The following is a 55,827-nucleotide window of genomic DNA, read 5'->3' on the forward strand; positions in this document are numbered from 1 at the left end:
GGGACTGGCCCGCTCGCATGTGGGCACGGTGGTGGCCGTGTGCACGCTGTCGGACTGGCTGCTGATCGCGGCTGGCGTCTTCGGGCTTGGATCGGTGATCCAGTCGTCGCCCCGGGTGCTGGATGTTTTCCGCTTCGGCGGCGCGGCGTTCCTCATCGTCTACGGCGCCCTGGCCGCTCGGCGCGCGATGACGCCCGGCACCACGTCGCTCCAGGCCGCCGGTCCCGCCGCCAGCCTGGGCGCCACGGTCGGCGCCACGCTGGCCCTCACCTACCTCAATCCCCACGTCTACCTGGACACCGTCGTGCTGCTGGGCAGCGTCGGTGCGCAGCAGCCGGACCCGTCAGCGCGCGGTGCCTTCGCCGTCGGCGCGGGCCTTGCATCGCTGATGTGGTTCACCGCACTGGGCTTCGGCGCTTCCGCCAGCGCGCGGTGGCTGCGGCGCCCGGGCGTGTGGCGCGGCCTCGATGCCAGCGTGGCGCTGGTGATGTTCATCGTCGCCGCGCAACTGCTGCTCAAACCTCTTTGAATCGAAGAAGAAAGTCCTCGTCATGAAAGTGATCGTCCTGGGCGCCGGCATCATCGGCGTGAGCACCGCCTGGCATCTGCTGGAGCAAGGCCACGAGGTGACGGTCGTCGACCGCCAGCCCGCCGCCGCACTGGAAACCAGCTTCGCCAACGGCGCGCAGATCTCAGTGAGCTTCTGCGAGCCCTGGGCCAACGCCGGCGCGCCCTTCAAGGTCGCGAAGTGGCTGCTGCGCGACGACTCGCCGCTGCTGTTCCGTCCACGGCTGGACCCGCACCAGTGGCGCTGGGGCCTGAGCTTCCTCACGCAGTGCAACGACCACGCCTTCGAGCGCAACGTGGCGCAGCTGGTGGCGCTGGGCCGCTACAGCCACGAGACGCTCAAGGAGATGGTGTCGCGCACCGGCATCGTCTACGACCGCCTGGAGCGAGGCATCCTGCATTTCTTCTCCAGCCAGAAGGACTTCGACGCCGGCGCCGAAGCCGCGCAGGTGATGCGACATCACGGCGTGGACCGGCGCGTGCTTTCACGCGAAGAGGTGCTGAAGATCGAGCCTTCGCTCCGGCATTTCGGCGACCGCATCTTCGGCGGCACCTTCACGCCCAGCGATGAATCGGGCGATGCACGCGTGTTCACGCAGGAGCTTGCCAAGCGTTGCGCGCAACGTGGCGTCGCATTCCTCTACGACCATGACATCGCCAGCTTCGACACGGCCGGGCGCATGGTGTCTTCGGTGCAGGTGACCGACCGCCTCACCGGCCGCAGCACCGACCTGAAGGCAGACGCCTACGTCGCCGCCATGGGCAGCTTCACGGCCCCGGCACTGCGCCCGCTGGGCATTTACCTCAACATCTATCCGGCCAAGGGCTACTCGGCCACGCTGAAGCTGAAGAAGCCGCAGGAGGCGAGCGTGGTGAGCATGATCGACGACGCCCGCAAGATCGCCATCAGCCGCCTGGGCGACACCATCCGCATCGCCGGCACGGCGGAGATGGCGGGCTACGACTCCAGCCTCGACAGCCGCACTTCGCGTGCGCGCTGCGAGGCGCTGATCCAGCGCTACGAGGAACTCTTCCCCGGCGTGGCCCACACCAGCGAGCCGAACTTCTGGGCCGGGCTGCGGCCGAGCACGCCGGACAACATCCCGATCATCGGACGCAGCAAGGTTCACAACCTGTGGATCAACGCTGGGCACGGCACGCTGGGCTGGACGCACGGCGCGGGCTCGGGCCGCGCGCTGGCCGAGTTGATGAGCGGGCAGCGGCCGGCACTGAACTTCAACTTCCTGGGCGACGCCCGCCCGTTGCGGACGCCGCAGGTCGCGACCGCCTGATCAATCAGTTGGCGGCGACGTACTTGTTGCCGTTGGCCTTGTAGGCCGCGATGGCCTTCTTCAGGTCGGTGTACTCGCTGCAGCCCAGGCGGCAGGCCTTGTCCAGCACGGCCAGGCGGGATTCGGCCTTGGGCAGGTCGCCCTTCATCAGGTACAGCTCGCCGGAGTATTCCAGTGCGCCGCGGTGCTGCGGGTCGATGCGCAGGGCTTCGTCGTAGTAGCGCTCGGCGGCGTCGTAGTCGGGCACCTTGGCCTTGCGGTGGCTGTAGCCCATGAGGTTGTTCCAGTCGGCGCTGGTGGGGTCGTTGACCTTCTTCAGCTCCTCGATGGCGCCGCGCCAGGATTGGGCCGCGATCTGCGCGCGCGCTGCGGCCAGCTTGTCCACCGTGGCAGCAGCAGGTTCGGTGTCAGCGGCAAAGGCGGTGTGGGCGCAGGCGGCCAGCAAGGCGACGGACAGGAGGCGGGAAAGCGTGGTCTTCATGGCGAGGTCCTCTCTAGGTTGGAGACACCGCTCATCGATGTCTTGCCTGGACTTACGAGGCCTGCCGGTCGTTGGACGCGTGCAATTCCGAAAGGAATTGCAACCGCGTCACCACAGCTTGACGCAATGCCCCGACAACGCGAACTCCGCAGGCGGTTCTTCGCCCGGCCGCGCAGGTCCATCGCTCACGCTGATGGCCAGCCGACCCACGTTGGAGAAGAGCTTCTCCGAGGTATCGGGCAGGGCCACGGTCACCGACGACTTCACCTCCGGCAGCGGCGGAAGCACCGCCACCGGAAACGGTTTGCCCCCAGCCGGGAAGGCCCACAGTTGTGCCACCTTTCCCGGCGGCACGGCTACCGGCTGCAGCACCTTCACCGTGAGTTGCGTCCCCTGGCGGCGGGAGTTGGCGAGGATGGCGGGCTTGCCGGCGTTGTCCAGCAGCAGGCCGACGTAGCTCGCCGGCAGCTTGTCGGACTGCGGCTCCATGCCGATCAGCCCGGGTTGGGATCGCAGCACCACCACACACAAGAGCACGCCGGCCAGTGCACCGCCCAGGCTGCGCACCGACAGCAGGTTCCACAGCCACTGCAGCGGTCCCTTGGCGGGCTCGGCAGATTTGGCGGGGGCGAACAACCGCTTCTCCAGGCCGTCCCAGACCTGGTCTCGCGGCTGCAGCGGCGGCACGCCCGCAGCGAGCACCGTGAAGCGCTCCTGCCAGGCGGTCACGGCACGCGCGGCCTGCGGTGCCTCGCGCAGCAGCTTTTCGAAGCGGCGGCGCGGACGGCCGGTCATCGTGCCCAGCGCGTACTCGCGCGCCAGGCGGTCCAGTCGTTGCGGGAGGAGGTAGTTCATGCCGCCCTCACGCCGTCACGCCGGCTGCCTCAAGGCAGGACTTGAGCTTGTCCAGCCCGCGCCGCACCCAGGCCTTGGCGGTGCCCAGCGGCGCGTTCAGGGCTTCGGCAATGTCGGTGTGGACCATGCCCTTGTAGTAAGCGAGCGCCAACGCCTGCCGCTGCGACGGATTCAGCTCGCTCATGCAGCGGTCGATGTTCACCTTCACCAGGCTGTCGTCGAGCAGTTGCTGCGGCTGCAAGGCATCGTCGGCCGCCACGTCCATGCCTTCGTCGTCGAGTGCGACGGTGGAATTCCGTTCGGTCTTGCCCGAGCGCACGGCGTCGATCGCCTTGTTGCGGACGATGTTGATGAGCCAGGTCATCGGTGTGGCGACGCCGGGGTTGTAGCCCGCGGCACTGTTCCAGACATTCATGAAAGCTTCCTGCAGCACCTCTTCGGCGCGGTCCCGGTTGTTCAATATACGGAACGCGACGCCTAAAAGATGCGCCGAGGTCGCCCGATACAGCTGCTCGAAGGCGGACCGGTCGCGCAAGGCGATGCGGGACAGCAGTTGCGGAAGGTCGGCAGCAGCGGACATGGGGCTCGTGGGGGATGGACCCGGCGGCAGTTGGCGGCGCAGAGTATGCCGCCAGTTGCTGCCATCGCAACACATCCGCTCATAGGAACCTACAATCGCGCCCCCTCGCGTTCACCTATCCGGGTTTGCCATGTACTGTGCGATCGACTTCGGCACCTCGAACTCCGCGATCGCCGTCCCTTCCGGGGACGGCGGCATGCGCCTCGTCGAACTCGAGCGCGGCTACCGGACGATGCCGACCGCCGTCTTCTACTTTGTCGAAGGGCCGGAAACCAACGGGCCGCCCCGGGCCTTCGGGCGCGCGGCGGTGGCCGCCTACGTGGACGGCATTGACGGCCGCCTCATGCGCTCGATGAAGAGCATCCTCGGCTCGACGCTGGTGGACCAGACCACCGACGTGGGCGGCGGGCGCGGCGCGAAGTACATCGACATCATCGCGGGCTATCTGCGCCACCTGAAAGCCAAGGCGGAAGATGAGGCTGGCGGCACCATCCGCCAGGCGGTGCTCGGCCGCCCGGTGTTCTTCGTGGACGACGAACCGGCACGTGATGCGCAGGCCCAGTCGGCGCTGGAAGGCGCGGCGCTCAGCGTGGGCTTCGAAGAGGTGAGCTTCCAGTACGAGCCGATCGCCGCGGCCTTCGACCACGAGCGGCAGATCTCGCACGAGGAAGTCGTGCTGGTGGCCGACATCGGCGGTGGCACCTCGGACTTCTCCGTCGTGCGTGTCGGCCCCGAGCGCATGAAGCGGCTGGAGCGCAAGGACGACATCCTCGCCAACCACGGCGTGCACATCGCCGGCACCGACTTCGACCGGCGCGTGGAACTGGCCACCGTGCTGCCGGAATTCGGCTACGGCGCCTACGGCCCGAGCATCGCCGGTGCGCCGCCGCGCGAAGTGCCCAGCGGCATCTACTTCGACCTGGCCACCTGGCACCTCATCAACACCGTGTACAGCCCGCAGCGCGTGGCCGAGGCGCGAGCGCTGCGTGTGAACTTCGCAGACCTGAAGCAGCACCAGCGGCTGATGACGGTCATCACCGAGCGGCTGGGCCACGAACTGGCCGCTCGGGCCGAGCAGGCCAAGATCGACGTGGCCGGCGGCGGCGAGGCTGTGGTGGACCTGAGCCACGTGGAGTCGCGACTGGCGGTGCGGCTGAGCGAGGCGCAGGCGGTGGATGCGATCTCGGCGGACATCGAACGCATCGTCACGGCAGCCCGTGAGACCGCCGCCCAGGCCGGACTGAAACCGGACCAGATCGACGCGCTCTATTTCACCGGCGGCTCCACCGGTTTCCGCCTGCTCTCGCAGAAGATCGCCGACGCCTTCCCCGCGGCACGCGCGGTGCGCGGCGACCGCTTCGCCAGCGTGGCCACCGGCCTGGGCCTGCACGCCGAGCGGCTGTTCGGACGCGGTTGAATCAGCGCCGCGGCGGTGGCCGTCGCGCCGGGCCAGGACGCTGTGGCTTGGACGGCGCGGATGCCGGACGGCTCACATCGGCCAGCAGCAAGGTGGCGCGCACGAGCGCTTCCACCGCCTCCGTCAGGTCTTCGGGCGGCTCCAGCGACTCGATCTCGGCCAGCAGCTCCTCGGCGTCCTCCAGGTCGTCCGGGTCGAGGTGGCGGTACAGCATCGCGAGGGGTTCGGTGATATCCGCCGCATTGAACTGCATCAGCGCGGGGAAGAACTCCTGCGCGGTCGCGAAGCCGGCCACCCACGGGTAGACGGCATCGACCTCCGGCGGCGCCTCGTCGAAGGCCTCGTCCTGCGCGTCGTCTTCGCCCTCCAGCTCGAAGACCCAGGGATCGAACCACTGGCGGCGGGCGATGGCGTCTTCAAGCTCGGCATGGCGGCGGCGCACCAGGGCGTGCAGCCGCAAGGCGTCGAACTGCGCGGGCAGCGCACGGCCATCCGCATCGGTCACGTGCGGCAGCCAGCGGAATTCGGGAATGCGCTGCGGCTGCAGCAGCACCCCGCACAGGAAGCCGTCCAGCATGCTGACGTCCAGCGGCTCCAGGGGTGCCGGCACGCGGTCCAGCAGGGCTTGCAGCTCGTCGATCTCGCGCTCGTCCAGCGGCTTCACGGCCGTGTGGCGTGGGGCCGGGTGCGGTGTGTGGCGTTGCGGTGTCCGCGCAGGCGGACCGGGACGTGGGCGAGGTGATCCGGGCATGGCCGCCATTGTGGCGCGAGCGCACCGGTCAGCGGGCAGTCAGTCCGAAACCTTCTGCCACAAATCCACCGGGGTTTCTCCCTCGTATTGGGGATATCCGGCACGTGAGCAGGCACCTACAGTGCATCCATCGCTGTCACACGGGGCCTCATTCAGGCCTACGCGTCAAGGTCCGCAACACCTGCCCGACGAAGAAGAACCAGAAAACCCCACAGGGTGAGAGACCGAAGCAACCGTCCCAACGACGTCCTTTCTTTGAAGGACCTTACTGCCCACCCCCTTCCAAGCGGGTGGGCATTTTTTTATGGCCCCCCAGTCGCTGGCGCTCCTGCCCCCATGGGGCGCCACCCTGCGGACTGGCGGAGCCAGATCCGCGGGCGTTGCTTGATCTGGCGCTCGCTGCGCTTGCTCTTTGTCTACGACAAGATCATCTGCGTGCAGCGGAACAGGGCCATCTTCTTGCCCTGCGGGCTGAAGACCGTGGCTGACCAGACCTGTGTCGTGCGGCCCAGGTGTTCGCCCACGGCTTCGCAGCGGATCAGGCCTTCCTTGGCCGTCCCGAGGAAGTTGCTCTTGAGTTCCACCGTGGTGAAGTTCTTCGCGCCTTCGGGCAGGTGGGCGATGGTGGCGTAACCGGCGCTGGTGTCGGCCAGCAAGATCACACTGGCTGCGTGCAGGAAGCCGTTGGGTGCGTGCATCCAGGGTTGCACTTCCATCTCCGCTTCGAGGCGGCCTTCCTCGATCTTCGTGATGCGCACGCCGTAGCGCTCGGGCAGGCAGCCGGTCTGGCGCTGGTGGAACATGTCGGGCGTGATGCCGGGCCTGAGCATAGGCGGGTCCTCCTGGAGATCGAATCGGTCGAGCATATCGGGGCCAGGGGGATTGCGCTTGTCCCCTGCGGCACGCCCAGACCACAATCCCCCACAGACTGACAAAGACCTGCCGTGAAGCGATTGATGAGGGGCTGCACCCTGTTGGCGGTGCTGGCTGGCGCCATGGCCTGCGCACGGGCCGAGATCACTGACATCCGTGCCTGCGGCGGGGCCAATGAATGGCCGCCGTCGTCGTACTACGTGCGCCGCGAGGGCCAGGCCACCACCGAGGTGGCCGGCTACTCGCCGGAGGTGCTCGCCGCGGCATTGGGCGGCAGCCGCTTCCGGCCCCACGTGACGCTGCTGCCCTTCGCGCGCTGCCTCGCCGATGCCCGCGCCGGGCAGGACATCCAGGTGGTGATGGCCGCCTTCCAGACGCCGCAGCGGGCCGAAACCTTCCTCTTCAGCCAGCCCTACCTGCTGCTGACGCCGCGCCTTTACTTCCTGGGCGAGCATTTCCCCAAGGGCATCACCATCCAGGGCCCGGGCGACCTGAACGCCTTGAAGCTGTGCGGACTGAACGGCATCAGCTACGGCTACCTCGGGCCGGCCAGCGAGAAGGTCTACACCGGCGCCGCCGACTACGCCGCGCTCGTGCGGATGCTGCAGGCCCGGCGCTGCGACGCGTTTGCCGAAAGCCAGGAGGTGATCGCCGGCTTCCGCATGCTGGGCGTGCCCGAGTTGTCGGGCAATGCGCTGGTGAGCGCGGCCTTGCCGGACGTGCAGCCGCTGAAGGTGCACTTCGCGGTGTCGCGGCAGTTCAAGCATGCGGCCGACCTGGTGGCCGACATCGACAAGGGGCTGGAACGCCTGCAGCGCGAGCAGCGGCTCGCGGGCATGCTGAAGCGGCACCAGACGGCCCGGTAGGTCATTGGGCAACCTCCGTGCTGCGCACTGCGGTGGGCGCCCCAGGGTCCACGACAGTGGGCCCCTTCGTGGCCCATAGAACGGCCGGGCGGGGGCTCAGGCGCCGAACCCACCGGCCAGTTGTTCGCGCCAGTGGTCGACGAGCACCTGCACGGCCTTGGGTGTGCTTCGGCTCCAGGGGCGGATCGCGAAGATGGCATCGCCGAAGAAGCCCACCGGCCGCCAGCCCGGCAGCACCTCGCGCAGGCGGCCGGCCCGCAGCGCCGCTGCCACGCTGAAGTCGGGAATCTGCGCAATGCCCAGGCCCGAGAGCACCGCATCGCGCAGCAGCTCGGAATTGTTGGCGCTCAAGGGCCCCTGCACGCCCACGCTGACACGCTCGGGATCGTGGCCCGCACGCGGCCGGTCGGCCTGCTCGAACAGCCATTGCGTCGGGCCGCTGCGCAAATAGGCCAGGCAGTCGTGCTCCGCCAGCTCGGATGGATGCTGCGGCACGCCCTTGCGCCGCAGGTAGCCGGCACTGGCCACCAGCAGCGTGCGTGACTCGCAGAGCTTCCAGGCGATGTGGTTGTCCGGCGGCGAGCTGGTGTGGCGCACGGCCAGGTCGAAGCCCTCGTGCGCCAGCTTGGCCAGGCGGTCCGACAGCTCCAGCTCCACCCGCACCTGAGGGTGGCTGCGGAAGAAGCGCTCCAGCGTGGGTGCGATGTGCTGCCGGCCCAGCGCCACCGGAGCCGTCACCCGCACCAGGCCACGCGGTTCGCCGGCGAGATCACGCACGTCCGCCACGCTGCGGGCGATCTGCGCGAAGGACTCCGCCGTGTCGTCCACCAGCCGCTGGCCGGCATCGGTGAGCCGCACGGAGCGCGTCGTGCGCCGCACCAGCGTGAGGTTCACCGAGCGCTCCAGTTCGGCCACGCGCTGGCTCACCGCCGCCTTGGACAGGCCCAGCCGCTGCGCTGCGCCGGTGAAGCTGCCGGCCTGGGCGATGACCGTCAGCAGGTGCACATGCGACCAGAGGGACTCGCTGCGATCCGGCGTCATTGGGTGGCCTCCATGGCTATTGATTGTTCACATTGGCGAACAATCAAATCAGTGTAGCCACATTGGCATGGACGAAGCACCGTCCTAGACTGGCCATATCCAGACGCAGGAGACAGCCATGGGCGCACCGGAATCCTTCACCGCCTCGGCCGAGGTCGGCCACTACATCGCCGGCCGCCCGGTCGCCAGCACCAGCGGGCGCCGGCAGGCGGTCTACAACCCTGCCACGGGGCGGGTCGCGAGGCAGGTGGCACTGGGGTCGGTTGATGAAGTCCATGCCGCCGTCGAGGCTGCGAAAGCCGCCTTCCCGGCCTGGGCCGACACCCCGCCCATCCGCCGCGCCCGCGTGCTCAACAACTTCCTCGCGCTGCTCAACGAGCACAAGGACACGCTGGCCGCGATGATCACCGCCGAGCACGGCAAGGTGTTCACCGATGCGCAGGGCGAGGTCTCGCGCGGCATCGACATCGTGGAGTTCGCCTGCGGCGTGCCGCAGCTGCTCAAGGGCGACTTCACCGACCAGGTCTCCACCGGCATCGACAACTGGACGCTGCGCCAGCCGCTGGGCGTGGTGGCGGGCATCACGCCCTTCAACTTCCCATGCATGGTGCCGTGCTGGATGTTCCCGGTTGCCCTCGCCTGCGGCAACAGCTTCATCCTCAAGCCCAGCGAGCGCGATCCGTCGCCCTCGCTCTTCATGGCCGAGCTGCTGCGGCAGGCCGGCCTGCCCGATGGCGTGTTCAACGTCGTGCAGGGTGACAAGGTGGTGGTCGACGCCCTGCTCACCCACCCCGACGTCAAGGCCCTGAGCTTCGTCGGCTCCACGCCCATCGCGCAATACATCTACGAAACCGGCGCCCACCACGGCAAGCGCGTGCAGGCCCTGGGCGGCGCAAAGAACCACATGGTAGTGATGCCCGACGCCGACCTCGACCAGGCGGTGGACGCGCTCATCGGCGCGGCCTACGGCTCGGCGGGCGAGCGCTGCATGGCCATCAGCGTGGCAGTGCTGGTGGGCGACGTGGCCGACAAGATCGTGCCCAAGCTGGCTGAGCGCGCGAAGGCGCTGAAGGTGAAGAACGGCATGGAGCTGGATGCGGAGATGGGCCCCATCGTGACGCGCCAGGCGCTGGAGCGCATCGAGGGCTACATCGCCCTGGGCGTGAAGGAAGGCGCCACGCTCGTGGTGGACGGCCGCGGCCACCAGGTGCCCGGCCACGAAGACGGCTTCTTCACCGGCGGCACGCTGTTCGACCACGTGACGCCGTCCATGCGCATCTACAAGGAAGAGATCTTCGGCCCGGTGCTGGCGTGCGTGCGGGCACACGACTTCGCCGAGGCGGTGCAGCTCGTCAACGAGCACGAGTTCGGCAACGGGGTGGCCTGCTACACCCGCGACGGCAACATCGCGCGTGAGTTTGCAAGACGTATCCAGGTCGGGATGGTGGGCATCAACGTGCCCATTCCGGTGCCCATGGCCTGGCACGGTTTTGGCGGCTGGAAGAAGAGCCTGTTCGGCGACACGCATGCCTACGGCGAGGAAGGTGTGCGCTTCTATACCAAGCAGAAGTCCATCATGCAGCGCTGGCCCGAAAGCACCGCCAAGGGTGCCGAGTTCGTGATGCCCACCGCAAAATAGGGCTCCTCCCGTTTGGCCGGCGGTCCGTCCGGCCTCATCATGGCGGCATGCAGTCCTCGACAGTCCCTGCGAAAGAGTCCGTCGCCGAGCTCCTGGCCCGCGCCCGCGCGGCTCGGGATGCATCCGCGCTGGCCGAGGGACGCGACCTCGCGCAGCGCGCGTGGGCGCTGTCCGCACAGGGCGGCACCACCGAAGACGAGCGCTGCGAGGCCGGCCACCTGCTGTGCCTCTTCCACTACCGCATGGGCTCGCTGGAGGCGCTGCTCGACCTGGGCCAGCAGGTGGTACCTGTGCTCAAGGCGCCAGACCGCCGCTCCGCCAAGGCCGACCTGCTGCGCTGGATGGCCCTGGCGGGCTGCGAGACCGGCCGCTTCGAGACGGCGCTGCATTGCGCCAACGATGCCTGCGCCGTCTCGCAGGACCTGGGCGACCAGCGCCAGCTGGCGCTCTCGCTGACCGCGCTGGGCGCCTGCTTCGAGCGCATGGGCGACCCCTGGCAGGCCGAGCGCCTGATGGAAGACGCGCTGCTGGTGGCCAAGGAGATCGGCGACCCCTTCGCCCAGCTCGTGACCCTGAACAACCTGTGCGCCGTCTGCATCGGCGCCTACTACGTGCTGCGTGGCGGCGACGTGCCCGCCGAGGCCACCGCCGCATTGCGCAGGGCACTGGGCCATGCCCGCGCCGCGCACTCACTGCTGTCCAACTTCGGCGACCCGTTCTTCTCGGTGTTCGTGGAAGGCAACCTCGGCGAGGTGCTGCTGCACCTGGGCAAGCTGGACGACGCCCGCCACTACCTCGACGCCGCCTTGCAGCGTGGCCTGGAGCATGGCTACGGCGCGCAGGTGTGGCGCATCCGCTGCTCCATCTGCGAGCTGATGCTGGCGCAAGGCCAGGCCCGCGAGTCGCATGCCGCGCTCACCGCCTTGCTGCACGACATGCAAGGCGGCGACCCACGCTCCACGCTGATCCGCGTGCAGTACGCGCTGTACCGGACCTGCAAGGACCTGGGCTGGGACGCCGACGCGCTGGAACACTTCGAGGCGCACGACCGGCTGGACCGGCGCCGCCAGACCAACCAGCTCAAGGCGCAGTCGCAGCTGTTCGTGACGCGTGTGGAGGCCGAGCAGTCACGCCTGCAGGCCGAGCGTGCGCGGCTGGAAGCGCAGATCGAGCGCTCGCGGGCCGCATCCTTCCAGGCCGATGCGCAGCGCGACCAGCTCACCGGCCTGGGCAACCGCCGCCACCTGGACCACCGCCTGCCCATGCTGCTGGAGGTGGCGCGCGAGCAGAAGCTGCCGCTCACGGTGGCGCTGGTCGACCTCGACCACTTCAAGCAGATCAACGACCGCTTCGGCCATGCCGTGGGCGACAAGGTGCTGGTGGAGATGGCGCACAAGCTGCGCGAGAACACCCGCACCAGCGACGTGCTGGCGCGCATCGGCGGTGAAGAATTCCTCGTGGTCTTCGCCGACATGTCGCCCGAGCAGGCCTTCGAGGTCTGCGAGCGGCTGCGGCTGCGGGTGGAGGAACACCACTGGCACACGCTGGCCGTGGGCCTGTCGGTGACGCTCAGCGTGGGCCTGTCGCATGCGCCGCCCTACGAGCTGGCGACGCTGTTCGAGGAAGCGGACAAGGCGATGTACCGCGCCAAGCAGGGCGGACGCAACCGCGTCGCCCTGGCCTCCCCGAAGTGACGGTCAGTACTCCCAGAACATCCGCTGGATCTCCGCTGCGCTGTTCGTCTTCGTGAGCGCCAGCGCCGCGAGGATCTTCGCCTTCTGCGGATTCAGGTCGTGCGCGACCACCCAGTCGTACTGGTCGTCGGGCTGCTCGGAATTGCGCAGCACGAAGCCGTCTGCGATGCGCGACGAGCGGATGACATGCACACCGCCGGCGCGGACCTTCTTGAGCGTGTCCACCGCGTAGTTCGCCACCGAGCCGTTGCCCGTGCCGGCGTGGATGATGGCCTTGGCACCGGCCTTCACGGCGGCGTCGTACATCGACGGCGCCATGTTCCCCGAGCCGTAGACGATCTGCACTTCAGGCAGGCTCTCCAGCGTGTCGATGTCGAACTCCGACTGCATGGTGTGGCGCTTGACCGGCGCGCGGAACCAATAGGCCTTGTTCTCCACCACCATGCCCAGCGGGCCCCAGGGGCTGGCGAAGGCGTTGGTCTTGATGTTGGTGCGCTTGGCCGCGTCGCGGCCGGTGAGGATGTCGTCGTTCATCGCCACCAGCACGCCCTTGCCGCGTGCGCTCGGCGTGCCGGCCAGCACCACCGCGTTGTAGAGGTTGAGCATGCCATCGGCCGACATGGCCGTGCCCGGGCGCATGGAGCCGACCACCACGATGGGCTTGTCGGTGTGCACGACGAGGTTGAGGAAGAAGGAGGTCTCTTCCAGGGTGTCGGTGCCGTGGGTGATGACCACGCCGTCCACGCCCGGGTCCTTCACCAGCGCCGAGACACGCTTGCCCAGCTGAATCAGCTTCTCGTTGGTGAAGCTTTCGGAGGCGATCTGGAAAGCCTGCTCGCCGCGCACGTTGGCCACAGCATTCAGTTCCGGAATACCCGCGATGAGCTTGTCCACCGGCACCTTGGCCGCCTGGTAGGTGGCGCTGTTGGCGCTGGTCGCGCCTGCGCCGGCAATGGTGCCGCCGGTGGCGACAATGACCACATTGGGCTTGGCCGCGGGCGTCGCCACCTGGGCAAATGCGGACTGGACAGCCAGCAGCGCGATGGCGCCGGCACGGATCATGTGATGCACGAGTGTTCTCAACGCAGGTCTCCTTCCGATGAAACGGAGATGCATCCTATGCAAGGGAATGTCCCTACGGGGCTGATTCTTTGCATCACAGCCATGCGTTTAGCTCATGCATGCCCGGGCTACACTGAGGGCCATCATGCGCTTGCGACACATCGAGGTCTTCCAGGCGGTGATGGAGACCGGCAGCATGAGCGCCGCCGCACGGCTCATCCACCTCACGCAATCGGCCGTGAGCCGCTCCATCGCCAACGCCGAACTGCAGCTGGGCTACCCGCTGTTCCACCGAGCGGGCGGACGCCTCGTGCCCACCACCGAGGGGCTGGCGCTGTTCGAGGAAAGCTCGGCCATCTTCGAGCGGCTGGAATCGCTCAAGCGCACGGCGCACAACCTCAAGAGCGGCGAACAGGGGCTGCTGCGCATCGCGGCCATACCGGCCGTGTGCCACAAGCTGCTGCCCGATGCGCTGGCGCGCTTCCACCGGACGCATCCCAACGTCATCGTGCAGGTGCACACCGTGCACAAGCGGCAGATCGCCACCGAGCTGCTCACCCGGGCGGTGGACGTGGGCTTCGACCACTACACCATCAGCCACCCGGGCTTGCAGTCGCGCCCGGTGGGCACGGGGCCGCTGCTGGCCATGCTGCCCGCGCGCCATGCCCGCACCGTCAGCGACGGCATCTCCGCCAAGGCGCTGATCGCGCTCCTGTCCTCGCTTCCGGTCATCGCGCTCACCGACGACGACCCGCTGTACATGGCCTTCCTGCGCTACTGCGAACACCAGGGCTTCCGGCCCAACGGGCAGATCCTCGTGCAGACCTCGCAGCTGGCCGAGGAGCTCGTGGCCCGCGAACTGGGCTGGACGGTGGTGGACTTCCGCACGGCGGCCATGCGGCGCAAAGACGTGGTGGTCACGCCGCTGCAGCCTTACGTCGAGTGCCCGATGAATGCGTTCTTCGCGAAGAACCATTCGCCGACCCTGCTGGCGAGACGGATGGTGGACACGGTGAAGGCGGTCCTCAAGGAAGGCACGTCGGCCTGATCACAGCTTTTCCGTCTCGCCCGCCTGCGGCTGCCACTTGAGGAACACGCGCTCGACCATGCCCACCAGCGTGTCCAGCACCAGCGCGAAGGCCGTGAGCACGAGGATGCCCGCCATCACGGTGTTGATGTCGAACGCGCCCTCCGCCTGCAGGATGAGATAGCCCACCCCTTGCGCCGACCCCAGGTACTCGCCCACCACGGCGCCGACGAACGCCAGTCCCACCGAGGTGTGCAGCGAACTGAACACCCAGCTCGTCGCGCTCGGCAGGTACACGTGGCGCAGCAGCTGTCGCTGGCTCGCGCCCAGCATGCGCGCATTGGCCAGCACCACCGGGCTCACCTCCTTCACGCCCTGGTAGACGTTGAAGAAGACGATGAAGAACACCAGCGTCACGCCCAGCGCCACCTTGCTCGCCACGCCCAGGCCGAACCACACCGCGAAGATGGGCGCGAGGATCACGCGCGGCATGGCGTTGAGCGCCTTGATGTACGGGTCGAAGATGGCCGCGGCCATGGGGCTCAGTGCGAGCCACAGCCCGCAGGCCAGGCCCAGCACCGTGCCGATGCCGAAGGCCAGCACCGTCTCCAGCAGCGTGACCCACAGGTGCTTGTAGATGTCGGCGTTGGCGACGAACCAGTCCCAGATGCGGCCGAAGATCTTCAGCGGTTCGCCGAAGAAGAAGGCGGCCTGCTTGTCGTCGGCGAACACGAAGGGCGGGATGAGCCCCGGCGCGGTGAGCAGGTGCCACACGGCGAACACCAGCACCAGCACACCCAGTTGCCAGGCCAGCAGGTTGCCGCGTCGAGGCTTGATGAGCTTCCACATGGTCAAGCCGCCAACTGCTGCTGATAGCCCTTGAGCACTTCCTCGCGCAGCACCGCCCAGATGGCGTTGTGCAGATCGACGAAGCGCGGCGTGGTGCGCACCTCGGCCACGTCGCGCGGGCGGTCCAGGTCGATGCGGAATTCGCCGATGGGACGGGACGCCGGCCCGGCAGACAGCACGACCACACGATCGCTCATCGCGATCGCCTCATCCAGGTCATGCGTGATGAACAGCACCGCCTTCTTCTTCGCATTCCACAAGTCCAGCACCTCGTTCTCCATGAGTTGCCGCGTCTGGATGTCCAGCGCCGAGAAGGGCTCGTCCATGAGGATGATGTCCGGGTCCAGCACCAGCGTCTGCGCCAGGCTCACGCGCTTGCGCATGCCGCCGGAGAGCTGGTGCGGGTAGCGGTCGCCGAAACCGCCCAGTCCCACGCGCTTGAGCCAGTCTTCCGCCTGCGCCCGCGCATTGGCCACGCCGCGGAACTCCAGCCCCGCCATCACGTTGCCCAGCGCCGTGCGCCAGGGCATGAGGCTTTCGGCCTGGAACATGTAGCCGGCCCGCGCGTTGATGCCCGACAAGGGCTCGCCGAAGACCAGCACCCGCCCGCTGCTGGGCGTGAGCAGCCCGGCGCCCATGTTGAGCAGGGTGCTCTTGCCGCAGCCCGTGGGCCCCACCACCGACACGAACTCGCCGGCGCCCACGGTCAGCGAGACATCGCGCACCGCGGTGTACCGCTGCGAGGCATCCTCGCGCGACACGAAGGTGCAGGTGACGTTCTCCAGCGCGAGTGCAGCTGAGCTCATCCTTTGGGGTACTTCTGGTTGGCGCGTTTGACGAAGTCGTTGGTCCACGCCGCGGCGAGGTCGAACTTCTGGCCCTTGAGCGAGTCGTCGATGCTCTGCAGGGCCCGCAGCGCGGTGGCGGCGCCCGCATCGGGAATCGACCCGTCCGCCGACAGCGCACCCTTGCTCGCCATGAAGGCGTCGATGTAGACCGCCCGGTCGCCCAGCAGGTAGCTCTCGGGCACGGCCTTGATGATGTCTGCCGGACCCGCGGCCTGGATCCACTTGTCCGCCCGCACCATCGCATTGGCCAGCGCCTGCGTGGTGTTGGGGTTCTTGTCGATGAAGGCCTGCGGCGCGTAGAGGCAGCCCGCCGGCATCGGCCCGCCGAACACGCGGTCGGCCTCGGCCACGATGCGCGTGTCGGAGATGATCTTCAGGTCCCCCGCGCGCTGCAGCAGCGTGATGACCGGGTCGAGGTTGCTGATGGCGTCAATCTGGCCTGCCTTCATCGCCGCCACCGCACCACTGGACGCGCCCACGCCGATGATGGACACGTCGCTGGGCTTGAGCCCGGCCTTGGCCAGCACGAAGTTGGCCATGACGTTGGTGGACGAGCCCGGCGCGGTCACGCCGATCTTCTTGCCCTTGAGGTCGGCCACCGACTTGTAGTTGGGCATGGTCTTGGGGTTCACGCCCAGCACCACCTGCGGCGCGCGGCCCTGCAGCACGAAAGCGCGCAGCTTCTGCCCCTTGGCCTGCATGTTCAGCGTGTGCTCGAACGCACCCGACACCACGTCGGCGCTGCCGCCCACCACCGCCTGCAGCGCGCGAGAACCGCCCGCGAAGTCGGCGATGGTCACCTCCAGCCCTTCGGCCTTGAAGTAGCCCAGGCTCTCGGCGATGGTCAGGGGCAGGTAGTACAGCAGGTTCTTGCCGCCCACCGCCAGGGTGAGCTTGGGTTTTTCAAGGGACTGGGCGCGCACGACGGCCGGCAGGGCCAGGGTCGATGCGGCGCCGATGACGAATCTGCGGCGGTGCATGGTTTGTCTCCAAGCTGTTTGCTTCGACTTTAACCAAGGGCGCCGGGAGCGCCGATGCGTAAAAGCCCCGCCGTGCACGCTGAAGGGCGAATCCGGCCCGTAGAATCTTCAGCGATGAAGATTCTTCGCGTGCTGGCCGCGGGATGTCTCGCCGCGCCGCTCATCGCTTCGGCCGTGACCGAAGTCCCCGTGCCTGCCGATGCCGCCAGCGCGCCGCCGGTGTCGCTGTCGGCCCGCAAGGTGTATGAGCAGGCGCGTTCGCAGCTGCTGCAGATCCGCACCGTGCTCAAGGGCCGCGCCAGCCAGACCTCCGTGGGCTCGGGCTTCGTCGTCAGCAAGGAAGGCCACATCATCACCAACTTCCACGTGGTGAGCGAGGTGGCACTGGAGCCGGCCAACCACGACCTGGTCTACGTCACCGCCGACGGGCGCGAGGCGAAGCTGGACATCCTCATGCTGGATGTGCTGCACGACCTGGCGCTGGTCAAGCCCGCGGCGCCGGCCAAGGGCGAGGCCTCGCCCAAGGAAGCGCCGGCCTGGGACGCGCTGAGCTTCCGGCCGCAGAAGCAGGCGCTGGCCCAGGGCGAGCGCATGTATTCGCTGGGCAACCCGCTGGACGTGGGCTTCGCCGTCATCGAGGGCAACTACAACGGCCTGGTCGAGCGCAGTTTCTACCCGCAGATCTTCTTCTCCGGCGCGCTCAGCGCAGGCATGAGCGGCGGCCCCGCGCTGGACCAGGAAGGCCGCGTCATCGGCGTGAACGTCGCGCGGCGCGTGGACGGCGAGCAGGTGAGCTTCCTCGTGCCCGCCAACTTCGCCACCGCCTTGCTGGAACGCGGCCGCAGCGCGCCGCCGATGAAGGGCACCGCGCACGCCGAGATGACGCGACAGCTGATGGAGCACCAGCAGGTGCTGACAGACCGCTTCATCGAGCAGGGCTGGAAGAGCGCCACCCATCCGCGCTACAGGGTGCCGGTGCCGCCCGACCGCTTCATGCGCTGCTGGGGCGCGAGCCACCAGTCGCGCACCGGCGGGCTCGACTACGAGGACTCGCAATGCGTGATGGACACGCGCATCTTCGTGGGCCAGTACACCACCGGCGCCATCAGCCTGCGCCACCAGAGCTACGACGGCACGAAGCTGGGCACCATGCGCTTCGCCGCGCGGCATGCGGCGAGCTTTCGCAACGAGAACTTCCGCCGGCTGGGCGGCGAGCACATGACCAAGCCGCAGTGCCACGAGAATTTCATCACCCACGACAAGCTGCCCATGCGCGCCGTGGTGTGCATGCGGGCCTACAAGAAGCTGCCCCAGCTGTATGACGTGGCCGTGCTCGTGGCCACGCTGGACCAGAGCCAAGCTGGCGTGCAGGGGCGCTTCGACGCGCAGGGCGTGAGCTTCCCGAATGCGATGCGGCTGACGCAGGCCTACCTTGACGCCTACGGGATGTTGAAGCAATGAGCGCGGTTCCCACCATTGCCCTGCTCGAGGTCCTCGACCGCGACGACCACGTCAAGCACTACCTGCCCATCGCCGCGTGGCCCGTCACCGCCGGCCGAGCGCTGGACAACGACATCGTGCTGGACGATGCCTACATCGCTGCCCACCACTTCCGTGTGGACGCCGACGAGAGCGGCGTGTTCGTGCAGGTGGGCGAGACCATCAACGGCCTGCGCGCCGACGACCGGCTGCTGGCCAGCGGCGAGCGCGTGAACGTCGGCGATGTGCCGCTGCGGCTGGAGGTGGGCGACTCGCACCTGTGCCTGCGCCTGGCCCACCATGCCCTGCCGCCGGAGCAGCCGCTGCGCAAGCCGGGCAGCTTCTGGGCGGCGGCAGGCCCCACCATCGCGGCGGCCGTCGCCGTGCTGGCCGTGCTGCTGTTCACCACCTGGCTCGATGCCGACCCCGACGACAGCACGCGCGCCCTGGGCGCGAGCCTGCTGACCATGGTGGTGGGTGCGGCGGTGTGGTGCGCCGGCTGGTCGCTGGTGTCCAAGATCTTCACGCGGCGCAGCCACTTCTGGTGGCACGTGCGGGTGATGCTGCTGGGCGTGCTGGCCATCGACCTCGCGGGGGCGGCGCTGCACCTCATCGCCTTCTCGTTCTCGCTGCCGGCCGCGAGCGACTTCACCTTCGTCTTCGTCTACGCGCTCGTCGCGGTGATGCTGTACTTCCACGTGCTGGGCGTGGAGCCGCGCAAGCCCTCGCGCATCAAGGCGGCGGCGGTGGGCATGTTCGTCGCGGGCACGGTGCTGTCGCTGTGGTTCAACCAGCAGAACCGCGACCAGCTCGGCGAAGAGCTCTACATGAGCCACCTCTTCCCGCCCGCGCTGCGCGTGGCCAAGCCGCAGGACACGGCCACCTTCGTGAAGGGGCTGGCCGCGCTCAAGCCCACGCTGGACGACAAGGCCCGCAAGCGCGAATCCGGCGACGACGGCGAGACCGATGAAGAGTGACGCCGGCGGCCCGCGCACCGTGCTCGTGACCGGCGGGTCGCGCGGCATCGGGGCCGCAGTGGCGCTGCTGTGCGCCGAACGCGGCGACGCAGTGGCGGTGAACTACGCGCGCGACGAGGCCGCCGCCGATGCAGTGGTCGAGCGCATCCGCGGCCTGGGCCTGCCGGCGCTCGCGGTGCAGGCCGACGTGTCCGACGAGGCGCAGGTGCTGGCCATGTTCGCGCGCATCGACGAGCACCTGCCGCCGCTGCGCGCCCTGGTCAACAACGCGGGCGTGGTGGACGTGGCCGCGCGGCTGGACGGCATGACGGTGCAGCGCCTGCGGCGCATCTTCGACATCAACGTGCTGGGCAGCTTCGTCTGCGCGCGTGAGGCGGTGAAGCGCCTGTCCACGCGGCATGGTGGCGCAGGGGGTGCCATCGTGAACATGTCGTCGGCCGCGGCACGCCTGGGCTCGCCCAACATCTACATCGACTACGCGGCGAGCAAGGGCGCCATCGACACCTTCACCCTCGGGCTGGCGCGCGAGCTGGCCGCCGAAGGCGTGCGGGTGAATGCGGTGCGCCCGGGCATCATCGACACCGAGATCCACGAGACCAGCGGCCACGGCGATCGCCTGCGCGCGCAGGTCCCTGAATTGCCCATGAAACGTGCGGGCACCGCCGACGAAGTGGCGCAAGCCGTCGTGTGGCTGCTGTCCGACGCTGCCGGCTACACGACGGGCGCACTGCTCGACGTGGCCGGCGGACGCTGAACACTGAACTTTTGACCGACATGACCGACGTTCTCACCGACCGGGAGCAGACCCTGGCAGAAGAAATCGCCAATGCCGTGAGCCACGGCATCGGCTTCCTGCTGGCCGTGGCTTCGCTGCCCATCCTCGTCTACGTGGCCGCACGCGAAGGGCACGCTGCCGACGTGGTCGCAGCCAGTGTCTTCAGCACCACGATGATGCTGCTGTACTTCGTGTCCACGCTGTACCACGCGGTGCCGGCCGGACGCATCAAGACCTGGCTCAACCGGCTGGACCATGCGGCCATCTTCCTGTTCATCGCCGGCAGCTACACCCCCTTCGTGCTGGGCGTGCTGAACGGGCCGTGGGGCTGGTCGCTGTTCGGTGTGGTGTGGGCCATTGCGGCCGTGGGCGTGACGCTCAAGCTGCTGAACCGGCTGTCGCATCCGCTGCTGTCCACCGGGCTGTACGTGGCGATGGGCTGGGTGGCGGTGGTGGCCGCAGGACCTCTGGTGCATCGCATGCCGGCCGCGGGGCTGGTGTGGCTGGTGGCAGGTGGCCTGTCGTACACCGCCGGCGCGATCGTGTTCCTCTTCGACTCGCGCTTTCGCTTCGCGCATTTCCTGTGGCACCTGTTCGTGCTCGCAGGCAGCATCTGCCACTTCTTCGCGGCGCTCTGGTATGCGCGCTGACGGTCTCTGACGACCTCTGACTAACGCCGCTCGACGATCACCGGCACCAGCTGGATGGACTCGCGCACGCGGCGCGCGACGCCTTGTGCTTCATCGCGGCTGGCGTAGGGCCCGGCCTGCAGGCGGTAGGCGCTCGACTCGTTGAAGATCGCCAGCAGCGGCGCGAGCCAGTCGAGATCGGCCGCGACCTTGCGGTGGAATCCCTCGGCGCCGTTGCGCTGGCGGAAGGCGCCGAGCTGGACCCAGAAGCCGGGAGCGGGGCGAGTGGACAAGGCCGTGTCGGCGGCGGTCGGTGCGGGGCTTGCCGGCGTTGCGGTCGGCGTGGCTTCGGATGCCGGTGGCGCGGCGCTCATCGCCACGACCGGGTCCGGCATCGTTGCAGCAGGCGGCACCGCGACAACGGGCGCTGGCGATGAGGGCTGTGCCACGGCGACGGAAGGCGTCGCGACCACCGACGGCGGCACGAGAGACGGCGGCACCACTGGCGCTGTCACTCGCGACGGCGTCGACACAGGCGCGGCCGCATCCTGCTCGGCCGCCCCGGCTGATCGCCGCGATACCGCGGCCACCATCGCCGAATCCTGCATGGGCGCGCCGGGCGACGCCGGCCCCTTGCGCCACGCCCCGGTGCGGATCTCATCAAAGGTGATGCGCGTCAGCTCCACCGGCGCCACGCCCCGCAGCACACCGAGCTTGAACGCCGCCGTGTAGCTCAGGTCCACGATGCGTCCCGGATGGAAGGGCCCGCGGTCGTTGATGCGCACCACCACCTCGCGGTCGTTGGCCGGGTTGCGCACCCGCACGTAGCTCGGGATGGGCAGCGTGGGATGCGCCGCCGTCATCGCGTACATGTTGTAGATTTCGCCGCTGGCCGTGCGACGGCCGTGGAATTTCTTGCCGTACCAGGAGGCCAGTCCGCGCTCGCTGAAGGGCCGGTCCTCGGTGATGGGCTTGTAGTCGCGCCCCTGGACCTCATACGGCTTGTTGGGCCCGCCGGAGCGGATCGGCTCGATCTTCGGTTCCGCATCGGGCACGCTGCCCAGGTCCGCCGGCGGATTGGCCTCGGGCCCATCGCGATCGCCTGAAGCCGCCGGCCCCGGGCGGGGCTGCACCGCGGGCCCACCACCGCTTCGCGACGGTGCTGATCCGCAGCCCGTCAACACGGCCAGGCCGGCGACGAGCAGTGCAGCACAGGCGACCCGAAGGGCTGGGATCATTCGCGAGCCGGCGCAGGTCCGCCGGGGCTGTGGAGTTCGGCGAATGATACGCACCCGCCTTCGGACGACCTCAGGCCGCCGTCAGCGCCTGAACTTCCCATCCGGCCCGACGATGGCCAGGTCCGCATAGTCCAGCCCGGTGTGGTCCGTCGGGCTGTAGCCCAGTTCCACGCCGCCCAGGTCGAAGCGGGTCATGCTTTCCAGCGCCTTGCGCAGCTTGTCGCGCGTGGGCTGCGGGCCGGCGCGGCGCAGGCCTTCGACCAGCACCTTGGCCGAGGCGTAGCCCTCGATCATGGTCGGCGTGAGTTCCAGGTTGGCGGCCTTGCTCAGCTCCATCACTTCCTTCACCAGCGGCGAGGCGATGGAACGCTCATACGGAAACACCTGGCTGATCACCACGCCGTGGGACAGTTCGCCCAGATCCTTGATGAATCCGGCCGAAGCATTGTTGGACAGGGTCACCATCTGCGCCCGGGAACCTGCGGCACGCAGTGCCTTCATGCCGTCCACCACCGCCGTGCCCGAGCCGATGAAGAGCACCGCCTGCGGATTCGCCGCGATGATCCTGGGCATGATGGGCACGAAGTCGGGCTTGCTGCGGTCGTACTTCTCGTGCGCCACCGGCTGCTTGTCGACGTTGCGCATGCCGCGCAGCGCACCTTGCACCGCATCGGCGCCGAAGGTGTCGTCCACCTGCACGATGGCCATGCGGTCGATGCCGATCAGGCTCAGGTGGGCCACCGCGCGCTCGGCCTCGCGCTGGTAGGTGGCACGCACGTTGAACAGCCACGGGTGCACCGGCTGGTGCAGCACCATCGCGCCGGTGGACGGCCCCACCAGCGGCACCTTGTGCTCGGTGAGCAGCGGCATGATGGCCTGGGTGTGCGGAGTGCCGCGGTTGAGGAAGAGCGCGATCACGCCCTGGTCGATCAGTGTCTTGGCGTTGGCCGCGGCCAGCTTGGGGTCGAACTTGTCGTCCAGCGAAATGAGCTGGATGGCCTCGCCGTGCACGCCGCCCCTGGCATTGACCGCGTCGAAGTACAGCTTCGCGCCGATGGTGGCCTCCTTGACGCTGGCCGCCACCGCGCCGGAGATGCCCGCCGTCTGGCCGACCTTGATGTCCGCCAGCGCGGCAGCATTGAGGCCGGCCATCAGGATGGCGGTGGCCAGCAGCCGGCTGGTCAGGTTGGTCAGGGTGAAGCGGGCCGCCAATGCGGAGGTGCGGATCAAGACCATGGAATCTCCTGGACGAATGGCGCGGAGATTACTCGCGTCTGATGGGGAAATTCCGCATCTCGGACACCCTGGAAGGTCAAGCGTGGCTTTTTCCTCGACGCAGACCACTTTGAACACCCGAACAAATGGAAACTGATTGTTTCGGCAACCGATCGATCACCTTGGAACCGGTTCTAGCGGAGGAGCCATTGGGGCAAATTCGCGCTTGATTCCGTCATCCGGAGCCGGCAGACTTACATACCAATGCAATTCCAGTTGCAAGATTGGTCTGCTTGCAACGAGACTTCGCGACCTGCCAATCCGGCCACGAGCCGGTGTCACACCAAGTGGGGAACGCCATGAACAAGAACGAGTCCGCACCGGTCTCGCTCGGTGAGGAACGCTGACATGCTGCCTCGCAAAGTCAGCCGCTGGCTGTCGAACATGCGCTCGTCGCGCCGCCACGGCGCGCCCGACGAAGTGCCGTCGACCATCCTGTCCATCATCTCGCGCGCCTCCGGCCCGATGGACAACGACCACGAACCCCTGCACCGGCATGCCGGTGCGGCGCTGAAGGCCGCGTTCGACCGCCGGCCCCAGCTGCGAGGGACCTTCCAGTCGCTGGCGGTCATCGAAGGCCTGCTGCTGTCCAACCGCGAGCAGCCCCTGGCCAAGGTGTCGCCCTGGCTGATGGAGCGCGCCATGCTGCAGCTCGAAGTGCTGGCGGACATCCCCAGCGAGAAGCGCCTGGCCTCGCTGTACTGGCACCTGCGCCGCGGCGCGCGCCGCAGCCCGCATGTGCTGACGGACGTCGTGTCCATCGAGCCCATCGACGCCCTGCACGAGCATTCGCCGGCAGATCGCCGGGCCTGACACCCTTCCCCTTCCTCCTTCCATCCCACTGCTGCACCCGGGTGCATGCGGTGCGGATGGCGCTTGCCAGCGTTAATTCAACATCAATCTTTTAACGCTCAGTTACTCGATGCCTCCCATCCACCCAGGTGGCGTCTGTGTTCATGAAATATTTCATTAATAGATCAGTCGTCCGATCCGTCCCACAACAGAACACGTGAGGAGACTGACATGAGGGAACCGCTCAGCGCCTGGGAAGGTGGCCTGCGCCCGTGGAAGGAAGGCACGCGCCGACGTGCCCCTGGTCTCCCGCACCCGCTTGCCGGACGCCACGCCCTCGGCGCCCGACAAGGCTGAGGTGCGGCAGCAGCACCGCCGCATCCGGACCGCGCCTCGTGCGCAACACCGCCCCCCGCTTCTTGTTTGAATCAACGAGGAACCCATGCTGAAACACCGGAAACATCTCCTGGCCCTGGCGGTCGGCGCGCTGTGCGCCACCCAGGCTCATGCGGGCGTGGTGGCCAATGGCCGCTACACCATCACCGCCACGCACAGCGGCAAGTGCATCGACGTGGACAACGCCGGCAACGCCGACGGCACCGCCATCCAGCAGTACACCTGCAACGGCACCGGCGCCCAGCAGTTCGACGTGATGGACATGGGCAGCGGCTGGTACCGCTTCACCAACGTCAACAGCGGCAAGGTGATCGACATCACCGGCCGCTCGCGCGATCCGGGTGCGCTGGCACAGCTGTACACCGACAACGGCACGACGGCGCAGCGCTACTCGGTCACCGCCACCGGCGCGGGCGACTTCATCGTGAAGAACCAGGAAAGCTCGCTGTGCCTGGACATCACCGGCGCGAGCACCGCGGACAAGGCGCGGCTGGAGCAATGGAGCTGCGTGAGCGGCGCGAACAACCAGCGCTTTCGCTTCAACCCGGTGAACACCGGCGGCGGCCTGCCCAACCCGGGCCGCTACACCGTGCGCTCGGCCTTCAGCGCGCTGTGCCTGAGCGTGCAGAACGCGTCGATCTACAACGGCGCGAACATTCTGCAGAACAACTGCGGGCCCGGTACCTGGCAGCAGTGGGACCTGATCCGCGATGCGCAGGGCTACCACCGGCTGATCAACGTGAACAGCGGCAAGGCGGTGGATGTGTCGGACATCTCCACGGCGGACGGCGCCAACATCCACCAGTGGGACTTCGTGAACGGCGACAACCAGCGCTTCACGCTGGACGCGCTGGGCGGCGGCCAGTTCAACCTGCGCTTCAAGCACAGCAACAAGTGCATGGACGTGGGCAACTTCAGCAAGGCCGATGGCGGGTCCATCGGGCAGTGGAGCTGCAACGGCGGCGACACGGAGAAGTGGACCTTCGTCGCGACGACGCCGGCTCCTGCACCTGCACCGGCCCCTGCTCCCGCACCGGCACCGGCCCCTGCTCCTTCGCCTGCGCCCGCACCGGCCCCTGCGCCCGCACCGGCTCCCGCACCAGCGCCCGCCCCTGCGCCCGCACCGGCTCCCGCGCCAGCGCCCGCTCCTGCACCGGCCCCCGCGCCGGCCCCTGCACCCGCACCGGCTCCCGCCCCCATCCCCGTGGGCCGCGGCGCCGACGTGCCCTGGGTCGAGTACCAGGCTGAAGACGGCGTGACCAATGCGCAGATCCTCGGCCCCAGCCGCCAGAAGTGGGACGCCAACCACATCGAGGCCGAAGCCATCGGCCGCAAGGCGGTCAAGCTCAGCAACACCGGCGACTACGTGTCGATCAAGACGACCGCCGCGGGTAACGGCGTGGTCGTGCGCTACTCCATCCCCGACTCACCCAGCGGCGGCGGCATCGACGCCACGCTGGGCCTGTACGTGAACGGCGTGCGCGTGAAGTCGCTGCCGCTGACCTCGCGCTACTCATGGTCGTACAAGGGCGGCCTCATCGGCGACCCGATCGTCGACAAGCCGGCCGAGCAGCCACACACCTTCTTCGACGAAGTGCGCGTGCTGGTCGACAACATCCCCTCGGGCGCAACGGTGATGCTCAAGCGCGATGCGCAGGACACCGCGGCCTTCTACGTCATCGACCTGATCGACATCGAACCGGTGCCGCAGGCGCTGACGATGCCCGCGGGCTTCACGTCCATCACGAGCTTCGGCGTGCAACCCAATGACGGCGTCGACCATGCGGACGACATCCTGCGGGCCATGCGCTCCACGAGCAAGCTGTGGTTCCCGCCGGGCGACTACATCGCACGCAAGATCAGCGGCGGCAACGTGGGCCTGGACAACCCGGGCATCGAGGTGCGCGGCGCGGGCATGTGGTACACGAACCTGAAGGGCCCGAAGGCGATGTTCTTCTGCTACGGCGCCACCGCCAAGTGCGTGTTCGGCGACTTCTCGATCACGGGTGAAAGCTATGCCCGTGCCGAGGAATCGCAGGGCGTGCAGAAGGCGTTCGCCGGTCCGATGGGCGCCAACAGCCTGATCGAAAATGTGTGGATCGAGCACGTGGTGGGTGCGATCTGGGTGGGCAACGATCCCCCGTACCAGACGCAGCCGACGCAGAACCTCACCATCCGCAACAGCCGCATCCGCAACACGTACGCTGACGGCATCAACCTGGACAACGGCACGTCCAACTCGCTGGTGGAGAACGTGCACTTCCGCAACACCGGTGACGATGCGGCGGTGGTGTGGTCCATCAAGTGGACGGACTGGGTGAAGGAGAAGACGTACCAGCTCGGCGATGGCTTCATCGATCCGGCAGCGAAGAACGCGCCGGACCAGGGCCAGGGCACGGGCAACGTGTTCCGCAAGCTGACGGTGCAGATGCCGTGGCGTGCGAACTGCTTCGCGGCCTATGGCGGCGCGAACAACACCTTCCAGGACAGCATCTGCGAAGACGTGCTGACCTACCCGGGCATCCTGATCGACAACGAGTTCAGCCCGTATCCGTTCGGGCCGGGCCTCACGACCTTCAAGAACATCTCGCTGATCCGCGCGGGCGGGCCGATGTTCCTGGAGAACACCGCCAACCCGTGGAAGCACGGCGCGCTCAAGCTGTACATGCGCGAGGGTGACGTGAACGACATCCTGGTGGAGAACGTGGACATCATCGATCCGACCTACGCCGGCATCGAGTTCCGCGGCTTCGGCACGGCCTTCGTTCCGCCGGGCGAGAAGTTCCATCCGGACTTGCTGCGCGACGCCGACAACGCGCAGTTCAGGAACGTGACGCTGCGCAACATCAAGATCACCAACGCCGGGACGTATGGCATCGAGGTGAAGGACAACGGCGGACGCGGCCAGGTCCGGTTCGAAGGCGTGACGGTGAGCGGCTCGACGATCGGACCGATCGACAAGGGCGGTGCACCGGATACCTTCTTCAACAAGGGAACCGGGAACAGCGGCTGGTGATGCGCTGATGCTGGGTCGCTGAGTCTGGCGACCAAGTGAGCGGCGAGAGGGTGCCTTGGGTGCTCTCTTGCCGTTTTTGTTTGTTTGGGTGGTGGGGCTGCCTCAACGGGCTGGATGGGCAAAGGTTGCAACATCAGTCGGCCACCACCTCGCTCACCACCTCATCCAGCAGCACCGCCAAGGTCTGACGAGAAAACGGCTTCTGGACAAAGCTCACGCCCTCGGGCCAGTCCTCGCGTTGAGCATGAACCTCCGGTGGCATCCCGGAAGTGAGCGCGATGGCTTGGCCCGGCCACTCGCGCATCAGCTCGTGATACAGCGTCACCCCGTCGCCCTGTGTTCCGAGCATCACGTCAGAGAGCACAAGATCGAAGGGGCCATCGCTGCGCATGCACGCCAACGCCTGGGCTTGCGACGACGCTTCATGCACGGTCGCTCCCAGGTCCTCGAACAGATCCCTCGCCGTGGCACGCACGCTGTCGTCGTCCTCGACCACCAGCACACGCGCATCAGGTGTCTTCACGACAAGCTTGGGCTCGCGCATGGGTGCCACGGCGCGTGACGCCGGCAGCCACAGCTCGGCCACCGTGCCCTGTCCTTCGATGCTGCTGAGCCTCAGCGCGCCGCCACATTGCCGCACGAAGCCGTCGACGATCGACAAGCCCAGCCCCGTGCCCTGTCCCGGCGCCTTGGTGGTGAAGAATGGCTCCAGCACCCTGGCCTGCACATGGGCGGGCATGCCGCGGCCCGTGTCACTCACGCGGATGACGACGGCATCGCCCTGCGGCATCACCTGCTCACTGTCCGCCACTGCCTCGACCGCGATGCCCAGCGTGCCGCCGCCTGACATCGCCTCCGCGCTGTTGAGCGCGAGGTTCAGGATCGCGTTCTCCAGTTGCCCGCGGTCGGCCTGCACGCTCAGGCCCGCTTCGCCTTCGTCGATGCGCACCTCGATGCCGGTGCCCACGCTGTACTCGATGAGGTCCTGCATCTCGGCCAGCATGTCGCCCACGACCACCTGCTCCACCGCCAGGGGCTGGCGCCGCGCGAAGACAAGCAGTCGGCGCGACAGGCCCGCTGCCGATTCCGCCGCCTTGTGCGCGCGTGCCGCCATGCCACCCAGCCTCGCGTCGTGATTGAGCTTCTGGTGCAGCAACTCCAGGTTGCCGAGGATGGCGCTCAGGAAGTTGTTGAAGTCGTGCGCCACGCCGCCGGTGAGCTGGCCCAGCACTTCCATGCGCTGCGACTGGCGCAGCTGCAACTCCATCACGCGCCGCGCGGTGAGGTCGCGGCACACCGCCACCCAGCCGCCGTCGGGCATGGGGTGGCTGAGGATGTCCAGCACGGTACCGTCGGGCAGTTGCAGTTCGGCCGATGCGGCGATTCGCTTGGGGCCCACGCGCGCCGCCGTCTCTTCGGACACCGCCTGCCAGCGCGCACCCTCGGGCAGCGCGGCATTCAGGTCGTTCACCATCGGGCCGCAGGCGAGCATCCCCGGTGGGAAGGGCAGCAGCGTGGCGAACTTCTGGTTCCACACGATGAGCTGCCCCTTGGCGTCGTACACGGACAGGCCGTCGTTCATGCTGTGGAACACGCTCTCCAGCAAGCGTCCCTGCGATTGCAGTCCCTGCGACAGGCGCTGCTTCTCCAGCAGGTGGTCGCGGAAGACCTGGAAGGCGCGCGCGAGTTCGCCGATTTCGTCGGGCCGGCCAATGGCCGGCGTGGGCTGGGCCACATCGCCATCGGCCAGGCGCGTCATCACGCGGGTCATGGACTGCAGTTCGCGCAGCACACGTCGGCCATACATCGTGCTGATGAAGGCCGCGAGCACCGACAGCACGCTCACCAGCAGCAGCGCCGAGGTACCGGACGATACCGCGGCACGTACCGCATCGCGTCGCTGCGTGGACACATTGCGCAGCTCCGACACATAGGCACCGGCGCGTGCACCGAGCTGCGTGGCGTGGCTGCGGGTGAGCTGGACCACGGTGTTGAGGGAACGCTCGGCGCGCAGCAGCCGACGGCGCAGCTGGAAGACGCCGAGATCGCCATCGGTCAGCCGGCGCAGCTCCTGCGCGAGCTGCGGCAGGCGCCGGGCCTCGCCGGTGCTTTCGGCATGCAGCCACAGCGCCTCGCAATCGGCCTCGTTGCGCCCCAGTTGCAGGTCCTCGTCCGCCAAATGAGCCGCCACCAGCGTGCCCCAGATCGCCTGAAGCGTCGGGCCTTCGCGGCTGACCAGCGCACGGTCGTGGAACATGCGGTCGCCGACTGAATCGAGCGCCGACCGGTGCTCGCGCAGCACGGCCTGCAGGCCGCGGCGCTCGGTCGACAGTGCCAGCAGGCTCGTGAGGTCGCGGTCGATGCCGTCGAGCATGGCTGAGGCTTCCAGCCGCGTGCCGGCCTGCGTGGGCAGGTCACCCGACAGGCGGCGGATTTCGCCGAGCAGCGTTCGCACGAGGATCTGGTCATCTCGACTGGGCGAATGCGCATCCGCATCCGCGATGCTGGGCGCCACCGCGGCGAGCTGGGCGACCTTCTCTGCCAGTTCCAGCACGCGGGCGATCTCGGGCATGACGCCAGCCTCGAACTCGTCCAGCGCGCGCTGGTTGTGGCGCATGCCGGTGATGCCGGTCACGGCCATCACGGCCGTCAGCAGCAGCAGCGCGACGAAGGCGGCGGACAGCCGCGTGCGGATGGCCAGGCGCGGGGGCACCAGGCGGCGCCAGCCGCGCCGCGGCACGGTGTCATCCACGGGTGACCGTCACGCCGAACACGTAGCCGTGCCCGCGCTCGGTGCGGATGTAGGTCGGCTGGCGCGGGTTGGGTTCGATCTTGCGGCGCAGGCGCAGGATCAGCACGTCCACGCTGCGGTCGTAGCTCTCGGCCTCGCTGCCGCGGAACTGCGCGATGAGCTCATCGCGCGACCAGATGCGCTGCGGCCGGCACACCATGGCCGCGAGCAGCGCGAACTCGCCGCGCGTGAGCTCGCAGGGCACGCCGTCGTTGCGCGAGAGGCTGCGCAGGCTCATGTCCAGCACCCAGTCGCCGAAGAGGTAGCGCTCGCGCACCGGATCGTCGGGACGTGCGACGGGTTGGGAGAGTTCGGTCGAGCGGCGCAGGTTGGCGCGCACGCGGGCCAACAGCTCACGGCCGGAGATGGGCTTGACGAGGTAGTCGTCCGCCGCAAGTTCCAGGCCCAGCACGCGGTCGGCCTCGTCGCCCTTGCCGCTCATCATGATGATGGGCACGGTGGATTGCCGCCGCAGCTCGCGCGCGAGCGACAGGCCGTCCTCGCCGCGCAGGCGCAGGTCCATCAGCACCAGCGAATGCGGCTGCTCGCGCAACGCACGCTGCATGGCCAAGCCCGAGTCCACCGCGGTGTGCTGCAGGCCGCCTTCACTCAGCACGGCACCGATCCACGCGAGCACGTCGGGCTCGTCGTCCAGGACCAGGATTCGGTGCAGGGAGTGCATCGGCGCACTATAGGCAAGCAGGTCGTTCAAGAGGCTCGGGACTCTCCCTGTTCCGACACCGATGTCGTCAGCAAACGTGTCATCCCTTCACCGCGCCGGCGGTGAGGCCCGACACGATGTGCCGCTGGAACATCCACACCAGCGCCACCAGCGGCAAGGTGACGATGACCGAAGCCGCCATGATGTTGCCCCACGGCAGCTCGTAGCTGCTGGCGCCGGAGATGAGTGCGATGGCAACGGGCACCGTGCGCTGCTCGGACGAGAGCGTGAAGCTCAGCGCGAAGAGGAATTCATTCCAGGCCACGATGAAGGCCAGCAGGCCGGTGGCCGCCATCGCCGGCCACAGCAGCGGCAGGAACACCCGGAAGATGATGGTGAAGACACCCGCGCCATCCATCAGCGCGGCCTCCTCGATTTCTCGTGGCAGCTCGCGCATGAAGGTGGTGAGCACCCACACGGTGAAGGGCAGCGTGAACAGCAGGTCCGACAGCATGAGCGCACCGAGGTGGTCGTACAGGCCCAGCGCGCTCACCAATTCGAACAGGCCCGACAGCACCGCGACGTGCGGGAACATGGACACGGCCAGGATGGTCAGCAGCAGCACCCGCCGGCCTCGGAAGCGGATGCGGCCCAGGGCATGGGCCGACATCAGCGACAGGCCCAGCGACAACACCACCACCACGCCGGCCACCGCTGCGGAGTTCAGCAGGTTGGTGCCGAAGGGCTGGTCATGGAACAGCGAGAGGTAGTTGGACAGCACCGGCCGGTCGGGCCACAGCGCCGGGTTGAAGAGCTCGCTGCCCTGCTTGAACGAGCTGCCGATGGCATAGGCCAGCGGGAACAGCGAGGTGAAGATCACCAGCAGGGTGGCCATGCGGCGCGCCGCGGTCAGCGCGAAGCCAGTTCTGGAGCCCCTCACGGCACGTCCTTCAGCGGCGCGCGCGAGACCGCCATGAAGGCGATGGTCACGGCCGCGATGGTGAAGAACAGCAGCGTGGCGGCTGCCGAGCCCGTGCCCACGAGTTGGAAGTCCACGAGCTGCTCGCGCACGTACACCGACATGCTTCGCGTGGCGCGGCTGTTGGAGGTCATCACGTAGATCACGTCGAACACGCGCAGGGCATCGAGCGCGCGGAAGACGACCGCCACCGCCACGCTGGGCGCGATGATGGGCAGCGTGATGCGGGTGAAGACGTACCAGGGCGGCACCCCGTCCACCTGCGCGGCTTCATAGCAGTCGCCCGGCACCGTCTGCAGGGCGGCAAGGATGAGCAGCGCCATGAAGGGCGTGGTCTTCCACACATCCACCAGCACGATGGTGATGAAGGAGAGCTGCGCATCCGCGGTCCAGGCCAGCGGCTCCTGGATCAAGCCGACCGCCATCAGCGCATGGTTGATGACGCCGAACTGGTCGTGCAGCATCCAGCTCCACATGCGCGCCGACACGACGGTGGGAATCGCCCAGGGCACGAGCACCGCCGCGCGCAGCAGCGCGCGAAGCCGAGACGGGTGGTCCAGCAGCATGGCGATGCCCAGGCCCAGCAGCGTCTCCAGTGCCACGGACGCACCGGTGAACACCAACGTGTTGCCCACCGCGCCCCACCACTGCGGGTCCCACAGCACGCCGTGCGGCCCGATGTAGTTCGCAAGGCCGACGAAGCGGTGGCTGCCCAGCGCCGACAGCTTCGCGTCGGTGAGGCTGAAGGCGATGGTGCGGGCCAGCGGCCAGCCGGCCACGGCGGCAAGCACCAGCATTGTCGGGATCATCAGCCGCCACGCCAGCTTCTCGCGCCGGCGAGCCAGGCCCTGGCTCGCCGGCCGGGCCTGCTGCGCTGCTTGCAACTGCGGGACGAAGGATGCGGCCGGTTCTGCGGTACTGCTCAGTTCCACTTGCCGCCCGGTGCGAGCTGGTTCAGCGAGCGCTCCAGGTCTGCCACCGCTTCGGTGGCCTTGGCCTTGCCCGAGATCACGTCATGCGAGGCGTTCCAGAAGAGGTTGCTCACCTGGTTGTAGCCCGAGGCCGTGACCGTGGACGGACGGCTCACCGCAGCGGAGAAGGTGGCGCCCAGCTCCGCCATGAAGGGGTTGGCCTTCACCACCTCCGGGTCCTTGTAGAGCGCGGGAATGGTCGGGTTGTACGAGGCCTTGATGGCGCGCTCCTTCTGCACCTGCGAGCCCACGAGGTACATCACGAGCTGCGCCGCCAGCTCCTGGTTCTTCGAGTACTTCGACACCGACAGCTGCCAGCCGCCCAGCGTGGCCGCATGCCTGCCGCTGGCGCCGCCCGCGGGCAGGGGCATCACGCCCACCTTGTCCTTGATGAGGCTGTCGGGCTTGTGCGCCAGCGCCCACACGTAGGGCCAGTTGCGCAGGAACACCGCATTGCCCGCCTGGAACACGCCGCGGCTGTCTTCCTCGCCGTAGTTGAGCACCGCCTTCGGTGTGATGCTGCCCACCCAGCCCGCGGCCGTCTCCAGCGCCTTCACCGCGTTGGCGTTGTTCACCGACACCTTGCCGCTGGGCTCCACCACCGCGCCGCCACCGAAGCTGGCGAGCCACTCGGTGGCGTTGCAGCTGAGGCCTTCGTACGCGCGGCCCTGCCACACGTAGCCCCACATCTTGGTGTTGCCGGCAGCGCGCTCGGCGTCCTGGATCTTCTTCGCCGCCGCGCCCAGCTCATCCCACGTGGAAGGCGGTGCGACCTTGTATTTCTCCAGCAGGTCCTTGCGGTAGAACAGCAGCCCCGCGTCGACGAACCAGGGCATGGCCACCAGCTTGTCGCCCACGGTGTTGTTGGCGACGATGGCCGGGAAGTGCTCCTTCTCCGCACCCTTGCTGTAGGGCTTGAGGTCGATGAAGTGGCTGGCGAGCAGCCCCGGCCACACGACGTCGATCTGGTAGATGTCCACCTTGTCCGAGCCGCTGCCCAGCACCTGCTGGTACAGCGCGAGGCGCTCGTTCGAATCGTTGGGCGCGTTGATGACCTGCACCTCGTGCCCGGTCTTGCGCGACCAGGCCTCGGTGGCGTCCTTGCAAAGCTGGAACTCCAGCCCCACGGCCCCGCAGGAAATCTTCAGGGTGGTCGCTTGGGCGGCGAGCCCGAAGCTTGCGAAGGCGGCGAGCGCTGCCGCGCGATGGATCAGGCGCATGACTGTCTCCTCTGGTCGAGTGCGTTTGGACGCAGTGGAGGCGAGATCGGTTAACACCACATTACCCGACACGGCGGTGTGTTGACAGTTGAAACATTCATCCCGACCGCAAGGAGATAACTATCGGTCATATAGCAATCATCGGATTGATCTATCAATACCCGACTCCTAGACTGCCTCGCACCAACCCATGAAACCCCTTTTCCCGAAGGAGGAAGTGATGTCTTCCGAAATGAAGTGTCCGTTTTCCGGTGGTGCGGCCCAGCCCGCCCCCAAGGCCCGAACCAACCGCGACTGGTGGCCCAACCAGCTCGACCTGGCCATCTTGCACCAGCACGTGCCGTCGGCCAGTCCGCTGGACGAAGAGTTCGAGTACGCCCAGGAATTCAAGACGCTGGACCTGGACGCCGTGGTGCGCGATCTCAACGCGCTCATGACCGATTCGCAGGACTGGTGGCCCGCCGACTACGGACACTACGGTCCGCTCTTCGTCCGCATGGCCTGGCATGCCGCGGGCACCTACCGCGTGGCCGATGGCCGCGGTGGTGCCGGCACCGGCGCTCAGCGCTTCGCGCCGCTCAACAGCTGGCCCGACAACGGCAACCTCGACAAGGCGCGCCGGTTGCTGTGGCCCATCAAGCAGAAGTACGGCCGCAAGCTGTCGTGGGCCGACCTGCTCGTGCTGGCGGGCAACGTCGCGCTGGAATCGATGGGCTTCAAGACCTTCGGCTTCGCCGGCGGCCGTGCCGACATCTGGCAGCCCGAGCTGGAGATCAACTGGGGCGCGGAAAGCAAGTGGCTGGCCGACGAGCGCTACAGCGGCGACCGCCAGCTTGCCCACCCGTTGGCCGCGGTGCAGATGGGCCTGATCTACGTGAATCCCGAAGGCCCCAACGGCAACCCCGATCCGCTCGCCTCCGCACGCGACATCCGCGAGACCTTCGCGCGCATGGCCATGAACGACGAGGAGACGGTGGCGCTCATCGCCGGCGGCCACACCTTCGGCAAGGCACACGGCGCCGGTCCGGCCACGCACGTGGGCGTGGAGCCCGAAGGCGCGGGCATCGAGGAGCAGGGCTTTGGCTGGCGCAGCAGCTTCAACACTGGCGTCGGCGTGCACGCGACCACCAGCGGCCTGGAGGGCGCCTGGACGCCCACGCCGACGAAGTGGGACAACAGCTTCTTCGAGACCCTGTTCGGCCACGACTGGGAACTGACCAAGAGCCCGGCCGGCGCGCACCAGTGGACGCCCAAGGGCGGCGCCGGCGCAGGCACGGTGCCTGATGCACACGACCCGGCCAAGCGCCACGCGCCGATGATGCTCACCTCCGACCTCGCGCTGCGCTTCGACCCGGCGTACGAGAAGATCTCGCGCCGCTTCCTGCAGGACCCGCTGGCTCTGGCCGATGCCTTCGCCCGCGCCTGGTTCAAGCTGACGCACCGCGACATGGGCCCCCTCAGCCGCTACCTGGGTCCGCTGGTGCCCAAGGAAGAGCTGATCTGGCAAGACCCGTTGCCCAAGGTCGACCACGCGCTGGTCGATGCGAACGACGTTGCCGCGCTGAAGGCACAGGTGCTCGCGTCGGGGCTGTCGATCTCTCAGCTCGTCTCTACCGCCTGGGCATCCGCCTCCACCTTCCGCGGCAGCGACAAGCGCGGCGGTGCCAACGGAGCACGCATCCGCCTGGCACCGCAGAAGGAGTGGGTCGTCAACCAGCCAGCCGAGCTGTCGCGCGTGCTGGCCAAGCTGGAAGGCATCCAGAAGGCGTTCAATGGCGCGCAGTCGGGCGGCAAGAAGATCTCGCTGGCCGACCTGATCGTGCTGGCAGGCAACGCGGGCGTTGAAGCCGCCGCGAAGAAGGCCGGCCATGAGGTGACCGTGCCCTTCGCGCCCGGCCGCACCGATGCCAGCCAGGACCAGACCGACGTCGAGTCTTTCGCGGTGCTGGAACCGGTGGCCGATGGTTTCCGCAACCACGTCCGCCCGGGGCTGGAAGGCCTGGCCGCGGAGATGCTCATCGACAAGGCGCAGCTGCTCACGCTGTCAGCCCCGGAGATGACGGTGCTCGTCGGCGGCCTGCGTGCGCTGGGCAACAACGTCGGTCAGGCGAAGCACGGCGTGTTCACCCAGCGGCCCGAAACGCTGACCAACGACTTCTTCGTGAACCTGCTGGACATGCGCACGAAGTGGCAGAAGTCCGACGCAGACACCGGCGTGTTCGAAGGCCGCGACCGCAAGACCGGCGAGCTGAAGTGGACGGGCACCATCGCCGACCTGATGTTCGGCTCGAACGCCCAGCTGCGCGGCCTGGCGGAGTTCTACGCGAGCAGCGATTCGCAGCAGGCTTTCGTGCGCGACTTCGTGGCGGCGTGGGCGAAAGTGATGAACCTGGACCGCTTCGACCTGCGCTGAACGCGGCGCGGCGCCGCTGGGGCCATCGCGCCGCCAGGCAAACCCGGCGGCGGGTGGAGCCTGGCGGCTCAGCCGATCAGCTCTTCCCCCAGCACAGCTTGGTGCCGGTGCCGACGTCGGACGACTCCACGCCCGGCACGGTCTTGGCCGAGATCAGCTTCACGCCGGTGTCGACGTAGCCCGACACCTTCTTGCCGGTCGTGGCATAGCCCACGCCTGCTTCCACACCCAAGGCCGCCATGCGCAGCGGGTACTGCTGCGAGGTCGCGGCGATCACGCCGCCGCCCACGTTCTTCACGCCTTCGCAGCCACCGTCCACCGACACGATCACGACGTCCTTTTCCTTGCCCGCGTTCTTCAGCGCGTTGTAGGCACCGGCCGCGGCCGGCTCATTGATCGTGTAGACCAGGTTCACGTCGGGCGCCTTCTGCAGGCAGTTCTCCATCGCGGTCTGGCCCTTGGCACGGTCGCCGAAGCTGTCGGCTGCGCACACCACCTGCGCGGGGCGGGCCAGCTCGTTGCTGGTGGCCGGCAGGCTGTCCAGGCCGAAGCCCTGCAGGAAGCCATTGTGGCGCTGCGCACCCACGGCGGGGCCGGGGAACAGGTCGAGCATCACCACCTTGGGCGCCTTGCCGCCCAGCGCCGACTTCGCATAGCGGCCGATGAGCACGCCGGCCTCGTAGTTGTTGGTGGCGAACAGCGCATCGGTCGCATCCACCGGCTCGGTCGGGCTGTCCAGCGCGATCACCATCACGCCATGCTCGCGCGCCTTGCGGATGGCCGGCACGATCGCCTTGGAATCGCTGGGCGTGATGAGGATGGTCTTGGCGCCGGCGGCCACCATGTTCTCGATGGCGGTGACCTGCCCCGCGTTGTCGCCGTCGGACTTGCCCGCGGCCGTCAGCAGCTTGGCGCCCTTGGCCTGCGCGGCCTGCTGCGCGCCTTCCTTCATCTTCACGAAGAAGGGGTTGGTCTCGGTCTTGGTGATCAGGCCGATCACCGGCTGCTCGGCCATGGCCAGGCCGGTTGCGAACAGGGAAGCCGCCAGGGCGGTGAAGCGCAGAACGTACATGCTGTGTCTCCTTTGGTTGTCGTCGGTCGCGGCCCGCATCAAGGCAGGCGGCGTGATGCGGATTTCAGCGGCCACCGGTTAGCGATCGATTGCACCCACCGTTTCCGGGATGTCTCGCCGCGGCGGCGCCTGACATCTTTGAAACACAGGGTGCAATCGATCGCTAACAGCCCTTGGGCCCAATGGCCGTTCGGCGCGGCGGGACAGCCGCCCGGGACACGGACAGGAGACAAGCCCATGAGCACCACCGCCCCCGCGGCCGCGGCACCCACCGCTGCGCCGCGGCACGCCCTTCCCCCGCTCGGCCAGATGGGACCGGCCATCGCGCTGGTGCTGGCCTGCGCGATCTTCGGCACCACCAGCGAGCGCTTCTTCAGCGGCGCGAACTTCTCGCTCATCCTGCAGCAGGTGGCGGTGGTGGGCGTCATCGCCATCGGGCAGACGCTGATCGTGCTCACCGCGGGCATCGACCTGTCCTGCGGCATGGTGATGGCGCTGGGCAACGTCGTGATGACCAAGGTCGCGGCCGACCACGGCCTGCCCGCACCGCTGGCCATCGGCTGCGGCCTCGGCGCAACGGCGCTGTTCGGGCTGCTCAACGGCCTGCTGGTGACGCGGCTGCGGCTGCCGCCCTTCATCGTCACACTGGGTACCTTCAACATCGCCTTCGCGATCACGCAGCTGTACTCCAACGCCCAGACCATCACCGACGTGCCGCCGGCCATGACCTGGCTGGGCACGACCTTCTCCATCGGCGGCACCGGCATCGCCTACGGCACGCTGCTGATGCTCGCGCTGTACCTCGTCACCTGGTATGGCTTGCGCGAAACGGCCGGCGGACGGCATCTCTACGCGGTGGGCAACAACCCCGAGGCCACGCGCCTGGTGGGCATCCGCACCGACCGCGTGCTGCTCGCGGCTTACGTGCTGGCCGGCCTGCTGTACGGCGTGGCAGCGCTGCTGTCGGTGGCACGCACCGGTGTGGGCGACCCCAACGCGGGGCAGACGGAGAACCTGGACGCGATCACCGCCGTGGTCATCGGCGGCACCAGCCTCTTCGGCGGACGCGGCTCGGTGCTGGGTTCGCTGGCGGGCGCGGTCGTCGTCGGCGTGCTGCGCAACGGCCTCACGCTGCTGGGGCTGCCTTCCATCTACCAGGTGCTGATCACCGGCGTGCTGGTGATCCTCGCGGTCGCGATCGACCAGATTTCCAGAAAGGCAGGCCGTCGATGAGCGCACCTCAGTACGCCATGCAGGCCCGCGGCCTGGTCAAGCGCTACGGCCAGGTCACCGCGCTGGACGGCGCCGACTTCGACCTGCGCGCCGGCGAGATCCTCGCCATCATCGGCGACAACGGCGCGGGCAAGTCCAGCCTGGTCAAGGCCTTGTCGGGCGCGGTCGTGCCCGACGAAGGCGAGCTGATGATCGGCGGCGCGGCGACGCACCTGCGCAATCCGCTGGAAGCACGCGCCGCCGGCATCGAGTGCTGCTACCAGGACCTGGCCGTCGCGCCGGCCATGACCATCGCCGAGAACCTCTTCCTCGGCCGCGAGCTGCGGCAACCGGGCTGGCGCGGCTCGCTGCTGCGCCGGCTGGACAAGCGCCGCATGCTGGAGACCGCGATGGCGCGCATGGCCGACCTGAAGGTGGGCATCCGCTCGATGACGCAGGCAGTGGAGACACTGTCGGGCGGGCAGCGGCAGTGCGTGGCCGTCGCGCGCGCCGCGGCCTTCGCGCGGCACGTGGTCATCCTCGACGAACCCACGGCGGCGCTGGGCGTGAAGGAGGGCAACATGGTGCTCGACCTGATCCGCCGCGTGCGCGACAAGGGGCTGTCGGTGATCCTCGTGTCGCACAACATGCCGCATGTGTTCGAGATCGCCGACCGCATCCACATCGCGCGGCTGGGCAAGCGTGCGGCGGTGGTCGACCCGCGTCGCATCTCGATGAACGATGCGGTGGCCGTGATGACCGGGGCGATGCCCGCGCACGCCATCCCGCCGGAGTTCCTCGCCGCATGACCGGGGCGCCACCGCGGCGCCCTGATGCACCACAATGAGCACCATGAACGGGTTCGAAACCGCGCCCCGGGTGCTCATCGTCGATGACGACCCCGCCGTGTGCGAGATGCTCAGCGATCTGTGCGACGTGAACGGCCTGGCCGCCACGGCGGTGGCCGACGGCGCGGCCATGCACGAGGCGCTCGCGGCCGGGCCCTTCGAGCTGCTGCTGATGGACCTGCGGCTGAAGAAGGAGGACGGCCTGGCGCTCGCCCGCACGGTGCGCGAGACCTCCGACATTCCCATCATCATCATGACCGGCAAGGGCGACGAGATCGACCGCATCCTCGGCCTGGAGCTGGTCGCCGACGACTACCTGCACAAGCCCTTCAACCCGCGCGAAGTGATGGCCCGCGTGCGGGCCGTGCTGCGGCGTGCGCACCTGCTGTCGCCGCGGGCCGAGCCGCCATCGGCGGCGGCCGCCTCGACGCCCGCGCGCGCGCCGATCCGCTTCGGCGGCCTCACGCTCGACCTCGACGCCCGCCAGCTTCTCGGCCCCGACGGCGAGCCGCGCCGCCTCACCGCCTACGAGTTCAGCCTGCTCGAAGTCTTCGTGCAGAACGTCAACCGCGTGCTCACGCGCGACCAGTTACTGGAAGGCATGCGCCGCCACGACACCGACGTGCTGGACCGTGCCATCGACGTGCTCATCCTGCGGCTGCGGCGCAAGATCGAGCCCAACGCAAGCGCGCCGCAGTTCATCCGCACCGAGCGCGGCTACGGCTATGTGTTCAGCCTGCCCACGGACGATCCGGCGCGCCGCTGAGCGCGTCCAGGCCGCATGAAGCTGCTGCGGCTGCCGGCCAGCGTGCGCATGCGCCTGCTGGCGGCCTTCAGCGTGCTCATGCTGGCCGCAGCCATCCTTGCGCTGGTGGGCCTGCTGGGCCTGCGCGGCACCGACCGTGCGCTGGACAACTTCCGCCTTCGCGTCTTCCCTGACGTCTCGCTCTCGCTGGAGTTGTCGCAGCGCACCGCGGCCATCGCTGCCAACGCACCCTACGTGGCGGAAAGCACGCTGCCCTTCCAGCTGCAGGCCGAGGCACGCTCGATCCGCTCGCGGCTGGCGGAGGTCGACAAGCTGGCCGCCGCCATGCCCGCCAACAGCGTGCTCGCGCGCGACCTGCGCTCGCTGCTGGTGGAGGTGCGCGCCAACGTCGAAGAACTGATCGAGGTCACGCGGCGCGACCTCTTCCTGCAGGAGGACATGCGCGAGTTCGTCTACCGCCTCGACCGCCTGCGCGACGAACTGCCGGCAAGCCGCGGCGCCGGGCTGCAGCCGCTTCTGCCGGACATCGCCCTGGTCAGCCAGATCGACAACCTGCGCGGGCTGGAGCAATTGCGCGAGCGCATCGAAACCCAGGTGCGCGATGCGGCGCTGGTGGCTGCGACATCGCCCGAGGTGCGCCGTTTCGTGCTCGCCGCCGTCACGGGCGAAGGCAACGTGTTTGCGATGCGGCGCCAGCACTTCACGCTGGCCGAGCGCAAGTCCTTCCTCGTCATCCAGTCGCGCACGCAGGCCGAGCGTCTGGGCGACCGGGTCGAGAGCTATGTGAACGGACTGCGCAGCGACATCGACACCGAAGCCAAGGCGATCGACCGGGCAGCGTATTCGGCCGTCGTGGGCATTGCGCTCATCACCGCGGCCTGCGTGCTCGCGGCGGTGATGGGCATGCGCGCGGTGCAACGCTCGATGCGCAGCCTCGCGGGCATCACGCAGGTGATGACGCGGCTGGCCTCGGGCGATGTGGAGCAGTCCACGCCCGAGACTGCGCGCCGCGACGAACTGGGTGAACTGGCGCGGGCCTTCGAGGTGTTCCGCGAGAACGCCCGCGAGATCCGCCGCATTTCCAACGACCTGCAGGAGCAGTCGCGGCTGATGGAGACGGTGTTCGCGCACATCGACGACGGGCTGTCGGTGTTCGACCGCCACGGCCACCTCATCGCCTGGAACCGGCAGTACGGCACGCTGCTGCGCGTGCCGCCGCAGCTGCTGCGCAGCGGTGCCACGCTGGAGGAGATCCAGGCGCACCTGCCCGAGCGCGTGGGCGCGGGCATCGGTCCGCCGGTGCGGCTGGACGTGCTCAACAGCTCTCGCCAGCATGAGGACCTTCGCTTCGACCTGCACTTCCCCGACGGCCGGCTGATCGGCTGCCGCAGCAACCCCATGCCCGGCGGCGGCTTCGTCACGCTGTACAGCGACCTGACCGAGCGGCGCGATGTCGAGTCGCGGCTGCGCCAGGCGCAGAAGATGGAGGTGCTGGGCCAGCTCACCAGCGGGGTTGCGCACGACTTCAACAACCTGCTGACGGCCATCATCGGCAACGTGTACCTGCTGCAGATCAGCGAGCAGATGTCCGCGCGCGACCGGCGGCTGGCCGAGCGCGTGGGCAAGGCGGCCGACCGCGGCGCGACGCTGACCGCGCGCCTGCTCGCCTTCGCGCGGCGGCAGAACCTCACGCCGCAGGCGGTGGCCATCGACGCGCTGATCACCGACCTGGCCGACCTGATGGAGTACAGCGTGGGCAGCGCCATCGCGCTGCAGCTGGACCTGGCCGCCGGTTCGCAGTGCGTGTGGGTGGACAAGGCGCAGTTGGAGAACGCACTGCTCAACCTCGTCATCAACGCGCGCGACGCGATGCCCGACGGTGGCGAGCTGCGGCTGGCCACGCGCGTGGAGGCCGGCAGCGACGCGGTGCGCATCGACGTGAGCGACACCGGCCAGGGCATGGACGAGAGCACGCTGGAACGCATCTTCGAGCCCTTCTTCACCACCAAGGGGCTGGGCAGCGGGCTGGGCCTGAGCATCGTCTATGGCTTCGTCATGCAAAGCGGTGGCGGCATCTCGGCGCGCAGCAGCGTGGGGCGTGGCACGACTTTCGAGCTGAGCCTGCCGCGGGCCCAGCCGGATGCGCCGGCGGCCGCCACGGCCCAGGCCGATGCAGCCCCTCACGTGCCGCCGCAGCGCGTGCTCCTGGTGGAAGACGATGCCGATGTGCGCGCCGCGGTCTGCGAGATGCTGGACGCCCTCGGCCATGAAACGCTGGTCGCGAAGAATGCCAACGAGGCGCTCGCGCTGCTGTCGCAGCCGGTGTCGCTGGTCATCTCCGACGTGGACCTCGGCGGTCCCGTCAACGGCGCCGACCTCGCGCGCGAGATCGCGCTGCATCACGGCGGCGTGCCGTGCATCCTCATGTCCGGAGTGCCTTATGACGTGCTGTCGTCCCGCTTCAGCCTGGGCGAGCCCGACCTGCTGCTGGCCAAGCCCTTCACATCGCAGCAGCTCGAACACTGCATGCGGCGCGCGCTTGACGCCGTTGCCGCGCAGGGCTGAACCATGATGCACCGCCTGCTCGCTGCCTTAATGCTGGTGCTGCTGTCCGCCGGCAGCAGCCCGGCCCTGGCCGACATTCGCCGCATCGGGGTGTCCGTGACGGACATGGGCAATCCCTACTTCACCGAAATTGCACGCAGCGTGGAGGAGACCGCGCGGCGCATCACCGGACACGAGGTGGAGGTCATCGCCAGTTCCTGCGCCTACGACCTCCAGCGCCAGATCGAGCAGCTCGACCGCTTCATCGAGCTGAAGGTCGACCTGATCGTGCTGACCGCCGTGGACCCGCAAGCGCTGCGTCCCGTCATCGAGCGGGCACGGGCAGCCGGCATCCGGGTGATCGGCGTGGACGTGGACGCGGGCACGGCCGCAGACGCGACGGTGATGACCGACAACCTCGACGCCGGCCGGCAAGCCTGTGAGTTCATTGCGCGGCGGCTGAAAGGGCGCGGCAACATGGTCATCATCAACGGGCCGAGGCTGTCGTCTGTCGTGGACCGGGTGCAAGGCTGCATGGAGGTGGTCAAGCGACATCCCGGCCTGAATGTGCTGTCCGCCGACCGCGATGCGGGCGGCAGCGCGCCCGGCGGCTTCGCGGTGATGACCGACCTGCTCGGCAAGCATCCGCGGGTGGATGCGGTGTTCACCATCAACGATCCGACGGCGCTCGGCGCCGAGCGCGCCGCGGCGCAGGCGAAGCGCTCGGAGTTCTTCATCGTCAGCGTGGATGGTTCGCCGCGCGTCGTTCGCAGCATGCGAGCGCCCAATGCGCGCATCGTGGCCACCATCGCGCAGCGTCCGTCGCTGGAAGCGCAGCGCGCGGTGGAAATTGGTGCGCAGCTGCTGCAGGGCGCGCCGCCACCGGGGCAGACGGTGCTGATCCCCGTCTACGTCCTCACGCCGCAATCGGCGGAGGCAGCGGACAAGCCCTGGCGCTGAGGCCTCGCTAGCCTAGCTAGGCTCGTGACTGGCCTACACATGGAACTCTTTGTTCCAAAGATTGACTCGTCCTTATTCGGGCACCAGCATCGGGTGCGGAAGCTTCCAACCGAGCAGTAGAAGTCATGAACAACGAATCCAAAACCTGGCCTGCCCATGAAATCCACCCGTGCAATTCATCAAAGTCTCCTTGCAAGATATCTGGCCCTCGCTGCTAGCCTGATCGCCCTGGCAAGCGCCCAAGCCGCCGTGACGCTGAGCGCCGACGGCGCGGGCAATACCTACGAACTCATCGAGTCCAAGAAGTTCGGCCTCGACATCCCGGACTGCAGGCACCACGTGCGGCACATCCGCGAGGTGTTCGATGCGGAACTCCACGAGTGGGTCTTCGCGTTCGACATCCATCGCCACCTCGACGACGACCGCTGCGGCGCCACCGACCGCCAGCGGGTGGAGATCAAGACCTCGCCCGCCGGCTCGCCCGAGCAACAGCACACCCGCGGCGAGACAGCGCACTACCGCTGGAAGTTCAAGCTGCCCGCCGGCTTCCAGCCCTCGCCCAGCTTCACGCACATCCACCAGATCAAGGCCGAGAACGGGGACGACGACGCACCCATCCTCACCATCAGCGCACGCGCCGGCAGCCAGGACATGCTGGAAGTCATCTACACCGCGCCCCAGGGACAGCCGGGCAGCGGCGTGCAGGCCCACACGCCGCTGGCGCCCTTCATCGACACCTGGGTGGAAGCCTATGTGCGCATCCTCAACCAGGACGCGGGCAAGCTCGAAGTCGTGCTCAAGCGCCTGAGCGACGGCAAGACGCTGCTGTCGTGGACCAGCGGCACGCTGGACACCTGGCGGGTGGGCGCTTCCTACAACCGCGGCAAGTGGGGCATCTACCGCAGCCTGAACAACGCCGCCTACCTGCGCGACGAAACGGTGCTGTTCGCCGACTGGTGCGTTTCGGAATCAGGCGCGAACGAATGCCCGAGTGCGATCAAGCCCCCGTGCCCGACGCCGGTGGTGATGCCTTACCTGCGCGCCAGGGGCGGCACCTGGCAGAAGACGGCGGCGATGACGGTGGCCGCCGGGACCTCCGTGACCTTCGGCCCGCAGCCGATGGACGGAAGATGGCAATGGAGCGGCTGCGGCACCTCGGGCGGCGCACGGGAACAGTCGGTGGTGATCAAGTCGTCCTGCCTCGCCAAGGCCGTCTACACCAATGCGTGCGGTGCATCCGACGGGCAGGATTTCCAGCTCACGGTGAAGAAACCGTAACAGCCTGGACCATGAAGATGGCGCGCCCGGCTGGGATCGAACCAGCAACCCCTGCCTTCGGAGGGCAGTACTCTATCCATTGAGCTACGGGCGCGTGAGGGCGGATTATGGCATCGACTTCATGCCGTCCGCCCGGCCATGCCAGGTCGCCGGGTCCGGCCCCCTATAATCGACGGGTTTTGCGTGGCACGGCCCCGTGCCGGCCCCGCGACGAAAAATCCAAGATGTCGAGGACTCCATGAGCGACGCCCATCACCAGCACGACGAAGACGGTCCGCACGAAGGCCCCATCAAGACGCCCAAGCAACTCATCGTTGCGGTGTTCTTTGCCTTCATCATTCCCATCATCGGCATCATCTTGCTGGTGAGCTACGTCGGTGCGGACAAGCGTCCCGCCGCCGGCAGCGACGGCCTCACCGCCAAGTCGATCGCCGAACGCATCCAGCCCGTGGGCTCGGTGGAAGTGAAGGACGTGAGCGACCCCAACTCGCTCAAGAGCGGCGAACAGGTGTACGGCGCGGTGTGCGTGTCCTGCCACGGCACGGGCAGCCTGAACGCCCCGAAGTTCGGCGATGCCGGCGCCTGGGGCCCGCGCATCCCGCAAGGCTACGAAACCCTGCTGACCCACGCCCTCAAGGGCAAGGGCGCCATGCCCGCCCAGGGCGGCGGCGACTTCAGCGACCTGGAAGTCGGCCGCGCCGTGGTCTACATGGCCAACAAGGCGGGTGGCAAGCTGGAAGAGCCGAAGGCGGCTGCAGCGGCTGCGTCGGCCCCCGACGCAGCCGCGTCAAAGTAAGCCTAAGCCCGCCCCACAAAAAGCCGACCCAAGGGTCGGCTTTTTTCATCAAGCAACACCCGCGGATCTGGCTCCGCCAGTCCGCTGGGTGGCGCCCAAGGGCCACGAAGGGGCCCCTGCGTGGCCCCTGGGGCAGGAGCGCAGCGACTGGGGGGCCGTCTATTCCGCCGCGGACATTTGCAATGCCGCCGGACTCAAGCGGTAGTTGAATCGGCCAGGCAGCTCAGAAAAACCGATCTCCACAGGATTCCACTGCCCTGCCTCCACCGCGTCGGATGCCAGCTCCATGTCCAGCGTGTGCACGATGCCCAGCCCGATGTCGGCCGCCAGGAAGAGCCGGCCATGCTCGTCGACCCAGGCGCTGTGGACCTGCGCCGCCTGCCCGGTGTGGCTGCTCGCGCTCACCGCGGCGCCAGAGCGTTCGAGCCGCCACACGAAGGGCGCCGCCTCCAGCTCCACGTACACGCGCTGCGGCCCGTTCTGGAAGAACCAGCAGCCCGCGCCGTCGGCCGCGTAGTTGCGGTGGATGAACTCGCGCAGCTTCTCGTGCAGGATGCGACTGCCCTTGACCTGCGGGAAAGGCCCCGCCGCCTGGACGCGGTCGTCACGCATGTACCAGTCGCCGCGGGCGTCCAGCGCCAGCCACGCATAGCAGTGCGGCACGTTGGGCCACTTCTTCAGTGCCTGCTTGACGATGTCGTCCATGGGGTGATCTTGCTACAGCCGCGAGCGCATCCAGGCCATCACCCCTTGCGGCATCGCGAGTACATGGCCCGGGAAGCGGCCCGCGGGGAAGCCGACGTGGCCGCCATGCTGCGGATGCCACAGGGTGACGTGATCGCCGACCTCCGCCTGCGAGGGCAGGCAGGCCGCGGGCACGAAGGGGTCGTTGCGGGCGTTGAGCACCAGCGCCGGGATGCGGATGCGGTGCAGGTGCGGCTTGGCCGAGCCTCGCGACCAGTAGTCGTCGGTGTTCCGAAAGCCGTGCAGCGGCGCGGTGAAGACGTTGTCGAACTCGTAGAGGTCGCGCGCTGCCAGCAGCCGGTCGCGGTCGAACAGGCCCGGATGTTGCGCCAGCTTGCTCAGCGCCTTGGGCACCATGGTGCGCAGGAACATGCGGGTGTAGACGAGGCGGTTGAACCCGCGACCGATGGCCTCGCCGCCCGCCGCCAGGTCGATGGGCGAGCACACCGCCGCCACGGCGCTGGCGGTCTGCGCCGCGGTATTGCCGGCTTCCTGCGCCCAGCGCAGCAAGGCATTGCCGCCCAGCGACACCCCCACGGCGGCCAGCGTGCCGCGGTGGCGTGAACGCAGCTGCGACAGCATCCAGCCGATCTCCTGGTAGTCGCCCGAGTGGTAGGCCCGCGGCGCCAGGTTCAGCTCGCCGGAACAGCCGCGGAAATGCGGCACCGCGAAACGCCAGCCGTTCTCGCGCGCCCAGTGCGCGAAGGCCTGGGCGTAGTGGCTGGACGACGAACCCTCCAGCCCATGGAAGAGCACCAGCAGCGGCGCGGTGTCATCCGCTGCGGATTGCAGCCAGTCCACGTCCACGAAGTCCTGGTCCGGGGTGGTCAGGCGCTCACGGGTGAAGCTGGGCACGGGACCCTCGAAGCGCCGCGAGAACAGCGCCGGCCAGATGGTCTGCACATTGCCGCCGGGCAGCCACCACGGCGCTCGGTAACTGCTGTCCATTCGTTCAGTGGAGCGTGGACGCTGCCTCGATGATTTCCTGCACCTCTTGCGGTGTGCCGGGGCTGGCATGGTGCGCCACCATGCGCCAGCCCTGGGCGCCCTTGACGTACACGTTGGTCGCGATGACCCAGGCCGCCTGCGGGCCCTCCTCGCTCAGCACCTCCACGCGCTCGAGCAGGTTGTGCACCGCGCTGGTCAGGCTCACCACGCGGCGGACCTGCTCGGGCTGTGCGTTCACCACGCCATTGCTGAAGATGGCCTCGAAGCTCGCGCGGATGGCCGTGGCGCCCACCAGGCGCGGCCCGCCGGGATGTACGCAGACGATCTCGTCGTCATCGCTCCACACAGCCATCAGCTTGTCGATGTCGCCGCGCTGCAGGGCTTCGTAGAACTGCGCCTCGATGTCATCGGGCGAGCCGAAGATGGCGACCGGGACCTTGGCGCGCGACACCATGCCCGCCTCAGGCGAAGACCACCGTCTTGTGGCCGTTCATGAGCACGCGGTGCTCGACGTGCCAGCGCACCGCGCGCGCCAGCACCACGCTCTCGACGTCACGGCCCACGGCGGTGATCTCGTCGGGGCCGAGGGAGTGGTCCACGCGCTCCACGTCCTGCTCGATGATCGGGCCCTCGTCGAGGTCGGCCGTCACGTAGTGCGCCGTCGCGCCGATCAGCTTCACGCCGCGCTCATGCGCCTGGTAGTAGGGCTTGGCGCCCTTGAAGCTGGGCAGGAAGCTGTGGTGGATGTTGATCGCCCGGCCCTTGAGGAAATTGCAGAAGTCGGCACTGAGGATCTGCATGTAGCGCGCGAGCACGACCAGGTCGATCTGCTGCTTGTCGAACAGTGCCTCCACTTGCTGCTCCTGCTCGCGCTTGGCCTGGGCGCTCGCGCCGGCGGCCAGCGGCAGGTGGTGGAAGGGAATCTTGTAGCTGGCGGCCAGCTCGGCGAAATCGGGATGGTTGGAGACGATGGCCGCGACCTCCACGTCCAGCTGGCCGGAATGTGCGCGGAACACCAGGTCGTTCAGGCAGTGTCCGTGCTTGCTCACCATCAGCATCAGGCGCGGCTTGCGGGCCAGCGAGTGGAAGCTCGCGTCCATCTTGAACTGCTCGCGCACGTTGGTGAAGAGCTGGTCCAGCACGCCCGGGGCGGACAGGTGCTGCGGCGCCTCGAAGTGCACCCGCATGAAGAACAGGCCCGTGCCGCCTTCGGACTGCACGTCGCCGAACTGCTGCGAGTCGACGATGTTGCAGCCGGCCTGGTAGAGCAGGCCCGACACGGTGTAGACGATGCCCTTGGCGTCAGGGCAGGACAAGGTGAGGACGAACTCGTTGGCGGCGGACATGGGGCGAGATTGTACGAACAGGCCCATGAAACCCTCTTTTCGCAGCGGCCGGCCGTATGATCGCGCCCAATTCAGGCTTCCCAAGCACCGTCGCGCTCCATGCCGCCCCCCTCGCCCAATGCCGAATGGTCCGCCAAGAGCCGCGAGCTGTCGCAGCTGCTGTCGCGCGCCGGGCTGGGCGACCGTGCGGCTTTTGCCACACTTTACGAGCTGACCAGCTCGCATCTGTTCGCCGTGGTGCTGCGTATCAACCGGGACAGGGCGCAAGCCGAGGACATCCTCCAGGAGGTGTATGTCAACGTCTGGCGCGCTGCCGGGGGTTTCGACGCGGCGCAGAGCCAACCGCTGACGTGGCTGACGAGCATTGCTCGCAACCGCGCCATCGACAGCCTGCGCCGGGCCCAGACCCAGCCCCAGTTCCAATCCACGACTACTGACGACGACGAGGATCCTGACGTGTACGACACGACGGCCGACGACCAACCGGGCCCGCTCGAACTGCTGAGCCGGGCTTCGGATGCGCGCGCCCTGTCGCACTGCATGCAGGACCTCAACGCCCCGCAGCGGCAAAGCCTGGCGCTGGCTTTCTACGACGGCCTGAGCCATGCCGAGGTGGCCGAGAAGATGGGCCAGCCGCTGGGCACGGTGAAGAGCTGGGTGCGGCGTGCCCTGCTGTCACTCAAGGCCTGCCTGGAAAACGCGGCCCGCCGCGACGAGGCCAAGGGAGGCTGAACCATGGACTACAGCCGCCCCGAACTGGTCGACCGCCTGGCGGCGGGCTACGTGGCCGGCACCTTGCGCGGGCCAGCGCGGCGGCGCTTCGAGTCGCTGCTGGGTGGGCATCCGGCGATGCGGCGGGCCGTGACCGAGTGGCAGGCCAAGCTGATTCCCTTGACCGTGAGCGTCACGCCGGTGAAGCCGCCGCCGCAGGTGTGGAAGCGCATCGAGGCGCGCATCGGCGGTGCGCCGGTGGCCTCGGCCAAGCCGGCACGGGTGGGATTCTGGGAGCGGCTGTCGCTGTGGCGCGGCATCGCCGGCGTGGCCAGCGCGGCTGCCTTGAGCCTGGCGGTGCTGGTCTCCAGCCCCGGACCCGCCCAGCCGCCGATCGTGGTGGTGCTGAGCTCCACCGGCGCGGCGGCCGATGGCTCGGTGGTGCCCGCCACCTTCGTGGCCAGCATCAGCGGCGACGGCCGGTCGATGGTGACCAAGCCCATCACACAGGTCAGCGTGCAGGCCGACAAGGCGCTGGAGCTGTGGGCCGTGCCCCCCAAGGGCGCACCGCGTTCGCTGGGCCTGATCTCGGCCAACGGCACGACCATCGTCAAGAAGGGCAAGGTGCTGGTCGACACCGCCGCCCTGGCCGTCAGCCTGGAGCCGCCGGGCGGCTCGCCCACCGGCGCGCCGACCGGGCCGGTGCTGTGGGCGGGCAAGCTTCAGATCTGACGCGTCGGGCGACTCTTCAGCCCAGCTTGGCAGCGAGCAGATCCACCGGGTCGATCTGAGGCGGGCGGCTGAACAGCTCATCGGCCCTCGCCATCAGCGCCTGCGCGATCGGCCCGTTCAGGTGGGCCTGGCGGCCGGCCTCGTCGGCGAAGGCATCGAAGACGCCGAAGCTCGACGGCCCCATTTGCAGGGCGAACCAGCAGACCGTGCGCTGCTCCTGGTTGGCCAGTGCGACCGCGCTTGCCAGGAAGTCGGCCACGGCCGCCTCTTTGCCAGGGCGCGCCTCCAGGCGTGCGAGCAGGGCCTTGTGGACGGTGGGGGTGGTGGACATCGCGTGCTCCTGTTGAAGTTGCCCGGGATCGGGTGAACGCAACGATACGGATCCACGGGCTTTCTAGCCATTGGCAAGATTGACATTGATGGTATCGTTCCTGCCATCATGACGCGAATCGACATCCTCGCCCTGGACGGCGTCTTCGACACCGGCCTGGCCGCCGTGCGCGACGTCTTCGGCGCCGCGGTGGAGCTGACCGGCGGCGAGTTCAACCTGCAGATGCGAACCATCGGGTTGCGGCGTTCGGTGAAGACCGCCGGCGGCCTGAGCGTCCCGGTGGAGCCGGCCGACAGCGGGTCGCTGCCCGACATCGTCATCGCACCCGCGCTGGGCACCAAGACACCCGACAGCCTGCGGGCCGCGCTGGAGCGGCGGGATGTGCGCGACGCGGTCGGCCTGCTGTCCGAGCAAGGCGGTGCCGGCGTGCGCGTGGCCGGCGCCTGCACGGGCACCTTCATGCTCGCGGACGCCGGCCTGCTCGATGGCCGCGCGGCAACGACCACCTGGTGGCTGGCGCCTTTCCTGCGCGAGCGGCATCCGCGGGTGTTGCTGGACGAGTCGCGCATGCTCGTGGCCGCGGGCGAGGTCATCACCGCCGGTGCAGCACTCGCCCACCTTGATCTCGCACTGTGGCTGCTGCGCCAGTTGAGCCCGGCCACGGCGAGCCTGGTGGCGCGCTACCTGATGATCGATGAACGGCCCTCGCAGGCGGCCTATGTGATCACCGATCACCTGGCCCATGCGGATCCGATGATCGAGCGTTTCGAGCGATGGGCACGTTCGAACCTGGGGCAAGGCTTCTCGTTGACCGCCGCGGCGCATGCGGTGGGCACCAGCGAGCGGACGCTGGCGCGGCGGCTGCAGCGTGTCCTGGGCAAGACGCCGCTGTCGTACTTCCAGGACCTGCGGGTCGAGCGTGCCGTTCACCTGCTCAAGACGGGCCGGGCCAGCGTGGACGCGATCGCCTCCGAGGTGGGCTATGCGGACGGCGTAACCCTGCGCACGCTGCTGCGCAAGAAGCTGGGCCGCGGCGTGCGGGAGTTGCGTGGGGCCTAGCGCGGCAGGCCGGTCACTTCGGTCCGGCCAGCGACAGGACCTTCACCCGCTCAGTCCACTCCCCTTGGTCGTTGCGCACCATCTCGCGAAACGTCACGCCGCCTTGATCGAGTTGGGTGACCCGTCCGATGTTCTTCCCGATGCCGTCGCCCCGCTTGGCAACCCAGACGGCCGCATCAGGTGACTCCACCAGCCCGAAGTACTGGCCGCGGAATTGAACCAGCCCTTTGACGCGCAAGGCGTCGCTGTCGTAGCTTTCCAGCGGATAGGCACTCAGGCTGAACGAATAGGGCACGGTGCCCGCGCTCGGGTCACCGAAGACGGCGACATTGGACATCCAGGTCAACTTGGAATGTGTCTGCGATGCCAGCTGCTCCATGACCTGGCGCCAGGACTGCTGCGTGACCGAAAAGTCGATCGACATTCCCTTCAAGCGCCGATCAGCGACGATGACGCTTTGTCCCAGGATGGAGGCCGTCGTGACGGCCACGGCGGCGGCGTCGATGCCGCGTCCTGTGATGCTCACGGCATCGCCAGCCTCCGAGGCCGTGCTCCACGGCGAGAGGAACATGCCCGTCAAACAAAATGCCAGCGCTGGCAGACGCATGCGATTCATCCATACCTCTTGAACTTGATTCAGGCTGCTACGCGCAGGGCTGGTCGCGCACTGTTTTCCGTCGGTCATTGTCAAATTGCTTCATGGCGCTGCTGTGGGCCGTCTCCGGCAAGGATGGCCAACTGATGCAAACGCTCAACGCCGACATTGCGCAGGGTGCGCGCCGTGCCGGGCGGAATGATCAGAACACTGCCCGCACGGTATGCCTGAGGCGCCTGCCCTTCGGGCGTGCATTCTCCCTCGCGGACAGCAGACGATGATCTCTTCAATCGGGTGCTTGTGCAATGGCTGCGACTGCGTTGCCCATCCAAAGCACAGAAAGCCCCGCACAAAAGGCTGTACCCAGCGCAACATGCAAAGGATTGGCATGCCAAGCCAGCAGATGGTTGAGTGCTGCGAAAAGAAGAACTGCCAAGAGCCCACTGGCAAGACCCAAAAGCATGGAGTGCAGCGCCTGCTTGCGCAGTCTTGGCACACAGGCTCGAACCGACCACTCGATCACTGCGAGTGGTGCTGCGAACGCCAGACCGGCAAACAACCAAAGAGCCAGGACGTCAGGTTTCATTTGAGCGCAAGAGGTTGAAGATGAAGTCGGCGCGGCAGCTTCAGACACTTTGCCCCGCACTGCCAAGAAAGACGCCACCACCGATGAAGTGCACCAGCGCGGCATAGCCCGCACCGGCAACGATGGCCAGCACGATCGCGCCCAGGAACGAAGTGCCAAGCACGTACTTGAACGACAGCAGCAGCGCCAGTGGGGCCAGCAAGAGTGCCCAGGGCCCCGTGATGAGACTCATGGCAGCGCCCACGACGCCCAGGAAGAGCGAAAGAATGGCGCGCCACAGCGTTGGATTCTCGGCTCCGACCACACGAGCGGCGAGCCACACGGGCGCGGAAAAGACGACGATGAAGCCGACCTGGATCACCAAGGCCGGCAAGCCCGTGATGGATATATTCAACTTGCTTCCCTGTGTTTCACACGCGCAGCCGCCTCATTCGATCCGCCTCACGCCGCCGTTGGTGGGCGTGGCGCTCTCGTGAAAGAGATCGGCCAGGTACTGCGCAAGGTCCTGCTCAGCGACGAAATCGGGGACCACGAAACCCGCCGGGCTGCGCTTGCCATCAGCGCCAACTGCGTAGGCTTGCCAGAGCGCTCCTTCTCGCTGGACGAGAACGATGCGGCCGAAGACGTTGAAGCGATGCGCTTGCATGAGGCGCTGGCCACTCGACCGACCGCTCAGGCAACCGAGGACGAACGAGTTTCCGCAACAACCTTCATCGCCTGCCTCACATCGGCGCCGGACTCCCTTCGGTACAGCCGCATCGCCTCGATCTCCTTTCCGGCACGTGCAAGCCCGATGACTTCGGCCGATGGCTCCAGCGACCCGGTCGGCACAGGTTCTTGCAGAGCGAGGAGCTTCTTGACGTTCGTCTCAACCGATCCGAGCCGGCGGACAAGCTCGACCAGCAAGACAGCGATCACGATGAGCAGTGCAGTTTCGAGTTGCATGGGCAGCATGGAACATGTTCCTGAGGAACGCCAACATACCCACGAATCACGCTCAATGCCACCCCCTGAGGTAGGAGGCAGGTGCTGCAGCGTTACCTAGTCTGCCGGGACGCCTGCGTTCAGCAAGCCGTCCAGCGCAGCCTCCACCCTCACCGGGCTCACTTCGACGAGGCAGCGCGTATGGCCAAACCGGCATGTGCGCTCAAAGCAGGGCGAGCATTCCAGCCCCAGTTCGTCCTTGAGCCAGATCACCTGCGCCCTGCGGTTCAAGGGCGGCGTGTGCTCGGGGCTGGTGGAGCCGAACACGGCCACTTGAGGAAGGCCGAACGCAGCCGCCACATGCATCAAGCCTGAGTCGTTGCTGACCAATCCCTTGGACGCAGCAATCAAGGCCATCGCGTCCTTCAGCGAAGTCTTGCCGGCGAGTACCCGGCAGGCATCGGGCGCCATGAGCGAGATGCGGTCGCACAATTCCGCCTCCTTGCCCGAGCCAAGCAGCGCGATGGGCAGGCCGTGCTTCGCGTGCAGCGAGCGGGCGAGTTCGGCGTAGTGGTCGGCGGGCCAGCATTTGGCTGGGCCGTATTCGGCGCCGGGGGCGAAGGTGAAGAACTGGCCAGGGGTGAGTCCAACCTTGCTCGCGGCATCGGATTGGGTTTGAGGGTCGAAGTGGAGTCGGGGGATGTCTGCCCCCGCGCCATGGCCCTGCGCCGCGGCGAGAGAGGAAGACCTGGCGCCGCGACCTTCACCTTGTGCCAGCGCACTGTAGAACGCCACCATCGGCGGTCGGCCACCGGGATTCGGCAGCCGCTCGTTGAGCAGCAGCACTCGGCCTTCGCCCTGGTAGCCCACCCGCCGCGGAATGCGCGCCAGGAACGGAATCAGCGCCGACTTCAGCGAGTTCGGCAGCACATACGCCGCATCGAACTGCCCGCGCACCCCGCGCGCCACCTCGCGCCGCTTGGCCCAATCCAGCCGTCCGTGCGCGAACGGCAGGTCGATCACCCGTGTCACCTGCGGCATCGCTGCGTACACCGGCGACACCCAGGGCAAGGCGGCCACCGTGAGCGTCTCGCCACGGGCGGCCAATCGCGCCATCAGCGGCTCGCTCATCACCGCATCGCCGATCCACTGCGGCGCGATGATGAGCGATCGTGTCATCGGCACCGAAGGGTCAATGCGCGTGGCCCAGCACTTCGCCGGCCTTGAGCTTGTACACCGTGCCGCAGTACGGGCACTTGCCTTCGCCCGTGCTCGCCACGTCGATGAACACGCGCGGATGCCCGCTCCACAGCGTCATCTTGGGGTTGGGACAGAAGACCACGCCGTGGCCTTGCAGGTCCTGGGCGGTCACCTCGACCGCGGGTTGCTTGTCGGTGCTCATCGAATCAGACCTTGGTGAGCCATTCGGCGTACTTGGGGTTGCGTCCATTCACGATGTCGAAGAACGCGCTCTGGATCTTCTCCGTGATCGGCCCGCGCGAACCCTTGCCGAGTTCGATGCGGTCCAGTTCGCGGATGGGCGTCACTTCCGCGGCGGTGCCGGTGAAGAAGGCCTCGTCGCAGATGTAGACCTCGTCGCGGGTGATGCGCTTCTCCACGAGCTTCAGGCCCAGGTCCTGGCAGATCGCGAAGATGGTGTTGCGGGTGATGCCGTTGAGCGCGCCGGCCGACAGGTCGGGCGTGTAGACCACGCCGTTCTTGATGACGAACAGGTTTTCGCCCGCGCCTTCGCTCACGAAGCCCGAGGCGTCCAGCAGCAGCGCCTCGTCGTAGCCGTCATCCGTCGCTTCCATGTTGGCGAGGATGGAGTTGGTGTAGTTGCTCACCGTCTTGGCCTGCGTCATCGTGATGTTGACGTGGTGGCGGGTGTAGCTGGAGGTCTTCACGCGGATGCCGCGCTTCAGGCCCTCTTCGCCGAGG

At 67.9% G+C, this 55,827-nt stretch carries 55 protein-coding genes and 1 tRNA gene (2 of these 56 only partly in view); 24 read left to right on the forward strand and 32 right to left on the reverse strand.

Going from position 1 to position 55,827, the window contains the following annotated elements; genetic code table 11:
• Together DZC73_RS11735 and DZC73_RS11740 are read left to right on the forward strand one after the other, a co-directional pair.
• Nucleotides 1–529, forward strand: the 3' portion of a protein-coding gene (locus DZC73_RS11735; RefSeq protein WP_124540451.1) for a LysE/ArgO family amino acid transporter. 95 nt of this gene lie to the left of the window's left edge; only the last 529 of its 624 coding nucleotides appear in the window; its start codon lies off the left edge, out of view; it ends in the stop codon at nt 527–529.
• A 22-nt stretch (nt 530–551) separates the two neighbouring features.
• Nucleotides 552–1,859, forward strand: coding sequence for a D-amino acid dehydrogenase (locus DZC73_RS11740; protein WP_124540452.1), 1,308 nt, complete (start codon nt 552–554; stop codon nt 1,857–1,859).
• 4 nt (nt 1,860–1,863) lie between these two features.
• On the opposite strand, the gene DZC73_RS11745 is transcribed toward DZC73_RS11740, so the two are convergent.
• From DZC73_RS11745 to DZC73_RS11755, 3 genes are all read right to left on the reverse strand, one after another.
• Nucleotides 1,864–2,340 carry a tetratricopeptide repeat protein gene (locus DZC73_RS11745; protein ID WP_124540453.1) on the reverse strand — a complete coding sequence of 159 codons (477 nt, stop codon included), beginning with the start codon at nt 2,338–2,340 and terminating at the stop codon, nt 1,864–1,866.
• A 108-nt stretch (nt 2,341–2,448) separates the two neighbouring features.
• Nucleotides 2,449–3,195, reverse strand: coding sequence for an anti-sigma factor (locus DZC73_RS11750; RefSeq protein ID WP_124540454.1), 747 nt, complete (start codon nt 3,193–3,195; stop codon nt 2,449–2,451).
• Between the two features lie 7 nt (nt 3,196–3,202).
• The gene (locus DZC73_RS11755; protein WP_161974548.1) at nt 3,203–3,775 is read right to left on the reverse strand and encodes a sigma-70 family RNA polymerase sigma factor; all 573 of its coding nucleotides are present in this window, start codon (nt 3,773–3,775) and stop codon (nt 3,203–3,205) included.
• 130 nt (nt 3,776–3,905) lie between these two features.
• Here DZC73_RS11755 and DZC73_RS11760 point away from each other — a divergent pair, with 130 nt between their 5' ends.
• A complete protein-coding gene (locus DZC73_RS11760) occupies nt 3,906–5,192 on the forward strand; it encodes an Hsp70 family protein (RefSeq protein WP_124540456.1) in 1,287 nt (428 codons plus the stop codon).
• A gap of 1 nt (nt 5,193) precedes the next feature.
• Here DZC73_RS11760 and DZC73_RS11765 read toward each other — a convergent pair whose 3' ends face one another.
• Together DZC73_RS11765 and DZC73_RS11770 are read right to left on the reverse strand one after the other, a co-directional pair.
• Nucleotides 5,194–5,856, reverse strand: coding sequence for a YecA/YgfB family protein (locus DZC73_RS11765; protein WP_235835094.1), 663 nt, complete (start codon nt 5,854–5,856; stop codon nt 5,194–5,196).
• A gap of 503 nt (nt 5,857–6,359) precedes the next feature.
• Entirely contained in the window at nt 6,360–6,773 is a 414-nt protein-coding gene (locus DZC73_RS11770) for a PaaI family thioesterase (RefSeq protein WP_124540458.1), read from the reverse strand.
• A 126-nt stretch (nt 6,774–6,899) separates the two neighbouring features.
• Between DZC73_RS11770 and DZC73_RS11775 the strand changes: the two genes are divergently transcribed.
• A complete protein-coding gene (locus tag DZC73_RS11775; RefSeq protein ID WP_124540459.1) occupies nt 6,900–7,682 on the forward strand; it encodes a substrate-binding periplasmic protein in 783 nt (260 codons plus the stop codon).
• 96 nt (nt 7,683–7,778) lie between these two features.
• Here DZC73_RS11775 and DZC73_RS11780 read toward each other — a convergent pair whose 3' ends face one another.
• On the reverse strand, nt 7,779–8,723 hold the full coding sequence (locus tag DZC73_RS11780) for a LysR family transcriptional regulator (protein ID WP_124540460.1): 945 nt from the start codon (nt 8,721–8,723) through the stop codon (nt 7,779–7,781).
• 118 nt (nt 8,724–8,841) lie between these two features.
• On the opposite strand from DZC73_RS11780, the gene DZC73_RS11785 reads away from it, so the two are divergent.
• Both DZC73_RS11785 and DZC73_RS11790 read left to right on the forward strand, forming a co-directional pair.
• Nucleotides 8,842–10,362 carry a CoA-acylating methylmalonate-semialdehyde dehydrogenase gene (locus DZC73_RS11785; protein WP_124540461.1) on the forward strand — a complete coding sequence of 507 codons (1,521 nt, stop codon included), beginning with the start codon at nt 8,842–8,844 and terminating at the stop codon, nt 10,360–10,362.
• 47 nt (nt 10,363–10,409) lie between these two features.
• Nucleotides 10,410–12,056, forward strand: a complete 1,647-nt coding sequence (locus DZC73_RS11790) for a tetratricopeptide repeat-containing diguanylate cyclase (RefSeq protein ID WP_124540462.1) — start codon at nt 10,410–10,412, stop codon at nt 12,054–12,056.
• 3 nt (nt 12,057–12,059) lie between these two features.
• Here DZC73_RS11790 and DZC73_RS11795 read toward each other — a convergent pair whose 3' ends face one another.
• Nucleotides 12,060–13,118 carry an asparaginase gene (locus tag DZC73_RS11795; RefSeq protein WP_124541110.1) on the reverse strand — a complete coding sequence of 353 codons (1,059 nt, stop codon included), beginning with the start codon at nt 13,116–13,118 and terminating at the stop codon, nt 12,060–12,062.
• Between the two features lie 145 nt (nt 13,119–13,263).
• Between DZC73_RS11795 and DZC73_RS11800 the strand changes: the two genes are divergently transcribed.
• The gene (locus DZC73_RS11800; protein WP_161974549.1) at nt 13,264–14,166 is read left to right on the forward strand and encodes a LysR family transcriptional regulator; all 903 of its coding nucleotides are present in this window, start codon (nt 13,264–13,266) and stop codon (nt 14,164–14,166) included.
• On the opposite strand, the gene DZC73_RS11805 is transcribed toward DZC73_RS11800, so the two are convergent.
• From DZC73_RS11805 to DZC73_RS11815, 3 genes are read right to left on the reverse strand one after another with little or no spacing between them, the layout of a single operon-like run.
• The gene (locus DZC73_RS11805; protein ID WP_124541111.1) at nt 14,167–14,994 is read right to left on the reverse strand and encodes an ABC transporter permease; all 828 of its coding nucleotides are present in this window, start codon (nt 14,992–14,994) and stop codon (nt 14,167–14,169) included.
• Nucleotides 14,995–14,996: 2 nt separating this feature from the next.
• The gene (locus DZC73_RS11810; protein ID WP_124540464.1) at nt 14,997–15,800 is read right to left on the reverse strand and encodes an ABC transporter ATP-binding protein; all 804 of its coding nucleotides are present in this window, start codon (nt 15,798–15,800) and stop codon (nt 14,997–14,999) included.
• Complete coding sequence (locus tag DZC73_RS11815; RefSeq protein ID WP_124540465.1) at nt 15,797–16,822, reverse strand: ABC transporter substrate-binding protein; 1,026 nt, start codon at nt 16,820–16,822, stop codon at nt 15,797–15,799. The genes DZC73_RS11810 and DZC73_RS11815 overlap by 4 nt, the downstream gene beginning before the upstream one ends.
• A 114-nt stretch (nt 16,823–16,936) precedes the next feature.
• On the opposite strand from DZC73_RS11815, the gene DZC73_RS11820 reads away from it, so the two are divergent.
• Genes DZC73_RS11820 through trhA form a run of 4 tightly spaced genes read left to right on the forward strand, consistent with a single transcriptional unit; the run spans nt 16,937 to nt 20,703 of the window.
• Nucleotides 16,937–18,283 carry a S1 family peptidase gene (locus DZC73_RS11820; protein WP_235835096.1) on the forward strand — a complete coding sequence of 449 codons (1,347 nt, stop codon included), beginning with the start codon at nt 16,937–16,939 and terminating at the stop codon, nt 18,281–18,283.
• Nucleotides 18,280–19,278, forward strand: coding sequence for an FHA domain-containing protein (locus tag DZC73_RS11825; protein WP_124540467.1), 999 nt, complete (start codon nt 18,280–18,282; stop codon nt 19,276–19,278). The genes DZC73_RS11820 and DZC73_RS11825 overlap by 4 nt, the downstream gene beginning before the upstream one ends.
• The gene (locus DZC73_RS11830; RefSeq protein ID WP_124540468.1) at nt 19,268–20,032 is read left to right on the forward strand and encodes an SDR family oxidoreductase; all 765 of its coding nucleotides are present in this window, start codon (nt 19,268–19,270) and stop codon (nt 20,030–20,032) included. The genes DZC73_RS11825 and DZC73_RS11830 overlap by 11 nt, the downstream gene beginning before the upstream one ends.
• A gap of 20 nt (nt 20,033–20,052) precedes the next feature.
• Entirely contained in the window at nt 20,053–20,703 is a 651-nt protein-coding gene (trhA, locus tag DZC73_RS11835) for a PAQR family membrane homeostasis protein TrhA (protein ID WP_124540469.1), read from the forward strand.
• Nucleotides 20,704–20,723: 20 nt separating this feature from the next.
• Here the strand turns inward: trhA and DZC73_RS30255 are convergent, their stop codons facing one another.
• Both DZC73_RS30255 and DZC73_RS11850 read right to left on the reverse strand, forming a co-directional pair.
• Nucleotides 20,724–21,920, reverse strand: coding sequence for a septal ring lytic transglycosylase RlpA family protein (locus tag DZC73_RS30255; protein ID WP_235835097.1), 1,197 nt, complete (start codon nt 21,918–21,920; stop codon nt 20,724–20,726).
• 81 nt (nt 21,921–22,001) lie between these two features.
• Complete coding sequence (locus tag DZC73_RS11850) at nt 22,002–23,072, reverse strand: ABC transporter substrate-binding protein (protein WP_124541113.1); 1,071 nt, start codon at nt 23,070–23,072, stop codon at nt 22,002–22,004.
• 471 nt (nt 23,073–23,543) lie between these two features.
• Between DZC73_RS11850 and DZC73_RS11855 the strand changes: the two genes are divergently transcribed.
• Nucleotides 23,544–24,008, forward strand: a complete 465-nt coding sequence (locus DZC73_RS11855) for a hypothetical protein (RefSeq protein ID WP_124540470.1) — start codon at nt 23,544–23,546, stop codon at nt 24,006–24,008.
• 421 nt (nt 24,009–24,429) lie between these two features.
• Nucleotides 24,430–27,399 (forward strand): RICIN domain-containing protein, encoded by a 2,970-nt coding sequence (locus DZC73_RS11860; protein ID WP_124540471.1) that lies wholly within the window; start codon nt 24,430–24,432, stop codon nt 27,397–27,399.
• 133 nt (nt 27,400–27,532) lie between these two features.
• On the opposite strand, the gene DZC73_RS11865 is transcribed toward DZC73_RS11860, so the two are convergent.
• The 5 genes from DZC73_RS11865 to DZC73_RS11885 are packed head-to-tail and all read right to left on the reverse strand — an operon-like array spanning nt 27,533 to nt 34,021.
• Complete coding sequence (locus DZC73_RS11865) at nt 27,533–30,151, reverse strand: ATP-binding protein (RefSeq protein ID WP_198414840.1); 2,619 nt, start codon at nt 30,149–30,151, stop codon at nt 27,533–27,535.
• Complete coding sequence (locus DZC73_RS11870; protein WP_235835098.1) at nt 30,144–30,902, reverse strand: response regulator; 759 nt, start codon at nt 30,900–30,902, stop codon at nt 30,144–30,146. Before DZC73_RS11870 ends, DZC73_RS11865 begins: the two co-directional genes overlap by 8 nt.
• A gap of 49 nt (nt 30,903–30,951) precedes the next feature.
• Complete coding sequence (locus DZC73_RS11875) at nt 30,952–31,791, reverse strand: carbohydrate ABC transporter permease (RefSeq protein WP_235835099.1); 840 nt, start codon at nt 31,789–31,791, stop codon at nt 30,952–30,954.
• Nucleotides 31,788–32,762, reverse strand: coding sequence for a carbohydrate ABC transporter permease (locus tag DZC73_RS11880; protein WP_235835100.1), 975 nt, complete (start codon nt 32,760–32,762; stop codon nt 31,788–31,790). The genes DZC73_RS11875 and DZC73_RS11880 overlap by 4 nt, the downstream gene beginning before the upstream one ends.
• Nucleotides 32,753–34,021: an ABC transporter substrate-binding protein gene (locus tag DZC73_RS11885; protein WP_124540472.1), complete on the reverse strand. Its 1,269-nt coding sequence runs from the start codon at nt 34,019–34,021 to the stop codon at nt 32,753–32,755. Before DZC73_RS11885 ends, DZC73_RS11880 begins: the two co-directional genes overlap by 10 nt.
• Nucleotides 34,022–34,241: 220 nt before the next feature.
• Here DZC73_RS11885 and katG point away from each other — a divergent pair, with 220 nt between their 5' ends.
• A complete protein-coding gene (gene katG / locus DZC73_RS11890) occupies nt 34,242–36,434 on the forward strand; it encodes a catalase/peroxidase HPI (protein WP_124540473.1) in 2,193 nt (730 codons plus the stop codon).
• Between the two features lie 76 nt (nt 36,435–36,510).
• Here the strand turns inward: katG and DZC73_RS11895 are convergent, their stop codons facing one another.
• Entirely contained in the window at nt 36,511–37,506 is a 996-nt protein-coding gene (locus DZC73_RS11895) for a sugar ABC transporter substrate-binding protein (RefSeq protein ID WP_124540474.1), read from the reverse strand.
• A gap of 237 nt (nt 37,507–37,743) precedes the next feature.
• On the opposite strand from DZC73_RS11895, the gene DZC73_RS11900 reads away from it, so the two are divergent.
• The 6 genes from DZC73_RS11900 to DZC73_RS11925 all read left to right on the forward strand — a co-directional run bounded on the left by DZC73_RS11900 (nt 37,744) and on the right by DZC73_RS11925 (nt 45,114).
• Nucleotides 37,744–38,739 carry an ABC transporter permease gene (locus tag DZC73_RS11900; RefSeq protein WP_124540475.1) on the forward strand — a complete coding sequence of 332 codons (996 nt, stop codon included), beginning with the start codon at nt 37,744–37,746 and terminating at the stop codon, nt 38,737–38,739.
• Entirely contained in the window at nt 38,736–39,527 is a 792-nt protein-coding gene (locus DZC73_RS11905; protein ID WP_124540476.1) for an ATP-binding cassette domain-containing protein, read from the forward strand. The genes DZC73_RS11900 and DZC73_RS11905 overlap by 4 nt, the downstream gene beginning before the upstream one ends.
• 43 nt (nt 39,528–39,570) lie before the next feature.
• Nucleotides 39,571–40,332: a response regulator gene (locus DZC73_RS11910; protein WP_124540477.1), complete on the forward strand. Its 762-nt coding sequence runs from the start codon at nt 39,571–39,573 to the stop codon at nt 40,330–40,332.
• A 15-nt stretch (nt 40,333–40,347) separates the two neighbouring features.
• Entirely contained in the window at nt 40,348–42,897 is a 2,550-nt protein-coding gene (locus DZC73_RS11915; protein ID WP_124540478.1) for a PAS-domain containing protein, read from the forward strand.
• A 3-nt stretch (nt 42,898–42,900) separates the two neighbouring features.
• A complete protein-coding gene (locus DZC73_RS11920) occupies nt 42,901–43,836 on the forward strand; it encodes a substrate-binding domain-containing protein (RefSeq protein WP_124540479.1) in 936 nt (311 codons plus the stop codon).
• 249 nt (nt 43,837–44,085) lie between these two features.
• Nucleotides 44,086–45,114 (forward strand): heparin lyase I family protein, encoded by a 1,029-nt coding sequence (locus tag DZC73_RS11925; RefSeq protein ID WP_161974550.1) that lies wholly within the window; start codon nt 44,086–44,088, stop codon nt 45,112–45,114.
• Nucleotides 45,115–45,132: 18 nt separating this feature from the next.
• Here DZC73_RS11925 and DZC73_RS11930 read toward each other — a convergent pair.
• Nucleotides 45,133–45,208 (reverse strand) — tRNA-Arg (locus DZC73_RS11930).
• Nucleotides 45,209–45,352: 144 nt separating this feature from the next.
• Between DZC73_RS11930 and DZC73_RS11935 the strand changes: the two genes are divergently transcribed.
• Nucleotides 45,353–45,910, forward strand: coding sequence for a c-type cytochrome (locus DZC73_RS11935; protein ID WP_124540481.1), 558 nt, complete (start codon nt 45,353–45,355; stop codon nt 45,908–45,910).
• Between the two features lie 159 nt (nt 45,911–46,069).
• Here the strand turns inward: DZC73_RS11935 and DZC73_RS11940 are convergent, their stop codons facing one another.
• From DZC73_RS11940 to purU, 4 genes are read right to left on the reverse strand one after another with little or no spacing between them, the layout of a single operon-like run.
• Nucleotides 46,070–46,615: a DUF2946 family protein gene (locus tag DZC73_RS11940; RefSeq protein ID WP_124540482.1), complete on the reverse strand. Its 546-nt coding sequence runs from the start codon at nt 46,613–46,615 to the stop codon at nt 46,070–46,072.
• A gap of 12 nt (nt 46,616–46,627) precedes the next feature.
• A complete protein-coding gene (locus tag DZC73_RS11945; RefSeq protein WP_124540483.1) occupies nt 46,628–47,602 on the reverse strand; it encodes a YheT family hydrolase in 975 nt (324 codons plus the stop codon).
• Between the two features lie 4 nt (nt 47,603–47,606).
• Complete coding sequence (locus DZC73_RS11950) at nt 47,607–48,056, reverse strand: YybH family protein (protein ID WP_124540484.1); 450 nt, start codon at nt 48,054–48,056, stop codon at nt 47,607–47,609.
• Between the two features lie 7 nt (nt 48,057–48,063).
• Nucleotides 48,064–48,948 (reverse strand): formyltetrahydrofolate deformylase, encoded by an 885-nt coding sequence (gene purU / locus DZC73_RS11955; protein WP_124540485.1) that lies wholly within the window; start codon nt 48,946–48,948, stop codon nt 48,064–48,066.
• Nucleotides 48,949–49,047: 99 nt separating this feature from the next.
• On the opposite strand from purU, the gene DZC73_RS11960 reads away from it, so the two are divergent.
• Both DZC73_RS11960 and DZC73_RS11965 read left to right on the forward strand, forming a co-directional pair.
• Complete coding sequence (locus DZC73_RS11960) at nt 49,048–49,680, forward strand: sigma-70 family RNA polymerase sigma factor (RefSeq protein ID WP_124540486.1); 633 nt, start codon at nt 49,048–49,050, stop codon at nt 49,678–49,680.
• Nucleotides 49,681–49,683: 3 nt separating this feature from the next.
• The gene (locus tag DZC73_RS11965) at nt 49,684–50,391 is read left to right on the forward strand and encodes an anti-sigma factor (protein WP_124540487.1); all 708 of its coding nucleotides are present in this window, start codon (nt 49,684–49,686) and stop codon (nt 50,389–50,391) included.
• A gap of 16 nt (nt 50,392–50,407) precedes the next feature.
• On the opposite strand, the gene DZC73_RS11970 is transcribed toward DZC73_RS11965, so the two are convergent.
• Nucleotides 50,408–50,722, reverse strand: a complete 315-nt coding sequence (locus DZC73_RS11970; RefSeq protein ID WP_124540488.1) for a putative quinol monooxygenase — start codon at nt 50,720–50,722, stop codon at nt 50,408–50,410.
• A gap of 108 nt (nt 50,723–50,830) precedes the next feature.
• On the opposite strand from DZC73_RS11970, the gene DZC73_RS11975 reads away from it, so the two are divergent.
• Nucleotides 50,831–51,781 (forward strand): GlxA family transcriptional regulator, encoded by a 951-nt coding sequence (locus DZC73_RS11975; RefSeq protein WP_124540489.1) that lies wholly within the window; start codon nt 50,831–50,833, stop codon nt 51,779–51,781.
• Between the two features lie 13 nt (nt 51,782–51,794).
• Here the strand turns inward: DZC73_RS11975 and DZC73_RS11980 are convergent, their stop codons facing one another.
• From DZC73_RS11980 to DZC73_RS12015, 8 genes are all read right to left on the reverse strand, one after another.
• Nucleotides 51,795–52,466, reverse strand: coding sequence for a pilus assembly protein PilP (locus DZC73_RS11980; RefSeq protein WP_124540490.1), 672 nt, complete (start codon nt 52,464–52,466; stop codon nt 51,795–51,797).
• Between the two features lie 196 nt (nt 52,467–52,662).
• Nucleotides 52,663–52,962, reverse strand: coding sequence for a hypothetical protein (locus tag DZC73_RS11985; RefSeq protein ID WP_124540491.1), 300 nt, complete (start codon nt 52,960–52,962; stop codon nt 52,663–52,665).
• Between the two features lie 40 nt (nt 52,963–53,002).
• Nucleotides 53,003–53,326, reverse strand: coding sequence for a hypothetical protein (locus tag DZC73_RS11990; protein ID WP_124540492.1), 324 nt, complete (start codon nt 53,324–53,326; stop codon nt 53,003–53,005).
• 63 nt (nt 53,327–53,389) lie between these two features.
• Nucleotides 53,390–53,608, reverse strand: a complete 219-nt coding sequence (locus DZC73_RS11995) for a DUF7661 family protein (RefSeq protein WP_124540493.1) — start codon at nt 53,606–53,608, stop codon at nt 53,390–53,392.
• A 26-nt stretch (nt 53,609–53,634) separates the two neighbouring features.
• Nucleotides 53,635–53,916: a hypothetical protein gene (locus DZC73_RS12000; protein WP_124540494.1), complete on the reverse strand. Its 282-nt coding sequence runs from the start codon at nt 53,914–53,916 to the stop codon at nt 53,635–53,637.
• Between the two features lie 87 nt (nt 53,917–54,003).
• Complete coding sequence (gene waaF / locus DZC73_RS12005) at nt 54,004–55,065, reverse strand: lipopolysaccharide heptosyltransferase II (RefSeq protein WP_124540495.1); 1,062 nt, start codon at nt 55,063–55,065, stop codon at nt 54,004–54,006.
• Between the two features lie 13 nt (nt 55,066–55,078).
• Nucleotides 55,079–55,288 carry a zinc-finger domain-containing protein gene (locus DZC73_RS12010; protein WP_124540496.1) on the reverse strand — a complete coding sequence of 70 codons (210 nt, stop codon included), beginning with the start codon at nt 55,286–55,288 and terminating at the stop codon, nt 55,079–55,081.
• A 4-nt stretch (nt 55,289–55,292) separates the two neighbouring features.
• A protein-coding gene (locus DZC73_RS12015) for a branched-chain amino acid transaminase (RefSeq protein ID WP_124540497.1) crosses the window boundary here: on the reverse strand, nt 55,293–55,827 show its 3' portion. Its footprint extends 389 nt past the window's final position; only the last 535 of its 924 coding nucleotides appear in the window; its start codon lies beyond the right edge, outside the window; its stop codon occupies nt 55,293–55,295.

Source organism: Rhizobacter terrae (assembly GCF_003852895.1).
GTDB lineage: Bacteria > Pseudomonadota > Gammaproteobacteria > Burkholderiales > Burkholderiaceae_C > Albitalea > Albitalea terrae.

Coding starts and splice junctions, on each gene's coding strand:
- DZC73_RS11740 (WP_124540452.1), top strand. CDS start 552: ATGAAAGTGATCGTCCTGGGCGCCGGCATCATCGGCGTGAGCACCGCC.
- DZC73_RS11745 (WP_124540453.1), bottom strand. CDS start 2,340: ATGAAGACCACGCTTTCCCGCCTCCTGTCCGTCGCCTTGCTGGCCGCC.
- DZC73_RS11750 (WP_124540454.1), bottom strand. CDS start 3,195: ATGAACTACCTCCTCCCGCAACGACTGGACCGCCTGGCGCGCGAGTAC.
- DZC73_RS11755 (WP_161974548.1), bottom strand. CDS start 3,775: ATGTCCGCTGCTGCCGACCTTCCGCAACTGCTGTCCCGCATCGCCTTG.
- DZC73_RS11760 (WP_124540456.1), top strand. CDS start 3,906: ATGTACTGTGCGATCGACTTCGGCACCTCGAACTCCGCGATCGCCGTC.
- DZC73_RS11770 (WP_124540458.1), bottom strand. CDS start 6,773: ATGCTCAGGCCCGGCATCACGCCCGACATGTTCCACCAGCGCCAGACC.
- DZC73_RS11775 (WP_124540459.1), top strand. CDS start 6,900: ATGAGGGGCTGCACCCTGTTGGCGGTGCTGGCTGGCGCCATGGCCTGC.
- DZC73_RS11780 (WP_124540460.1), bottom strand. CDS start 8,723: ATGACGCCGGATCGCAGCGAGTCCCTCTGGTCGCATGTGCACCTGCTG.
- DZC73_RS11785 (WP_124540461.1), top strand. CDS start 8,842: ATGGGCGCACCGGAATCCTTCACCGCCTCGGCCGAGGTCGGCCACTAC.
- DZC73_RS11790 (WP_124540462.1), top strand. CDS start 10,410: ATGCAGTCCTCGACAGTCCCTGCGAAAGAGTCCGTCGCCGAGCTCCTG.
- DZC73_RS11795 (WP_124541110.1), bottom strand. CDS start 13,118: ATGATCCGTGCCGGCGCCATCGCGCTGCTGGCTGTCCAGTCCGCATTT.
- DZC73_RS11800 (WP_161974549.1), top strand. CDS start 13,264: ATGCGCTTGCGACACATCGAGGTCTTCCAGGCGGTGATGGAGACCGGC.
- DZC73_RS11805 (WP_124541111.1), bottom strand. CDS start 14,994: ATGTGGAAGCTCATCAAGCCTCGACGCGGCAACCTGCTGGCCTGGCAA.
- DZC73_RS11810 (WP_124540464.1), bottom strand. CDS start 15,800: ATGAGCTCAGCTGCACTCGCGCTGGAGAACGTCACCTGCACCTTCGTG.
- DZC73_RS11815 (WP_124540465.1), bottom strand. CDS start 16,822: ATGCACCGCCGCAGATTCGTCATCGGCGCCGCATCGACCCTGGCCCTG.
- DZC73_RS11820 (WP_235835096.1), top strand. CDS start 16,937: ATGAAGATTCTTCGCGTGCTGGCCGCGGGATGTCTCGCCGCGCCGCTC.
- DZC73_RS11825 (WP_124540467.1), top strand. CDS start 18,280: ATGAGCGCGGTTCCCACCATTGCCCTGCTCGAGGTCCTCGACCGCGAC.
- DZC73_RS11830 (WP_124540468.1), top strand. CDS start 19,268: ATGAAGAGTGACGCCGGCGGCCCGCGCACCGTGCTCGTGACCGGCGGG.
- trhA (WP_124540469.1), top strand. CDS start 20,053: ATGACCGACGTTCTCACCGACCGGGAGCAGACCCTGGCAGAAGAAATC.
- DZC73_RS30255 (WP_235835097.1), bottom strand. CDS start 21,920: ATGATCCCAGCCCTTCGGGTCGCCTGTGCTGCACTGCTCGTCGCCGGC.
- DZC73_RS11850 (WP_124541113.1), bottom strand. CDS start 23,072: ATGGCCGGCCTCAATGCTGCCGCGCTGGCGGACATCAAGGTCGGCCAG.
- DZC73_RS11855 (WP_124540470.1), top strand. CDS start 23,544: ATGCTGCCTCGCAAAGTCAGCCGCTGGCTGTCGAACATGCGCTCGTCG.
- DZC73_RS11860 (WP_124540471.1), top strand. CDS start 24,430: ATGCTGAAACACCGGAAACATCTCCTGGCCCTGGCGGTCGGCGCGCTG.
- DZC73_RS11885 (WP_124540472.1), bottom strand. CDS start 34,021: ATGCGCCTGATCCATCGCGCGGCAGCGCTCGCCGCCTTCGCAAGCTTC.
- katG (WP_124540473.1), top strand. CDS start 34,242: ATGTCTTCCGAAATGAAGTGTCCGTTTTCCGGTGGTGCGGCCCAGCCC.
- DZC73_RS11895 (WP_124540474.1), bottom strand. CDS start 37,506: ATGTACGTTCTGCGCTTCACCGCCCTGGCGGCTTCCCTGTTCGCAACC.
- DZC73_RS11900 (WP_124540475.1), top strand. CDS start 37,744: ATGAGCACCACCGCCCCCGCGGCCGCGGCACCCACCGCTGCGCCGCGG.
- DZC73_RS11905 (WP_124540476.1), top strand. CDS start 38,736: ATGAGCGCACCTCAGTACGCCATGCAGGCCCGCGGCCTGGTCAAGCGC.
- DZC73_RS11910 (WP_124540477.1), top strand. CDS start 39,571: ATGAACGGGTTCGAAACCGCGCCCCGGGTGCTCATCGTCGATGACGAC.
- DZC73_RS11915 (WP_124540478.1), top strand. CDS start 40,348: ATGAAGCTGCTGCGGCTGCCGGCCAGCGTGCGCATGCGCCTGCTGGCG.
- DZC73_RS11920 (WP_124540479.1), top strand. CDS start 42,901: ATGATGCACCGCCTGCTCGCTGCCTTAATGCTGGTGCTGCTGTCCGCC.
- DZC73_RS11935 (WP_124540481.1), top strand. CDS start 45,353: ATGAGCGACGCCCATCACCAGCACGACGAAGACGGTCCGCACGAAGGC.
- DZC73_RS11940 (WP_124540482.1), bottom strand. CDS start 46,615: ATGGACGACATCGTCAAGCAGGCACTGAAGAAGTGGCCCAACGTGCCG.
- DZC73_RS11945 (WP_124540483.1), bottom strand. CDS start 47,602: ATGGACAGCAGTTACCGAGCGCCGTGGTGGCTGCCCGGCGGCAATGTG.
- DZC73_RS11950 (WP_124540484.1), bottom strand. CDS start 48,056: ATGGTGTCGCGCGCCAAGGTCCCGGTCGCCATCTTCGGCTCGCCCGAT.
- purU (WP_124540485.1), bottom strand. CDS start 48,948: ATGTCCGCCGCCAACGAGTTCGTCCTCACCTTGTCCTGCCCTGACGCC.
- DZC73_RS11960 (WP_124540486.1), top strand. CDS start 49,048: ATGCCGCCCCCCTCGCCCAATGCCGAATGGTCCGCCAAGAGCCGCGAG.
- DZC73_RS11965 (WP_124540487.1), top strand. CDS start 49,684: ATGGACTACAGCCGCCCCGAACTGGTCGACCGCCTGGCGGCGGGCTAC.
- DZC73_RS11970 (WP_124540488.1), bottom strand. CDS start 50,722: ATGTCCACCACCCCCACCGTCCACAAGGCCCTGCTCGCACGCCTGGAG.
- DZC73_RS11975 (WP_124540489.1), top strand. CDS start 50,831: ATGACGCGAATCGACATCCTCGCCCTGGACGGCGTCTTCGACACCGGC.
- DZC73_RS11980 (WP_124540490.1), bottom strand. CDS start 52,466: ATGACCGACGGAAAACAGTGCGCGACCAGCCCTGCGCGTAGCAGCCTG.
- DZC73_RS11985 (WP_124540491.1), bottom strand. CDS start 52,962: ATGAAACCTGACGTCCTGGCTCTTTGGTTGTTTGCCGGTCTGGCGTTC.
- DZC73_RS11995 (WP_124540493.1), bottom strand. CDS start 53,608: ATGCAAGCGCATCGCTTCAACGTCTTCGGCCGCATCGTTCTCGTCCAG.
- DZC73_RS12000 (WP_124540494.1), bottom strand. CDS start 53,916: ATGCTGCCCATGCAACTCGAAACTGCACTGCTCATCGTGATCGCTGTC.
- waaF (WP_124540495.1), bottom strand. CDS start 55,065: ATGACACGATCGCTCATCATCGCGCCGCAGTGGATCGGCGATGCGGTG.
- DZC73_RS12010 (WP_124540496.1), bottom strand. CDS start 55,288: ATGAGCACCGACAAGCAACCCGCGGTCGAGGTGACCGCCCAGGACCTG.